Raw genomic sequence first — 51,578 nt, 5'->3', positions numbered from 1 at the left:
AGCGCGCCCGCCGCCTGATGGCGCACCACGACCGTTCGTCATGGGCACCGGTGGCTTGGGTTTGGCTGGTCGAGGCGCGTATCCTTGCTACCAGACTCGCAAGCTGATTATTTTGTCGACACCCTCTCAGTGCACCTGCGCCAGTTCGGCGCGCATCGCGTCGATCACCCGGCGGTAATCGGGCTGGCCGAAGATCGCCGAGCCGGCGACGAAGCAGTCGGCGCCGGCGGCGATGACGTCGCGCACCTCCTCGCCCAGGCGGGCGAAGTCGGCGGAAAGGATCGATGGAGCGATGCGGTACATGGCGTGACCTCGTGGCGGATGAAGCGGAGCGGTGATCACGCTCCCGGTCGACAGTGCGTGTCGTCCGGGAGATGGCGGTGCGTCGCTCAGTAGCGCTCGCCCTCCGGTTTGTCGGCGGCATAGCCGTGGATGGTGTAGTGCTGGCTGCGCCCGTTCACCTCCTGTCGCTGCAGGCCGAAGCCCGGCTCGTGCTCCGGCCGATTGACGATGAAGCTCATCGCGATGCTCTCGACGTTGCGGGTGGAATCGAACGCCATCAGGCGGATGTAGTGCCGCGGAAATGTCTTGCGGCAGTGGTTGACCTCCAGCAGCACGCCGGCGGCGTCGGCCAGGTCGAACATCGGCATGCCGAACATTTCCCAGTAGGTGTTGCGCGGGTGCGGGTCGTCGGTGTACTCGACGCTCCAGGCGTAGCCCCGGCGCAGCCCGTACTCGATCTGCAGGGTGATCTCCGCATCGGCGAGGTCCGGCAGGAAGCTGAACTGGCCCTGGGTAATGCGGCCGGTCGGATTGGTCATCATGGTCGGATCTCCTTCGTGGCAAGGGGTCAGGCGGACACGCCGGGGGTCACCGCGAAATCGCTGGTGTCGGTCGAGGTGTAGTTGAAGGTGATGTCGCCCCAGGTATCGAGCGCCTGCTTCAGCGGCGTGCAGGTCTGCGCGGCCTTCTTGAGGATTTCCGGACCTTCGTTCTTGATGTCCTTGCCCTCGTTGCGCGCCTTGACCATGCACTCCAGCGCCACCCGGTTGGCTACCGCGCCGGCCTGGATACCGGCCGGATGGCCGATGGTGCCGCCGCCGAACTGCAGGATCACGTCGTCGCCGAACAGGTCGATCAGCTGGTGCATCTGGCCGGCGTGGATGCCGCCCGAGGCCACCGGCATCACCTTCTTGGTGTCGCACCAGTCCTGGTCGAAGAACAGGCCACGGGAAAGGTCCTGCCTGGTGTAGCTATCGCGCAGCACGTTGTAGTAGCCCTGCACGGTCGGCGGATCGCCCTCCAGCTTGCCCACCGCGGTACCGGCATGCAGGTGGTCGACGCCGGCCAGGCGCAGCCACTTGGCGATGACGCGGAAACTGACGCCGTGATTCTTCTGTCGCGTATACGTGCCGTGCCCCGCGCGATGCATGTGCACGATCATGTCGTTGCGGCGCGCCCAGTTGCCGATGCTCTGGATCGCACTCCAGCCGATGATCAGGTCGACCATGATCACCACCGAGCCCAGTTCCTTGGCGAATTCGGCGCGCTCGTAGATGTCTTCCATCGTGGCGCCGGTGACGTTGAGGTAGGAGCCCTTCACCTCGCCGGTCGCGGCGGAGGCCTTGTTGACGCCTTCCATCACGTAGAGGAAGCGGTCGCGCCAGTGCATGAACGGCTGCGAGTTGATGTTCTCGTCGTCCTTCATGAAATCGAGGCCGCCCTTGAGGCCCTCGTAGATCACCCGGCCGTAGTTGCGCCCGGAAAGGCCGAGCTTGGGCTTGGTGGTGGCGCCCAGCAGCGGACGGCCGAACTTGTCCAGCCGCTCACGCTCGACGATCAGGCCGCAGGGCGGCCCCTTGAAGGTCTTGATCAGCGCCTTGGGGATGCGGATGTCCTCGAGGCGCGCCGCCTTGAGCGGCTTGAACGAGAACACGTTGCCGATCAGGCTCGCCGTGATGTTGGCGATCGAGCCTTCCTCGAACAGGATGATGTCGTAGGCGACCCAGCAGAAATACTGTCCCGGCGTGCCCGGCACCGGATCCACCCGGAAGGCCTTGGCGCGGTAGCTGTCGCAGGCGGTCAGCCGGTCGGTCCAGACCACCGTCCAGGTGGCGGTGGAGGATTCGCCGGCGACCGCGGCCGCCGCCTCGACCGGATCGACGCCGTCCTGCGGGGTGATCCGGAACAGGCAGATGGTGTCGGTCTCGCTGGGCACGTAGTCGGGCTGCCAGTAGCCCATCTGGCGGTACTTCAGGACGCCGGCGCTGTAGCGCCTCTTGGCGTTGCCGGTGATGTCGGTCGCTTCGGCGTGGATCTGGTCGGCGCTCATGCAGGACTCCTGGTCGGCGCGGGTGATTGACGCGGCGTGGAGTCGACTGTAGGTTGGCCTCGAATTCAGTAAAAGTCAGTTTTTATTCTCTAATTCTTCAGGTTTTTATTAACCTTGAATCTGAGCTTCCGCCAGCTGCGCATCTTCGTGGAGGTGGCCCGCTTGGGCAGCAACCAGGCTGCCGCCGCCGCGCTGCACATCACCCCGCCGGCGGTATCGATGCAGATCAAGGATCTGGAGTCGCAGCTGCAGCTGGCGCTGTTCAACCGCGAGGGCCGCGGGCTGAGCTTGTCGACGGCGGGGGAGTACTTCCTGGTGCACGCCCGCCGCATGCTGGCCGCGTACCGCGACGCCGAGGACGCCATGGCGCGCTTCCTCAAGCTGGACCGCGGCGTGCTTACCCTGGGCATCGTCAGCACCGCCAAGCATTTCGTGCCGCAACTGCTGGCGCGCTTCCACCAGGAGCATCCCGGCATCGAACTGAAGCTGCGGGTGGCGCACAACCGACGGCAGCTGGTGGCGCTGATGCAGGCGGGTGAAGTCGACCTGTCGGTGATGGGTCGCCCGCCGCGCGAGATCGAGACCCGCGCCGAGCCATTCGCCGCGCATCCGCTGGTGTTCGTGGCCGCGCCCGATCATCCGCTGGCGCGCATGGAGGCGATCGCACCGGACACGCTCGCGGCGCATCCGTTCGTGGTCCGCGAGGAGGGTTCGGGCACCCGTGCCGCGATGCAGGCTTTCTTCGACGAGCACCGGCTGGAGCCGCGGGTGGCGATGGAGGTGGCCAGCAACGAGACGATCAAGCACGCCGTGATGGCCGGGTTAGGGCTGAGCCTGCTCTCGCTGCACACGATCGGCCTGGAACTGCACAGCGGCCTGTTGCGGATCCTGCCGCTGGAGGGAACGCCGCTGATGCGCACCTGGTTCATCGTGCGGATGCAGGCGCGACAGCTCTCGCCGGCAGCCGAGGCGTTCCGCTACTTCATCATCGAGCACGGCGAAGCCCACCTGCTGGCGCACGACGCGCCCTTGCTGCAAACCGCCTCGCCCGGCAAAGGCTGAGCGCCGGCGCGCCGGATGCTGCGCGGCAGAAAGTCATGCGTCGAAACACGCCAGCGGGGCCGAAGGGCGCCCTGCTCCGCTACAATGCGCCGGTTTGCCCCACCCAGCCGGAGTCCCCATGAGCGAACCCTTCAAGCACCAGCGCATCCTGCTCAAACTTTCCGGTGAGGCGCTGATGGGCGAGGCCGACTACGGCATCGACCCGAAGGTGATCGGCCGGCTGGCCGACGAGATCATCGAGGTGCAGCGGGCCGGCATCCAGATCGGCGTGGTGATCGGCGGCGGCAACATCTTCCGCGGCGCCGGACTGGCCGCCGCCGGCATGGACCGGGTCACCGGCGACCATATGGGCATGCTGGCCACGGTGATGAACGCGCTGGCGATGCAGGACGCGATCGAGAAGCGCGGCGGTTTCGCCCGCGTGATGAGCGCCCTGCCGATCCACGACGTGGCCGAGGACTTCATCCGCCGCCGGGCGATCCGTCACATCGAGAAGGGCCGCATCGTGCTGTTTGCCGCCGGCATCGGCAACCCGTTCTTCACCACCGATTCGGCCGCCGCGCTGCGTGCGGTGGAGGTGGGTGCGGACCTGCTGCTCAAGGCCACCAAGGTGGACGGCATCTACACCGCCGACCCGGCCCGGCACGCCGATGCCACCCGCTACGATCACCTCACCTACGACGAGGTGATCGAGCGCAAGCTGGCGGTGATGGACACCGCCGCCATCGCGCTGTGCCGCGACCACCGCCTGCCGATGGTGATCTACGACATGACCGTGCCGGGCAACCTGATGCGCATCATGCGCGGCGAGCCGATCGGCACCACCGTCGGCGCCAGCTGATTCCCTCGCGCGGATCGCGCCGCGCACTGTCCACTGTGGCGGCCGCCGGCCAGGCGGTCGCCACCCCGGCCGCGAAGCATCCTGCCGGCCCGCCCGCAAGCCGCTGGTATACTTGCCGGCTCGCCTGATCCCTCGGAAGATGCCCCATGATCAACGACATCAAGAACGATGCCCAGGCCCGCATGGGCAAGAGCATCGACGCACTCAAGCACGACCTGACCCGCCTGCGCACCGGCCGCGCCAGCACCGCGCTGGTGGACAACATCAAGGTGCCCTACTACGGCGCGGACATGCCGCTGAACCAGGTCGCCTCGGTGGCGCTGGGCGACTCGCGCTCGATCATCATCACGCCGTTCGAGAAGAATATGGTGGCGGTGATCGAGAAGGCCCTGATGGCCTCGGACATCGGCATCACGCCGACCACCGCCGGCACGGTGATCCGCCTCAACATGCCGCCGCTGACCGAGGAGCGCCGCCGCGAACTGGCCAAGCACGTGGGCCACGAGGGCGAGAACGCGAAGATCGCCATTCGCAACATCCGCCGCGACGCCCTGCAGCAGGTCAAGGATCTACTCAAGGAAAAACAGATCACCGAAGACGAAGAGCGCAAGGCCGACGACGAGATCCAGAAGCTGACCGACCGCTTCGTCAAGGACGTCGACGCCATGGTCAGGGCCAAGGAAGACGAGTTGATGGCGATTTGAGCGCTCTCCGCTCGTTGCCATGAACGCGACACCGCGCCCACGCCCTGCTCCCTCTCCCCCATCTATGATTGGGAACGGGGGAGAAGGACTTAGTTGCGCACGCCCATGACCATCCCCCGCCACATCGCCATCGTGATGGACGGCAACGGCCGCTGGGCCAGGGCCCGTTTCCAGCCGCGCAGCTTCGGCCACAACGCCGGGCGCAAGGCGGTGCGCGAGGTGATCGAAGGCTGCGTGCGCCAGGGCGTGGAGGCGCTTACCCTGTTCGCCTTCTCCAGCGAGAACTGGCAGCGCCCCGAGGACGAGGTGAGCGCGCTGATGGGGCTGTTCCTGCGCGCGCTGGACAAGGAAGTGGACGAGCTGCACGCGCAGGGCGTGCGGCTGCGCTTCGTCGGCGAGCTGGCGGGCTTCGGCGACGAGCTGCGCCAGCGCATGGAGCGGGCCATGGTGCGTACCGCCAAGAACACCCGCCTGCAGCTCAACATCGCGGTGAACTACGGCGGCCGCTGGGACATCGTGCAGGCGGCGCGGCAGGCCGCGCTGGCGATCGGCCGCGGCGAACTGGCGGTCGAGGCACTGGACGAGGCCACACTGGGCCGCTGGATGAGCCTGGCCGAGCTGCCGCCGCTGGATCTGTTCATCCGCACCGGCGGCGAACAGCGCATCAGCAATTTCCTGCTGTGGCAGGCCGCCTACGCCGAGCTCTACTTCACCGATACGCTGTGGCCGGATTTCAACCAGGCCTGCCTGGCCCGTGCCATCGACGACTATGCTCGCCGCGAGCGCCGCTACGGGCGCACCAGCGAGCAGGTCGCCACCGCGCCGCCGCGCTGACCCAACGAAGGATTTCCATGCTGCTCCAGCGCACCCTCACCACCCTGCTGCTGATCCCGCTGGCCCTGTTCATCATCCTGGGGCCGGGCACGCCGGTGTTTGCGGCGATGGTGGCGGCGGCCTTCCTGGTGGGCGTGTGGGAGTGGACCCGGCTCAGCGGCCTGGCCTCCACCGTGGCGCGGATCGCCATGCTGGCGCTGTTCGCGCTGACCGTCATCGCGGCGTGGTGGCCGCACGATCCGCGGCTGTGGGGCGCGCTCGCCGCGGCAGGCGTGCTGTGGTGGCTGCTGGCCTGCGCGTGGCTGCGCCACTTCGCCTTCGGCGCCGCGCCTACGCCGGAGAACCGCCGGCTCAAATTGCTGGCCGGGCTGTTCGTGATGGTGCCGGCGTGGGCGGCGCTGGTGCTGATCCATCGCATCGCGCCGCACGGCCACTGGTGGACCTTCCTCGGCCTGGCGATCGTGTGGGCGGCGGACATCGGCGCGTACTTCGCCGGCCGCCTGTTCGGCAAGCGCAAGCTCGCGCCGCAGATCAGCCCGGGCAAGACCTGGGCCGGTGTCTACGGCGCCTTCCTGGCGGCGGCGCTGGTGGTGGGCGTGGGCGGCTGGCTGCTCGGCGTACGCGATGCACGCCTGGTCGGCCTTATCGTGGTGGTGGCGCTCACCGTGGCGGCGTCGATCGTGGGCGACCTGATCGAGAGCCTGATGAAGCGCCACGCCAAGATGAAGGACTCCGGCCAGATCTTTCCCGGCCACGGCGGCCTGCTCGACCGCCTCGACAGCGTGTTTGCCGCGATGCCGGTGTTTGCGCTGGGCCTGTGGGCGATCGACGTGCTGCCGCTGTCATGAGGCGCGTGGCGATATTCGGCGCCACCGGCTCGATCGGCGGCAACACGCTGGACGTGATCGCCCGGCATCCGGAGCGCTTGCGCGCCACCGTGCTGGCCGCGCACCGGCAGGTCGACGCGCTGGTCGCACTGTGCGAACGGCACCGCCCGGAGCTGGCGATCATCGCCGACCCGGCGCTGGAAGACGGGCTCGCCCGTGGCCTCGCGGCAGCCGGCGTGCGCTGCGAGGTGGCCAGCGGTACCGAGGCGATCTGCGCCGCGGCGGCCGGCGCGCTGTGCGACACGGTGGTCGCCGCCATCGTGGGCGCCGCCGGACTGGATTCCACCCTGGCCGCCGCCCGCGCCGGCAAGCGCCTGCTGCTGGCCAACAAGGAATCCATCGTGATGGCCGGCCCGCTGCTGCTGGCCGCGCTGCGCGAAGGCGGCGGCGAGCTGATCCCGGTCGACTCCGAGCACAACGCGATCTTCCAGTGCCTGCCCGGCGGTCGCCCGGATCTGGCGAAAAGCGGCGTGCGGCGGCTGATCCTGACCGCCTCCGGCGGACCGTTCCGCGGGCGCAAGCGCGCCGAACTGGCCGACATCACGCCCGCGCAGGCCTGCGCCCACCCGAACTGGGTGATGGGCCGCAAGATCTCGGTCGACTCGGCGACCCTGATGAACAAGGGGCTGGAGGTGATCGAGGCGCACCATCTGTTCGGCGCGCCGGCCGACGCCATCGAGGTGCTGGTGCACCCGCAGAGCCTGGTGCATTCGATGGTGGACTACGTCGACGGCTCGGTACTGGCGCAACTGGGCAACCCGGACATGCGCACCGCGATCGGCCACGCGCTGGCCTGGCCGGAGCGCGTGGATACCGGCGTCGCGCCGCTGGACCTGGCCGCGCTGGCGCCGCTGCAGTTCGAGCAGCCCGACACCGACACCTTCCGCTGCCTCGCGCTGGCGTTCCAGGCGCTGCGCGCCGGCGGCGACGCGCCGGCGATCCTGAACGCGGCCAACGAGGTCGCGGTGGACGCCTTCCTCGCCGGGGCGCTCGGCTTTCTCGACATCGCCAACCTGGTGGAGAGCGTGCTGGCGGAACTGCCGGCGCAGCGCGTGGTCGATGTCCGGACGCTCGTCGAGCGTGACCAGACCGCGCGCGTCGCCGCGCGCCGCATCCTCCGCCACGCATGCTGATAAGCTCTTATCGATGAATCCTTTTTTCGGCTCGGTGTTCTGGTTGCTGGTCACGCTGGGCGTGCTGGTGACCTTTCACGAATTCGGTCATTTCTGGGTCGCACGCCGCTGCGGCGTGAAAGTGCTGCGCTTCTCGGTGGGCTTCGGCAAGGCGATCTGGAAGCGCACCGCGCGTGACGGCACCGAATACCAGGTGGCGATGATCCCGCTGGGCGGCTACGTGAAGATGCTCGACGCCCGCGAGGGTGACGTCGACCCGACCCTGCGCGACCAGGAGTTCACCGGCAAGCCGGTGTGGCAGCGCATCGCCATCGTGGCCGCCGGCCCCGGCTTCAATCTCATCTTCACGCTGGCGGCGTTCTGGGCGATGTTCATGCTGGGCCGTCCGGATGCCGCGCCGGTGGTCACCGCCGCGCCGCACAGCATGGCCGCCGAGGCGGGCATCCGCCCGGGCGATCGCGTGCTCAGCGTGGGCGGGCACCGCGTGACCACCTGGACCGGCGCCATGGACGACCTGGTCGACGCCCTGCTCGGCCGCGAAGCGCTGACCATGCAGGTGCGCAGTGCCGACGGCGCGGAGCGCGCCATCTCGCTGCCGCTGGACCGGCTGCCGGCCGGCCAGGATGTGGGCCAGTACCTCGACACGCTCGGCCTCTCGCTGGCACCGGCCGCGCCGGTCGTCGGCACGGTGATGCCCGGCATGCCCGCCGCCAGGGCCGGCATGCAGGGCGGCGACCGCATCGTGAGCGTCAATGGCGTGGCGATCGACGACTACATGCAGTTCCAGAAGCTGATCCCCGAGCAGGCGACCAAGTCGCCGACCCTGGCGATCGTCGTGCAGCGCAATGGCGCTACGGTGCCGCTCACGGTGGTGGCCGAGCGGTCCTCGCTCGAAGGCCAGCCGACGCGCTGGGTGATCGGCGTGGAGTCGATGCCGCGCGAGTCGGCGATCCAGCACTACGGCCCGCTCAAGGCACTCGGTGCCTCGTTCGACACCACCTGGAGCAGCGCTGCGCAGACCTTCCGCATGATCGGCAAGATGCTCACCGGTGAGGCCTCCACCAAAAATCTCTCCGGCGTGATCGGCATCGCCCAGGTCGCCAACCAGTCGGCCAGCATGGGGCCGGCTTGGTTCCTCAACTTCCTCGGCATGGTCTCGTTGAGCCTGTGCATCCTCAACCTGCTGCCGATTCCGCTCTTGGACGGCGGTCACCTGCTGTATTACCTTATTGAGTTGGTCAAGGGCAGCCCGGTGAGCGAACGCACCATGATCGCCGGCCAGTACGTGGGGCTCGCCCTGCTGTTCACGATGATGGGCCTGGCGTTCTACAACGACCTCCATCGCATCCTGCTGTCGTGACGGCAGCGATGGCGATCTTTCCTGCCGGCTGCCTGCACCGCCGGCCTGTCTCCGGAACAAGTGATCCAGTCCGGCCGGGCGGCATCCCCGCCGCGGCGCCGGATATGCTCCTGTTCCAAGCATTGTCCGGGGCGATCGTCTTGATCGTCCCGCAGAAATAACCCAACGGAATCGACGATGAAGCGTATCGCCGCCCTGATCCTGCTTGCCTCCCTCTCCGCCAACGCGGTGGCTTTCGAGCCGTTCGTCGTTTCCGATATCCGCATCGATGGCCTCAACCGCATTTCCGCCGGCACGATCTACAACTACCTGCCGGTGAACAAGGGCGACCAGCTCACCGAGGACGAGGCCCAGCGCGCCATCCGCGCGCTGTACAACACCAAGTTTTTCAGCGACGTGCAGCTCACCCGCGAGGGCAGCATCCTGGTGATCAAGGTGGTCGAGCGTCCCTCGATCGCCAAGCTCACCCTGCGCGGCAACAAGGACATCAAGGAAGCGGACCTGCGCAAGGGGCTGAAGGAGATCGGCCTGTCCGAAGGCGAGACCTTCGACCGTCTCTCGCTGGACCGCGTGAAGCAGGAGCTGATCACCCAGTACTACAACCGCGGCAAGTACAACGTGTCGATCGATCCGCACGTGACGCGGCTGGACCGCAACCGCGTGGCGCTGGACATCGAGATCCGCGAGGGCAAGGTCGCCAAGCTCAAGGAAATCAACATCGTCGGCAACACCAGGTTCACCGACAAGCAGATCGAGGACAACTTCGAGTCCGGCACCACCAACTGGATGTCCTGGTATTCGAAAAACGACCAGTATTCGCGCGAGAAGCTCTCCGGCGACCTGGAGAAGCTGCAGTCGTACTACATGAACCGCGGCTACGCCGACTTCGGCGTGGACTCCACCCAGGTCACCATCGCGCCGGACAAGCGTGAGATGTACATCGCCGCCAGCATCAAGGAAGGCGAGATCTACAAGGTGTCCGGCGTGCACCTGCTGGGCAAGCTGATCCTGCCCGAGGAGACGCTGCGCAAGCTGGTGTTCGTCAAGACCGGCGACACCTTCAACCGCGCCGCGGTCGAGGCCACCTCCGACGCGATCAAGGGCATCCTGGCCAACATCGGCTTCGCCTACGCCAAGGTCACCCCGGTGCCGAAGCTGGACAAGGACAAGCGCACGGTCGACATGACCTTCTACATCGAGCCGGGCCAGCGCGTGTACGTGCGCCGCGTGATCTTCCAGGGCAACACCCGCACCGAAGACGACGTGATGCGCCGCCAGCTGCGCCAGCTCGAAGGCTCGTGGTACTCGCAGGCGGCGATCGACCGCTCGAAGATTCGCCTGCAGCAACTGGGCTATTTCAAGAAGGTCGACATCGACAAGCAGCGCGTGCCGGGCACCGAGGACAAGGTCGACGTGACGGTGAAGGTGGAAGAGCAGTCCGCCGGCAGCCTGCAGTTCGGCGTGGGCTACTCGCAGTACTCGGGCATCATCCTGTCCGCCTCGGTGTCGCAGAACAACTTCATGGGCACCGGCGACAGCTTCAGCGTGGGCGCGGAAACCAGCACGTACTACAAGCGCATCAACGCCAGCTACTACAACCCGTATCTCACCGACAACGGCATCGGTATCGGCTACAGCGTCGGCTACTCCAAGACCGACTACGGCAACACCAACTTCGCCAACTACTCCACCAGCGCCACCTCATTCTCCACCTACCTCGGCATCCCCATCTCCGAGCTCGACAGCCTGCGCGTGGGTCTGGGTCTGAGCAGCAACAGCATCAACCTGTTCTCCGGCTATACCCCGCAGGTACTGCTGGACTACCAGAACGCGCTGGGCAAGCGGACGATCCACGAGTGGACCGGCACGCTGGGCTGGAGCCACGACACCCGCAACAGCTACTGGGCGCCGACCCGCGGCGGCCTGCTCTCGCTGTCCACCGACGTGGCGCTGCCCGGCTCCACGGTGGAGTATTTCAAGGTCAGCGCCGAGGCCAACCACTACTGGCCGATCGGCGGCGGCTTCGTGCTCTACACCGACGGCCAGGCGCAGTACGGCGGAACCTACGGCAACCAGACGTATGGCCGGACGTTCGGCCAGTATCAGGCCGGCCAAAAAGTCGCCTACCCGTTCTGGCAGAACTTCTACTCCGGCGGCGTGCGCGACGTGCGCGGCTTCCAGGACAACACCCTGGGTCCACGTGCGTGCTCCGGCCTGACGTCCACCGGCCAGCCGGTGGTACCGGACAGCAGGGGCAACTGCAACGGCAGCTACTACAGCTACGCGCAGCCGATCGGCGGTGCGTTCAAGGTGCTGGGTACCACCGAACTGTACCTGCCGCTGCCGTTCCTGAAGGACGTCAACACCGCCCGCGTGTCGCTGTTCGTCGACGTCGGCAATGCCTACAAGGACTACCAGAGCTTCAAGGCCGGCGACCTGCGCGCCTCGGCCGGCATCTCGCTGCACTGGCAGGCGCCGATCGGCCCGCTGATCATCAATTTCGCCACGCCGATCCGCTCCAAGCCGGAAGACCGTCACTACGAGGAGCGCATCCAGTTCACCTTCGGCAGCCAGTTCTGACCGCAGGCGACGCGGCCTCCCGGCACCTTTCACAAGCGCGGCTCCGGCCGCGCTTGTGCGTTGAGGGCCGGTTTCCCTTCGCCGCCGCACGCGGACACCGGCGCCCGCCTCCCCTACAATGGCGCGCTTTCCGGAGGTTCCATGAGCGCCAACCACTATACGGTCAGCCAGCTGGCGGAGCGCTTCGGCCTGCACGTGCACGGCGACGGCAGCCGCCGCGTCGAGGGCGTCGGTACCCTGGCCGGCGCTGGCCCCCATCAGCTCAGCTTCCTGTCCAACAGCAAGTACGCCGGGCAGCTGGCCGGCACGCGCGCCGGCGTGGTGGTGCTGCGCGAGGCCGATGCCGCGCAGTGCCCGGGCAGCGCCCTGATCGCGCGCGACCCCTACGTGGCCTACGCGAAGATCGCGGCGCTGTTCGAGCGCCTGCCCGCCTCGCCGGCGGGCATCCATCCGTCCGCCGTGGTGTCGCCGCAGGCGCGCGTGAGCGCCAGCGCCAGCGTGGGACCGTGCTGCGTGGTGGAGGCCGACGCGGTGATCGAGGACGGCGCCGTGCTCGGCCCGCACTGCATCGTCGGCGAGGGCTGCATGGTCGGCGCACAGTCGCGGCTGGTCGCCCGCGTGACGCTGGTGGCGCGCGTGACGCTCGGCAAGCGGGTACTGGTGCATCCAGGGGCGGTGATCGGCGCGGACGGCTTCGGCCTGGCCTTCGACACCGACCACTGGATCAAGCTGCCGCAGCTCGGCGGCGTGCGCATCGGCGACGACTGCGAGATCGGCGCCAACACCACCATCGACCGCGGCGCGCTGGACGACACCGTGCTGGAGGAGGACGTGCGCCTGGACAACCAGATCCAGATCGCCCACAACGTGCACATCGGCGCGCACACCGCGCTGGCCGGCTGCGCCGCGGTGGCCGGCAGCGCGAAGATCGGCCGCTACTGCATGATCGGCGGCAACGCCGGGGTGCTCGGCCATCTCGAACTGGCCGACCGCGTTACCATTACCGCCAAGAGCCTGGTGACGCACTCGATCCGCGAGCCGGGCGAATATTCCTCGGGCACGCCGCTGCAGGACAACCGCCAGTGGCGCAAGAACGCCGCCCGCTTCAAACACCTCGACGATTACGCGCGCCGTCTCTCGGCGCTGGAGAAGGACAGCAACAATGAGTGATTACGCCGCGGACTTCAGCCTGCCGGTGCAGGTCGAGCAGATCCAGCAGTTGCTGCCGCACCGCTATCCGTTCCTGCTGGTGGACCGGGTGATCGAGCTGGAGCCCGATACCCGCGTGGTGGCACTGAAGAACGTCACCATCAACGAGCCGTTCTTCCAGGGCCATTTCCCCGGCCATCCGGTGATGCCCGGCGTGCTCATCGTCGAGGCGATGGCGCAGACCGCCGGCCTGCTCACCCAGATCTCCAGCCGCATGAAGGGCAACCAGGGCAGTCCGCTGTTCTACCTGGCCAAGATCGACAACGCCCGCTTCACCTTTCCGGTGGTGCCGGGCGACCAGTTGCGGCTGGAAGTGACACTCAAGCGCCTGATGCGCGGCATGGGCCTGTTCATGGCGCGCACCGTGGTGGACGGCAAGGAAGTGGCCAGCTGCGAGCTGATGTGCGCCGCGAGGTCCGACAAATGATCCACGCCGCATCGATCCATCCCACCGCGCAGATCGACCCGTCCGCCGCGCTGGGCAACAACGTCGGCGTGGGCGCGTACAGCGTCATCGGCTCGGACGTGGAGATCGGTGACGGCACCACCATCGGGCCGCACGTGGTGATCGAGGGCCCGACCCGCATCGGCCGCGACAACCGCATCAGCCAGTTCGCCTCGCTCGGCGGCGATCCGCAGGACAAGAAATTCAAGGGCGAACGCACCGAGCTGGTGATCGGCGATCGCAACCTGATTCGCGAGTTCGTCACCATCAACCGCGGCACCGGCGACGGCGGCGGCGTCACCCGCATCGGCAACGACAACTGGCTGCTGGCCTACGTGCACGTGGCGCACGACTGCCAGATCGGCAACCACGTGGTGTTCTCCAACTACTCGGCGCTGGCCGGCCACGCGGAGATCGGCGACTGGACCATCCTGTCGGGCTATTCGGGCGTGCACCAGTTCTGCAAGGTCGGTGCGCACGCCTTCATCGGCATGGGCTGCCTGGTCGGCTCGGACGTGCCGCCGTTCGTGATGATGGCCAACGAGACCCGCGGCCGCCCGCGCGGCATCAACAGCGAGGGCCTCAAGCGCCGCGGCTTCGATGCCGCGCGCATCTCCGCGATCAAGCGCGCCTACCGTACGCTGTACATGGCGGGCCTGAGCCAGGCCGAAGCGCGCGAGCAGCTCGCCGCCCAGGCACGCGAGAGCGAAGACGTGCGTGCCATGCTCGATTTCCTCGACCGCAGCGAACGCGCGCTCGCCCGATAAGCGTCCCGCCTGTCGGGCAACAGGCATGGACTCTTGCCTTGTCCGGAGACCGCCCGATGAATCAAACCATGCCAGGCAAGACCATCGCCGTCATCGCCGGCGAGGAATCCGGCGACCAGCTCGGCGGCGACCTGCTGGCCTCCCTGCGCCAGCGCTGCCCGCAAGCCCGCTTCGTCGGCATCGGCGGCAGGCGCATGCAGGCGCAGGGGCTTGAGAGCTGGTACGACATGGCCGAGCTGTCGCTGTTCGGACTGGCCGAGGTGCTGCGCCACCTGCCCCGCCTGCTCCGGCTGCGCAGGCAACTGACCGCGCGCCTGATCGCCGCGCGGCCGGACGTGGTGATCGGCATCGACGCGCCGGACTTCAACCTCGGCCTGGAACGCCGCCTGCGCGAGGCGGGCATCCGCACCGTGCACTACGTCAGCCCGTCGGTGTGGGCCTGGCGCGAGAAGCGTGCGGAAAAGATCGGCCGCAGCGCCGACCGCGTGCTGTGCCTGTTCCCGATGGAGCCGCCGATCTACGCCCGCCACGGCGTCGACGCGCGCTTCGTCGGCCACCCGCTGGCCGACCGCTTCCCGATGGTCGGCGATCGCACCGGCGCGCGCGACGCGCTCGGCCTGCCGCACGACGTGCCGGTGCTGGCGGTGCTGCCGGGCAGTCGCGGCTCGGAGATCGAGCGGCTGGGAGCGATCTTCCTCGACGCGGCGGCGCGGGTGGCGGCGGCCATCCCGGGGCTGCGCGTGGTGGTTCCGGCGGCGAATGCGCGCGTGCACGCTCGCATCGAGGCGTTGCTGGGTCGCAGCGGCCGCCAGTGGCCGGTACCGCCCCTGCTGGTCGACGGCCACGCGCACGAGGCGATGCTGGCCGCCGACGTGGTGCTGCTCGCCTCCGGCACCGCCACACTGGAAGCCATGCTGGCCAAGCGGCCGATGGTAGTCGGCTACCGCGTGTCACCGATCAGCTACCGCATCGCCCGGATCCTGCGCATGCTCACCACCGACATCTATTCGCTGCCCAACGTGCTGGCGCGTGCCAGCGGGCTGGACCATCCGCTGCCCGTCTCCGAACGCATGCAGGACGACTGCACCGCCGCCCATCTGGCCGACGACACGCTGGCGCTGTTCAACGACAGCGAGCGACGCGGGCGGATCGTGACTACCTTCGAGCAGTTGCACCGCGCGCTGCGGGTCGATCTGGACGGCCATGCGGGCGACGCGGCGGCCGATGCCGTGGCGGAATTGATGGAGCGTCATCGTGCGCAGTGATGCTTGGCACGAAGGCCTTGCAACCGGTTTTTTGGTCGCCGGGGTCGACGAAGCCGGCCGTGGTCCGCTGGCCGGGCCGGTGGTGGTGGCGGCGGTGATCCTCGATCCGGGCCGGCCCATCGCCGGCCTCGACGACTCGAAAAAACTCAGCGAGAAAAAGCGCGAGGCGCTGTACTCCCAGGTCATCGAGCGCGCGCTGGCGCACTGCGTGGTCGTGGTCGAGGCCGACGAGATCGATCGGCTCAACATCTTCCAGGCCACCATGGCCGGCATGAGCCACGCCGTGGCCGGCCTGTCGCCGGCCGCACACGAGGCGCTGGTCGACGGCAACCAACTGCCGCGCGATCTTCCCTGCGCCGGTCGCGCCATCGTCGGCGGCGACGCGCTGGAACCGGCGATCAGCGCGGCCTCGATCCTGGCCAAGGTCAGCCGCGACCGGCTGATGGTGGCGCTGGACGCGGCACATCCCGGCTACGGTTTCGCCGTGCACAAGGGCTACCCGACGCCCGCGCATCTCGATGCGCTGCAGCGGCTGGGGCCGTGCCGGCAACACCGGCGCAGCTTCGCCCCGGTGACGCGTGCGCTGGAGCAGATGGCGCTGTTCTGAGCCCTCCGATGGCGCATGGGGCCATGCATCGGCCGGACCATCGGGAGATCATGAATACCCGTCCGGAGGCACGTTCCGGCACCGCGAGGCCGGCATAAAATCGTGCTGTCGCCCGACCTTCCCCGTCTGGCGTGTCCGGGATGCCCCGCGCCAGCTTTTCGATGCCCGTCGCATCCATGACACCCGGGAAACCGCGGCGGCAGGCATGGCCCGCCGACCGCCGCCGCACGCACGGATGCCGTCCGGTCCGAAGCGCACGTCAGGACCGGGAAGTACCACCCTGCCGCGGAGACCCCGCCTGGAGTCGCGCCATGAAACCGCACCTGCCCCGTCCACGCATCACGCCGGACATGCCGGCCGTCGTGCTCTCCACCGAAACCCGTGGCACCGCCAACGCGACCACGCCGGCGCTGCACCAGCACCGCGACTACGATGGCCGCGACCTCGACATCGGCCCGCCCGATCACCTGGACTGCATCGAGAACAGCGAGCGCTTCGCCATCCACTGAGCGGCCGCGACCACGCGCCGGCCACGGGCCACGCAGCCCGCAGCGTCCTGGCCCGGCCCGTTGGCACGGCCGGTCGGCCCACGATGTCAATTCTTGCCGCCCCGCAGGGCCGCGGCTAGGCTGGGCGACCAACTCGCGCGTGCACCATGTCCGCCCGCTACGTTCACCTGCACCTGCACAGCGAATATTCGCTGGTCGACTCGACCATCCGCATCAAGGCGCTGGTCGACGGCTGCGTGCGCGCCGGCATGCCGGCGGTGGCGCTGACCGACGACAGCAACATGTTCGCGCTGGTGAAGTTCTACAAGGCGTGCAACGCGGCCGGGATCAAGCCGATCGGCGGCTGCGACCTGTGGGTCAGCGCGCCTGACGACCCGCGCCCGTGGCGACTCACCGTGCTATGCCAGAACCGGTCCGGCTACCTGAACCTCTCGCGGATGGTGTCGCGCGCCTGGCGCGACGGCCAGCACGGCGGCAAGGCGATGGTCGACGCGCTGTGGCTCACGCCGGACGCCACCGACGGCCTGATCGCCCTGCTCGGTCGCGACAGCGAGATCGGCCGCGTCGCGGTGAACCGGGGCATCGAGGCGGCCGCGGCGCGCCTGCGCCCGCTGCTGCGCCTGTTCCCGGACCGGCTCTACCTGGAGCTCACCCGCTGCGGCCGCGACGGCGAGGAAACCTGGAACACCGCCGCGCTGGCACTGGCCACCGAGCTCAACCTGCCGGTGATCGCCAGCAACGACGTGCGCTTCCTCAAGCAGGAGGATTTCGAGGCGCACGAGGCGCGCGTGTGCATCAACCAGGGCCGCGTGCTGGCCGATCCCAAGCGCCCGCACGACTACGCCGACCAGCAGTACCTGAAGTCGCCCGAGGAGATGCAGGCGCTGTTCGCCGACCTGCCCGAGGCGCTGGAAAACACCGTCGAACTGGCCAAGCGCTGCAACCTCGAGCTGCAGTTCGGCACCTACTACCTGCCCGACTTCCCGGTGCCGGACGGCCACGACCTGGCCAGCTACATCCGCGAGCTGTCGCGCCGGGGCCTGAAGGAGCGCCTGGCCGCCGCGCCGCTGGCGCCGGGCAAGACGCCGGCCGACTACGAGGAGCGGCTGGAGCGCGAGCTCGACGTCATCATCGAGATGGGCTTCCCCGGCTACTTCCTGATCGTGGCCGACTTCATCAACTGGGCCAAGCAGAACGGCATCCCGGTCGGCCCCGGCCGCGGCTCGGGCGCCGGCTCGCTGGTCGCCTGGGTGCTGAAGATCACCGACCTCGACCCGCTGCAGTTCGACCTGCTGTTCGAGCGCTTCCTCAACCCCGAACGCGTGTCGATGCCCGACTTCGACATCGACTTCTGCATGGATCGCCGCGACGAGGTGATCGACTACGTGTCGCGCAAGTACGGCCGCGACCACGTCAGCCAGATCATCACCTACGGCTCGATGGCGGCCAAGGCGGTGCTGCGCGACTCCGGCCGCGTGCTCGGCATGGGCTACAACGCGGTCGACCGGATCGCCAAGCTGATCCCGCCGCGCCCGCTCGACCTCACGCTGTCCGACGCGCTCGGCCGCAGCGAGAAATCGAAGAAGGAGCCCGAGCGCGTCGTCAGGGAATTCTGCGAGCTGTACGAGCAGGACGAAGACGAGGCGCGGCCGCTGATCGACCTGGCGCTGAAGCTGGAAAACCTCACCCGCAACGCCGGCAAGCACGCCGGCGGCGTGGTGATCGCGCCGACCCCACTGACCGATTTCGCCCCGCTGTATTCGGAGCCGGGCGGCGGCGGCGTGGTCACCCAGTACGACAAGGACGACGTCGAGGCCGTCGGCCTGGTGAAGTTCGACTTCCTCGGCCTGCGCACGCTGACCATCATCGACTGGGCGGTGAAGGCGATCAACGCGCGCCGTGTCGCGGCCGGCGAGGAGCCGTTGGATATTTCCAAGCTGCCGCTGGACGACCCGGCGCCGTACGAGCTGCTGAAGAAGGCGCAGACCGTCGCCGTGTTCCAGCTCGAATCCTCCGGCATGCAGCGCATGCTGAAAGACGCCAGGCCCGACCGCTTCGAGGACATCATCGCGCTGGTGGCGCTGTACCGCCCCGGCCCGATGGACCTGATCCCCGACTTCGTGGCGCGCAAGCACGGTCGTCAGGACGTGGAATATCCGGACCCGCGCGTCGAGCCGATCCTGAAAGAGACCTACGGCATCATGGTCTACCAGGAGCAGGTGATGCAGATGGCGCAGATCGTCGGCGGCTACTCGCTCGGCGGCGCCGACCTGCTGCGCCGCGCGATGGGCAAGAAGAAGCTCGAGGAGATGGCCAAGGAGCGCGCCAAGTTCCGCGAGGGCGCCGCCAGGGACGGGCTGTCGGCCGAAAAGGCCGACCAGATCTTCGACCTGATGGAGAAGTTCGCCGGCTACGGCTTCAACAAGTCGCACGCGGCCGCCTACGCGCTGGTGTCCTACCAGACCGCCTGGCTGAAGGCGCACTACCCGGCCGAGTTCATGGCCGCGACGATCTCCTCGGACATGGACAACACCGACAAAGTGGTGACCTTCCTGACCGAGTCGCGCGCCATCGGCATCACCGTGCTGCCGCCGGACGTGAACGCCTCGGAGTTCATGTTCGTGGCAACTGAGCCGGACGCACCCTCCGCGTCCGGACGCCAAGGCGCCCGGACGATCCAGTACGGCCTGGGCGCGATCAAGGGCGTGGGCCAGGGCGCGTGCGAGGCGATCGTCGCCGAGCGCACCCGGCACGGCCCGTACGCCGACCTGGCCGACTTCTGCCGCCGCGTCGATCCCACCAAGCTCAACCGGCGCGTGCTCGAGGCGCTGATCCACTCCGGCGCACTCGACGCGCTCGCCCCCACCCGTGCCAGCCTGATGCTGCAGCTACCCGATGCGATCAAGGCCGCCGAGCAGCACCTGCGCGACAGGCAGTCCGGCCAGAACGACATGTTCGGCGCGGCGATGGGCGCGGTGACGCCGGTGGTGCAGATCGACCTGCCCACCGCGCCGGAGTGGTCGCTGGAAGACCGGCTCAAGGGCGAGCGCGACACGCTGGGCCACTATCTCTCCGGCCATCCCACCGACCCGTGGAAGGACGAGCTGGCGCAGCTCTCCACCTGCCCGCTCGGCGAGATCCTCGACCGCTACCAGCCGCCCCGGCCGCGCAAGAACGACGACGGCGAGGCCAACCGCTTCCGCCGCGGCCCGGACACGCCGTGGACCGTCGCCGGCATGGTCACCGCCGTGCGCAAGCGCGGCGACTCCGACGCCTTCGTGCGGCTGGAAGACGGCACCGGCAGCATCGAGGTGAGCTTCTTCGGCGAGTTGTTCCAGCAGGTGTCACCGCTGCTGGTGCGTGACGAAATCCTGATCGTCGAGGGCGGCCTGCGCATCGACGATTTCTCCGGTGGCGGTTTCCAAGTGCGCGCACGCAGCGCGATGACCCTGGCCGACGCCTGCCGCCGGCATGCCCGGCTGCTGCGGCTGAAGCTCAATGGCATCACGCCGGACTTTCCCGCCCAGTTGCAGCGCGCCCTGGCCGCTTTCCGCGGCGGGCGCGCCAGCGTGGTGCTGCACGGCTACCACAACCGCGACGCCCAGGCCGATCTGGAACTGGGCGACGCCTGGCGGGTGGAAGCCATCCCCGACCTACTGCGCGCCGTGCGCGCCCTGCCCGGTGTGGAAGCCGCACGCCTGCGCATCGTCAAAAGCCAGGAGTAGGAGCGCACCCTGTGCGCGAATGCTTTTGCTCCTGATCGACATCAAAGCCAGAAGCATTCGCGCACAGGGTGCGCTCCTACATACGGCGGCGTTCTCGCGTTTTTCCGCGCCCCGCTATACTGACCCGCTTACTGTCCTGAACCTCACCGAATGAACCCGAACTTCCTCGATTTCGAACAACCCATCGCCGAACTGGAAGCGAAAATCGACGAGCTTCGCCACGCCAGCGACGGCCAGGCGTTCAATATCGACGATGAGGTACGCCGCCTGCGCGAGAAGCTCAAGGTCAAGACCGCCGAGATCTTCCGCAACCTCAATTCCTGGCAGATCACCCAGCTCTCACGCCACCCCGGCCGCCCGTACACGCTCGACTACATCGGCGCGATCTGCGAAGAATTCCACGAGCTGGCCGGCGACCGCGCGTTCGCCGACGACGCCGCCATCGTGGGCGGCCTGGGCCGCATCAACGGCCGCCCGGTGATGATCATCGGGCACCAGAAGGCGCGCGACACCAAGGGCAAGGTGCGCCGCAACTTCGGCATGCCGCGCCCGGAGGGTTACCGCAAGGCGCTGCGCCTGATGAAGCTGGCCGAGCGCTTCGGCCTGCCCGTGCTCACCTTCATCGACACCCCCGGCGCCTACCCCGGCGTGGGCGCCGAGGAGCGCGGCCAGAGCGAGGCGATCGCCCGCAACCTGCTGGAGATGGCCCAATTGAAGGTGCCGGTGATCTGCACGGTGATCGGTGAGGGCGGCTCCGGCGGCGCGCTGGCGATCGGCGTGGGCGACCGCACCATCATGCTGCAGTACTCGATCTACTCGGTGATCTCGCCCGAGGGCTGCGCCTCGATCCTGTGGAAGAGTCAGGACAAGGTGCGCGACGCCGCCGACGCGATGGGCGTCACCGCCCCGCGCCTGCTCGAACTGGGCCTGATCGACAAGGTGGTGCGCGAGCCGCTGGGCGGCGCGCACCGCAATCCGCATTCGATGGCGATCCGCCTCAAGGCGGTGCTGCTCAACGAGCTGGACCGGCTCCAGGCAATGGACGTCGGCGACCTGCTGACCCAGCGCTACCAGCGCCTGCGCGGCTACGGCGCCTACGCCGAGGGCTGAGAGGCTGAGAAAAATTCGCCCCACGATGAGGACCGCCATGCTTCGCATCGCTTTTGCCGCAGCGCTGGCGCTGCTTGCGCCCATCGCCAGCGCTGCCGACACGCCGCCGATCACCACGCCCGAAGCGCTGGCCCGTTACCTGCGCGACACGCCGATCGAACGTTCGCCGCTGGGCGCGCTCTCGCCGGGCGCACGCAAGCGCTTCCTGGCGAGCCTGCGCTTCGGCGACCGCGGCCTCGGCGGTTTCGCCACCGATGACCTCGACCAGACGCTGACCCACGCCCAGACCGAGGCGGTGCTGGCGCTGTTTGGCGCCCAGGCCTACGGCGATGGCCTGGGCCTGCCGCCGGCGTCCTACGCTCGACGCCAGGCCGAACGCCGCGCCGATGCGGCGCGTCGCGGTTGCGCGGTCGCGCGCTGTCCGGAGAGCGCCATCGAACAGCGCTACGACACGCTGGTGCTGGCCGATCGTCCCGGTCCGGACGCGGCCAGCCACGCCGCCATTGCCGCCGACTACACGCGGCTGTTCGCCGGCGATCTCGCGCCTGCGGCGCTGGAACGCGCCAGCGCCCCGGATCTGCGCCTGCTGGCCCGCGCGGCACGTGTCGCGCTGGAGGCCGATCCCGACGGTCGCGCCGCCGACGACCTCGCCCGCGTGCTGGAGGTCATGCAATCGCGTGGCATGGTCGGCGACGCGGACTTCCTGCCGCTGTATCGTGCGCGTGTCACCACGCGCCATTTCGACGCCGCGCAGCGACTCGCGCAGGCCCATCCGGGTATGGCGGTGAGCGTGCTGCCTGCACTGGAGAATCCGCCGGCTGCTCCGACTGAACCGACCGCGCTGACCGTCTCGGCCGACGGCCGGCACATGACGCGCGAGAGCATCGACCTCGACGCGCCGCTGCGCATCGTGGTGGTCGCGGCCTGCCACTTTTCCGAAGACGCCGTCCGCGCCATCGCGGCCGATCCGCGGCTCGACGCGCTGTTCCACCAGCACGCCGTGTGGCTGGCCGCGGACGCCACGCCGCCGGACGATGCCGCGGCGTGGAACCACGCGTTCCCCGGCCAGCCGATCCACATTGCGTGGCGTGACCGCGAGTGGTCGATGCTCGAGTCCTGGGCCATGCCGACCTACTACGTGTTCCGCCACGGCCGCGAGGTGGCACGCTGGAGCGGCTGGCTCGGACTGGACGCCCTGCGCGCCGAGCTGACCAAGGCCGGCGTGCCGTACTGACCGCCGGCTCTGCGATGATGCAGACCGCCTCGCACAAGGAACCCACCGCCATGGCCACCCCCAGTTCCGCCCGCCTCGCCGTCCTGATCGACGCCGACAACGCCCAGCCGTCCATCGTCGAGGGCCTGCTGGCCGAGATCGCCAAGTACGGCACCGCCCACGCCAAGCGCATCTACGGCGACTGGACCGGTTCGCACCTGAAGGGCTGGAAGGAGACCCTGCTCACCTACTCGATCCAGCCGATCCAGCAGTTCGGCTACACCCGCGGCAAGAACGCCACCGACTCGGCGATGATCATCGACGCGATGGACCTGCTCTACACCGGGCGCTTCGACGGCTTCTGCATCGTCTCCAGCGACAGCGACTTCACCCGGCTGGCCGCGCGCATCCGCGAGTCCGGGCTCACCGTCTACGGCTTCGGCGAGAAGAAGACGCCCGAGCCCTTCGTCGCCGCCTGCGACAAGTTCATCTACACCGAGCTGCTGGTGGAGAAGCCGGAGGACGAGACCCCGGCCAAGCGGCTGTCGCAGGCCCAGCTCAAGGGCGACGCACGGCTGGTCGGGCTGCTGCGCAACGCCATCGATGCGGTCTCCGACGACAGCGGCTGGGCGCACCTGGGCGCGATCGGTTCCAGCGTGGCCAAGCAGGCGCCGGAGTTCGACCCGCGCAACTACGGCTACCGCAAGCTCAGCGAGCTGGTCGACGCGATCGGGCTGTTCGAGATCGACCCGCGCGGCGACGGCGCGACCCGCACGCTGTACGTACGCGACAAGCGGCGCAAGTAACCTCACACCGCAGCGCCCCACGCCCGTGCACGCCACGCTCGACGACCACCTGACCGCGCACCTGGCCGACGCGCGGCCGCCCGCGCTGTGCGTGGCATTCAGCGGCGGCCCCGACTCCACCGCCCTGCTGCACGCGCTGGCAGGTCGCCCGCGCGAGCGGCCGCTGCGGGCACTGCACGTGGACCACGGCCTGCATGCGGACAGCGGCCGCTGGGCCGAGCACGCGCAGGCGTGCTGCCGGCAGTGGGACGTGCCATGCGAGGTGCTGCGGGTGCGCGTCGACCTCGATGCCGGGCTCGGCATCGAGGGCTCGGCGCGCCGCGCGCGCTACGACGCCCTCGCCGCCGCGCTGCACCCGGGCGAGTGGCTGCTCACCGCGCACCATCGCGACGACCAGGTCGAAACCGTGCTGCTGAAGCTGCTGCGCGGCGCCGGCCCGGAGGGTCTGGGCGGCATGCGCGAGCAGCGGCCGCTCGGCGCCGGCACGCTGTGGCGACCGCTGCTGGCGCTGCCGCGCGCCGCCCTGCTCGACCACGTGCGCACGCACGCGCTGGCCTGCCTGGACGACCCGGCCAACGCCGACCCGCGCCTGGCCCGGCACGCCCTGCGCCACGAGGTGCTGCCGCGGCTGGCCACGCACTGGCCGCACGCGGCCGATTCGATCATCCGCAGCGCCGCGCTGTGCCGCGACGCTGCCGACGCGCTGCGCGCGCAGTGGCAACCGGCGTTCGACGCCCTGCACGATCCGGCCAGCGGCAGCCTCGACGCCGCGGTCTGGCGCGCGCTGGCCCCCGGCCTGCGCGAGCCATTGCTTGACCACTGGCTGCACGGCCGCGGCCTGCGCGCGCCCACCGGTGCCCAGCGCGCGCAGATCCTGCGCCAGCTCGACGCCCGCGAGGGCCGGGTACCGTGCATCCGCTGGCCCGGCGTCGCCCTGCACGTCTGGCGCGGCCGGCTCTGGGCCGTGCCGACGCCCGCGCCCTCGCTGCCGCTCGACTGGCAGGCCACCTGGCACGGCGGCACACTGGCCCTGCCCGACGGCGGCACGCTCACCCTCGACGGCACGCTGGCCGCCCCGCTCACCGTGCGCCTGCGCCGCGGCGGCGAACGCCTGCGCCCGGCCGGCGACCGCCACACCCGCGAACTGCGCGACCTGTTCCAGACCGGCGCCATGCCGCCGTGGCTGCGCCCGGCCTGCCCGTTGCTCTACGAGGACGACACCCTGATCGCCGTCGCCGACCGCTGGCTCAGCGATCGCGGCGTGGCGTTGTTGGGCGCACCGGGCGAGCGGCTGCGCTGGCAACCGGGGCGAGGAGTGAGGAGTGAGGAGTGAGAGAAAGCACGAGCGATGCGCGCGGCGGCAGCTGCTCTCTCTCACTCCTCACTCCTCGCTCTAGCCGCTTTCCATTGCTTCAGCGCCCCCGCTGCGTTAGCGTTCCCGGCCATGGCCAAGACCGTTCCCGCCCCTGTCGATACCGCGCCAGCCGCCGACTTCGAGCATTCGCTCGACGAGCTCGAGCAGCTGGTGGCGAAGATGGAGGGCGGCGAGCTGAGCCTGGACGATTCGCTGGCCTCCTTCGAGCGCGGCATCGGCCTGTACCGCCACTGCCAGCAGGCGCTGGAAAAGGCCGACCTGCGCGTGCGCCTGCTGCTCGATCCCGACGCCCCCGAGAGCGCCGAACCGTTTGAACCCGAACTCTGAGCTTGGCTCCGCGCTGCAGGCGCTGATCGACCGTGCCGACCGCGCCCTCGCTGCCGCCCTGCCCGCCGCCAACGTCCCGCCCACCGACCTGCACCGCGCCATGCGCTACGCGGTGCTCGGCGGCGGCAAGCGGCTGCGCCCGCTGCTGGTCTACGCGACCGGCCACGCATTGGGCCGCAACGACGCCGCGCTCGACATGCCCGCCTGCGCGGTGGAACTGATCCACGCCTACTCGCTGGTGCACGACGACCTGCCGGCGATGGACGACGACGCCCTGCGCCGCGGCCGCCCCACCTGCCACATCGCATTCGGCGAGGCGATGGCGATCCTGGCCGGCGACGCGCTGCAGGCGCTGGCCTTCGAACTGCTGGCGCAGGCGCCGGTGGAGCCGGCCACCGGCATGGCGATGCAGCGCGCACTCGGCCGCGCCTGCGGCGCCGAGGGCATGGCCGGCGGCCAGGCGCTGGATCTGGCCGCGGTGGGCCGCAGCCTGTCGCTGAACGAGCTGGAGCACATGCACGCCTGCAAGACCGGCGCGCTGATCCGCGCCTCGGTGCAGCTCGGCGCGATGACCGCCGGCGCGGACACCGCGACTGTGGATGCGCTGGACCATTACGCCCACGCCGTCGGCCTGGCCTTCCAGGTGCGCGACGACATCCTCGACGTCGAGGGCGAATCGGCGGTGATCGGCAAGACCGCCGGCAAGGACGCCGCCGCCGACAAGCCCACCTTCCCATCGATCCTGGGCCTGGACGCCTCGCGCGCCCGGCTGGTCCAGCTCACCGACGAGGCGCTCGCCGCCATCTCCATGCTGGAGTCGCGTAGCGAGCTGCTGATCGAACTTGCGCGCTACGCGGCCGGTCGCCAGCACTGAAAAGGGCGGCTTGCGCCGCCCTTTCCACCGCTGCGAAGCCCTTCGGCTCAGCCTGCCTGCTTGGGATCCGGACCGTACTGGTTGGAGCCCTGGGTACCCTCGAGCACCATCAGCACCAGCAGCCAGATCGCGCCGATCAGCGGGATCAGGCTGATCAGGATCCACCAGCCCGATCGATCGGTGTCATGCAGTCGGCGCACCGTCACGGCGATGCCCGGCAACAGCACCGCCAGCGAATACAACGAACCCAGCATCCGCAGATGGATGATCACCCCGATGACGCCCACCACGATGGCGGCAAGGATGTTCACCAGGGTAAACATCCAGTACTCCTGGCGTCTTGCGCGGCCTTCGAAATCGACGTAGTGATCCTTGATGCACGACACGTACCAGTCGAAAAATCCCATCTCTGTCTCCCCTTTTCCGATATGTCGGCCAGTCCCGGTGGCGCTGGCCCCTGACCGGTGTGCGGACCCCGTTCGCTGGTGTCCCCACACACCGCACCGTGGATTCTGGCAGGTTCTCTCACGCCGCTGCCTTGCAGCGGGGGTCACTTGATCAGACGCAGCGCGAACGGGTAGCGGTAGGTCACGCCCTCATTCGCCTTGATCGCCGCCATGACGATGAGCACGATCCACACGATGGCCAGCGCCCACAGCAGCACCAAGCCGATCAGCACGAACACCAGGATCCAGCAGATCGCACCGGCGATCATCACGGTGATGTTGAAGTTCAGGGCCTCCTTCGCTTGATCGGCGACGAAAGGCATGGTGTCCTTCTTCACCAGCCAGATCACCAGCGGCCCCAGAAAGCAGGCCCAGCCAGCGGTAATCAGCCCAAGCAGCGCGGACAGGTGGGCGAACATCGCCCACTAGCGCTCTTCGGCGGTCGGTGTACCGGCGCTCGGTGCTTCGCCGTGCGGCGGCGGCGGGGGAACGACGTCATCGGGAGAAACACTCATGGCCAAACCCTCGGCAGTGGTGGCAGACCGCCACGGCGTGGCGATTTGCCGCAGATGCTACCGCGGGCGCAGGCTCTTGCGCAGGGGGCGGATGGCCTATTCGCCGGCCACCGTCATGCGATCGAGCAGGATCGATCCGGTGAGGATGTGCGAGCGTGAGTCCACGTCGGTGCCCACCGCCCGGATTCCGCGGAACATGTCGCGCAGGTTGGCGGCGATGGTGATCCCCTCCACCGGGTAGGCGATCTGCCCGTTCTCCACCCAGAAGCCCGCCGCGCCGCGCGAGTAGTCGCCGGTGGTGGTGCTCACGCCCTGCCCCATCCCCTCGGTGACCAGCAGGCCGGTGCCCAGGCGCGCGAGCATGCCGACGAAGTCGCTGCGCTCGCCGTCGACGCTGCCGGCGTCGACGATGAGGTTGTGGATGCCGCCCGCGTTGGCCGTGGTGACCAGGCCGAGCTTGCGCGCGGAATAGCTGCCGAGCACATAGCGCGCCAGCACGCCGCCTTCCACCAGTGCGCTGTCGCGGGTCGCCACGCCCTCGGCGTCGAACGCACCGGACGCCTGGCCGCCGCGCAGGTGCGGCCGCTCGACGATCTGCATCCACGCCGGCATCACCGGCTGGCCCACGTGGTCGAGCAGGAAGCTGGCGCGGCGATACAGCGCGCCGCCGCTCACCGCGCCCACCAGATGGCCGATCAGCCCGCGCGCCAGCTCCGGCGCGAACAGCACCGGGCACTGCCGCGTCGACAGGCTGCGCGCGCCCAGCCGCGCCAGCGTGCGCTCGGCGGCCTTGTCGCCCAGCGCCTTTGCGTCCATGAACTTCGCCGCGTCGCGCACGCTGTCGTACCAGTAGTCGCGCTGCATGCCGGCCTCGTCGCCGGCGATCAGCGACAGCGAGATCGAATGCCGCGTGCCGCGCTCGCGGCCGACGAAGCCGTGCGAGTTGGCGTACACCGACAGGCTCTCGCCCATCTGCACGCCGGCGCCGTCGGAGTTGTCGATGCCCGCATGCGCGCGGCCGGTGTCCTCGATGCGCTGGCCCAGCGCGATGGCGCCGGCGGTGTCGATCGCCCACGGATGCCACAGGTCCAGATCGGGAAAGTCGGTAGCCATCAGCGCCGCGTCGGCGAGGCCGGCGGCCGGGTCTTCCTCGGTGTAGCGGGCGATCGCGCAGGCCTGGTCGAGGGTGGCCTGGATCGAATCGGGGCTCAGGTCCGCCGTGCTGGCCGAGCCCTTGCGCTGGCCGAAGTACACGGTGAGGCCGAAGCCGCGGTCGCGCGTGTGCTCCACCGTCTCCACCTCGCCCAGGCGCACGTTCACGTTGAGCCCGGTGTCGATGCTGGCGGCCACCTCGGCCTGGCTGGCGCCGGCGGCGCGGGCGCGGTGGATCACGTCCTCGGCCAGGCTGGCCAGGCGGTCCAGTTCTTCGGCGCTGCGGTCGGGCTGGAGGGCGATCTCGCTCACGTGGGATTCCTGCAAGGGGGCGGGTAGAATGGACGACCCTCGCCGTCCGAACCCCCACAGATGGGGTCGCACGGACCGGTTGAAAAGAGCGCGCCAGTCTGGCCGCTGCGGAGAGTCCCATGCAACCTGCCGCCGGCATCTATCGCCACTACAAGGGTCAGCGCTACCGCGTGCTGGGCACCGCGCACCACAGCGAGACCATGGAACCGCTGGTGGTGTACCAGGCGCTGTACGGCGAGCACGGCCTGTGGGTGCGCCCGGCGGCCATGTTCTGCGAAACGGTGGAGCTGGAGGGCGAGCCGATCCCGCGCTTTGCGCTGGAGCAGGCCGACAGCGACGACACCCTTGCCCATCCATCCACCGGAACCCCCTCGTGAGCCCCAGCCGCAGCCGTAACCAGCACGAGCTGGACGACACCGAATACGGTCCCAGCCGCACCCGGCAGCGTCGCGACGCGCTGGCCGTGCTCGCCTTCGCCACCCAGCTGGTGGAAATGCAGCCGGCCAGGCTCGCCCGGATCGAGCTGCCCGACGACGTGCGCAACGAGATCGCCAACGTGCGCCGGATCACCGCGCACATCGCGCGCAAGCGCCAGCTCGGCTTCCTCGCCAAGGTGATGCGTCGCTACGACGACGAGGCCTTCGCCGCCGCCCGTGCCGCGCTCGGCGTGAACCGCGACAAGCTGCGCCAGGAGACCGCCGCCATGCATCGCATGGAGGCGCTGCGCGAGCGCCTCATCGCCGAAGAAACCTCCGACGACGCGCTGGCCGAGCTCATCGCCCGCCAGAGCGACCTCGACCGCCAGCACCTGCGCTCGCTGATCCGCCAGGCGCGCGCCGAGAAGGCCACGCCGAACAAGCCGCCGCGCGCCTATCGCGAGATCTTCCAGCTGCTGAAGGAGCTGGAATCCGAGGCTGCGCACGAGGCCTCCACCGACGCAGCGGATAACACACAAGCCTGAGCGGCGCGGGCTTCCGGGGCGGCACGGCCCCATCCTCGACGCCGCACACCGACTCCCTTTCCCTCGGGGGGAGAGGGAGCACGGCAGGCAGTGCTTGCATCCATGCACATCGCCGCAAACTGACTCCCTTTCCCCGGCGGGGAGAGGGAGCACGGCGGGTGGCACCTGCATCCGGAGCGAGGCCGCCACGGTGATTCAGGGCACCTGCGCGTCCGCGTGCAGAGCTTCGATCGGCGGGCAATGCAGGTCGCCAGCATGGCGATCGCACGCCTGCAGCAGGCCAGCCGGGGCCTGCTCCATCCTGACTCCGTGCCTGACTACGGACTTACCGTAGTCTCCCGACCCACCCTGCGCCACGCTCGCCGATGAGGCACAGGCATGCGCGGCATCCCAGTCGGCGCCGCCAGCGCCCGTGATGCACTGCAAACGAGGAAACATGCGATGCCCCAGCTCCATCGTTGGGCCGACAAGGCCGGTTTTGCGGGCAGCCTGCTCTCGGCGGCGGCGTGCCCTGTCCGCCGATCCAGCACGACGGCGGCGCCTGCTGTGGCTGAGTGCTGCGGATGGCGCAGTCGCTTCTGCGCGGCAGTACGCGGCGCAAGCGGCCCTTATCCGCATCGCCTGTGGATCGGCCCCATGAACCATCCGGCCCGTTCGTCCCGGGCGAAGCGCACGCGGGAAGTGACCAGGGATGGCCACGGCCTTGGGGAGCTTGGCAGTCGAAGGACCCGGCCGTGCGACTTTGCCGGTGCCATGACCGCGTGCGCCTGCCTGCCGTCACGCGGCGATCAGGACGCCGTGCCGCCCACCGTCATCGCATCGATGCGCAGGGTCGGCTGGCCCACGCCCACCGGCACGCTCTGGCCATCCTTGCCGCACACGCCCACGCCCTCGTCCAGCGCCATGTCGTTGCCGATCATCGAGACGCGGTGCAGCACCTCGGGGCCGGAACCGATCAGGGTGGCGCCCTTCACCGGCGCGGTGATCCTGCCGTCCTCGATCAGGTAGGCCTCGCTGGCGGAGAAGGTGAACTTGCCGTTGGTGATGTCCACCTGGCCGCCGCCGAAGTTGGGCGCGTACAGGCCCTTCTTCACCGAGCGGATGATCTCGGCCGGGTCCATGCTGCCGCCGCGCATGTAGGTGTTGGTCATGCGCGGCATCGGCAGCTGGGTGAACGATTCGCGGCGGCCGTTGCCGGTGGGCTGCATGCCCATCAGGCGGGCGTTGAGCTTGTCCTGCATGTAGCCGACCAGGATGCCGTCCTCGATCAGCGTGGTGCATTCGGTCGACGTGCCCTCGTCGTCGATGCTGAGCGAGCCGCGGCGGCCCGGCAGCGTGCCGTCGTCGACCACGGTGACGCCCCTGGCCGCGACGCGCTGGCCGATGCGGCCGGCGAAGGCGGAGCTGCCCTTGCGGTTGAAGTCGCCCTCCAGGCCGTGGCCGATCGCCTCGTGCAGCAGCACGCCGGGCCAGCCCGGGCCGAGCACCACGGTCATCTGGCCGGCCGGGGCGTCGATCGACTCCAGGTTCACCAACGCCTGGCGCACCGCCTCGTCGGCAAAGCCGAGCGCGCGGCCGTTGGCGATCAGCTCGCCGTAGCTGTAGCGGCCGCCGCCGCCGGCATAGCCCTGCTCGCGGCGGCCGTTGGCCTCGGCGATCACCTGCACGTTGATGCGTACCAGCGGGCGCACATCGGCGGCCAGCGTGCCGTCGGAGGCGGCGATGAGGATGGTGTCCAGTGTGGCGGCGAGGCTGACGATCACCTGGGTGATGCGCGGGTCGCGCGAGCGCGCGTAGGCGTCCACTTCGCGCAGCAGCGCGATCTTGTCCGGATTGGGCAGGCTCTCGACCGGGTCGATCGCCGGATACAGCGCGCGCGCGTTGCCCAGCGCCAGCGGCTTGCCGGCGCCGCGGCCGTCCTGCGCGATGGCGCGCGCGGCCCGGGAGGCTTCCAGCAGCTGCGGCAGCACGATCTCGTCGGAATAGGCGAAGCCGGTCTTCTCGCCGCTGATCGCGCGCACGCCCACGCCCTGCTCGATAGAGTGGCTGCCGTCCTTGACGATGCCCTCCTCCAGCGTCCACGACTCGCTGCGCGAGTGCTGGAAATACAGGTCCGCGGCGTCGATCGACGGCGCCATCAGCTGGGTGAACACGCGATCCAGATCGCCGGTGGCGAGGCCGCCGGGCATGAGCAGGCGCTGCTGGACTTGGTCGAGAAGAGAGGGCATGGGCACATCGTCGGGGGGAAACAGACGAGATAAGGCCTGAGCGTGGGCTTTCAACGCAAGCGTGGCGACGTCGCGGGCGATTCAGCGGGCTGGCGCGCCGCTGCTGCCGGCGGAGGCCGGGGCAGCAGGCGCCGGTGCGCTGGCGGCTGGAGCTGGAGCCGGCCTCGGCACGCCCTTTTTCTCCACCAGCGTGATGATCGGCTTGTCCCAGCTGCCAGTGATCGCGTAACGCGCGCTGGCGGCCTTGTTGAGTCCCTTGCCGAGCAGACCCTGCACCGCCAGCCCGGCCGCCGCGCCGACCGGGCCGCCGACCACCGCACCCACCACCGGCAGGCTGTTGCCCACGTGCGGCACCACGTACAGCTGCTGGTCGTAATCGCGGGCACGCATGCCGGTGCGTCCGCTGACGGTGATCTCCGCGGATGGGCCGCTGATCTTGAGGTTGCGGGTGGTGGCGTTGCCGTCGGCGAACTCGAAGCTGCCGTCGATGGTGTCGAACGCCAGCCCCTTGCCGAACACGTCGCCGAAATCCAGCGTGAGCCGGCGCGGCAGCTCGGCCAGCGAGACCAGGCCGAGCAGGCGGCCCACGCCCGGCGAGGTCGCCTCGGGAATGCGCCCGTCGGTCACGTGCACGTCGAGCTTGCCGTTGAGGTTGGCCAGGGTGATCGCCGAGGGTCCGCCCGGCCAGCTGCCGTCGAGGTGGGCGCGGGTCTTGCCATCGTCGAACAAGCCGTCGAAGCCGAGCGCGCCGAGCATCTTGCCAATGTCCTTGGCGGCAAAGTCGATGTTGAGATGGGTGCGGCTGTCTTCCGGCGTGCCGTTCCAGTCGCCGGCCGCGGTGATCTGCACGCTGCCGGACAGCGCGCGCAGCTGATCGATGTGCATGCCGTTGGCGGTGGGCCAGCTCTCCAGCCGCGCCTGGCCGAGGCGGGCGTCGCCCAGGCGCAGGTCGTCCACCAGCAGGTGCAGCGGCGGCAGGCCGGATGGCCGCACGCCGGTGCGCGCGGCCTGCTCGGGGCTGGGGCCGGTGTCCGCGCTGGTGCCTCTGGTCGACTCGGTCTTGGGCCAGTACAGGCGCTTGAGCTGCGCGGTGATGCCACGCTTGTCCAGGTCGACGGTGGGCACCTGGAAATGGCCGGCCAGCGTGGCGCCGTCGGCATCGATGGAAAGCTCGCCGGCCTGCGGCTGTACCTGCAGCCGCAGGCCGGGGAAATCGCTGCCGAACAGCGTGGCGTGATCGGCGCTCAGGTCGATGCTCTCCAGCGTGGGTGCGCCAGCACCGCTGCTGCCGGCGACCACGTGCTGGATCCAGCCGCTGACGTCCAGGCGATCGCCGTGGCCGCGCACGCGCAGGCCCTGCGCGGGCACGGCGTCGGGCATCCGGTCGCCCAGCACCAGCGTGCCGCCGAGCGGTTCGCCAGCGGCGCCGGGCAGGCGCAAGCGCGCACGCAGGATGTCGCCCAGCGAGACGCGCAGATCCGCCGCCGCGGTAGGCAGCGGCAGGCTCACGTGCAGTTGCTCGGCGCTGGACGCCGGCTTGTCCAGTGGCGCGGGCAGCTTGAGCGCGATGCCCTGCAGGGTGGAGTCGACGCTGAGCGTCTGCTGCCACGGCGCATCGGGCGCATCACGGGTGATGTCGAAGCCGATGCGCATGCTGCTGCGCCCCGCCGAGGCGTCGCCCAGCCAGGCGAGCGCCGGCTGGTCCTGCGCCAGTTCGGCCAGGCTGTAGCGCCCGTCGAGGCTGGCCGACAACATCACGTTGGGATCGCCGGTGGCGCCGGCCAGGCGCATCTGCAGGCTGGACGGCTGGCCGCGAAAAACCGTCTCGAGCGGACCGGCGGTGAGCCCGTGCGCGTCGAACTGCAGCGGGCCGTTGAGCTTGTCCAGCCTGAGCTTCCACGCCGGCGCGCTAAGGTCGGCATCGGTGAGCTGCGCGGTGCCGTTGAGCTGCAGCTTCGCGCCGGGCTTGAGCGGCAGTTGCAGGTGGAAATCGAAATCGCCCTTGCCGCCGAGCTTGAGCTTGGCCAGCGTGGCGGCCTCGCGCGCGGCGATCGGGCTGTCGCTGACGAAGTCCATCAGGCTGCCGCCGCTGCCGCTGCCGCTGGCGTTGAGGTCGAGCAGGGCGTCGCCGAACTCGGGAATCAGTGCCACTGCGTGGTCGAGTTTCACGTCCAGCGCCTCGCCGCCGGTGGCCTGCACCAGCATGCCGTTGTCGATGAAATTGGCCACCACGGCGAGATGCTCGGCACGCGGCCAGTTTTCGCCGTAATCCAGCGTGAGGTCGCTGATGCGCGCCTGCGCCTCGAAGCGCCCCTCGTCGTGGCGGAACGGCCAGTCGGCCAGGCTGCCGCGCACCAGCGCGTCGCCGCCGTCGATATGGCCGGCGACCAGGGCGCGGTTCAGCCACGCCACCGCCTTGGGTGACATCGTCAGCGGCCAGAACAACTTCGCGGCCGCGATGTCGGCTTGGTCGACGTGGGCGTAGAGGTCCAGAAACGGCGCACCGCCGCCGGCCGGCAGCAGCACCTCGCCGCGCGCCTGGCCGGCGAAACCGGCACCGGTGAAATCCAGTGCGTCCGCGCCCAGGTGGGTGCCGTCCCCGTCCTGCCACGCGGCCACCGTGCCGCCGAACTGCGACAGCGCGAACGGCTGCGCGAACGCGTGCGGAAACCGCAGCACGGTGGCCTGCGCGGGCATTTCCAGGGTGACCGCCTGCGCGTCGCCGCGCAGCGTGCCGTCGAGCCGGTCAATGCCCGGCAGACGGCCGACCGGATCAATGCCCACGCCCTTGAGCTGCGCCTGCAGCCGCAACAGGCCGGAGCCGCGCTGCCACTGCAGGTCGGCGCGGGCGATCTCGCCGTGTGGCTGGCCCGCACCCAGCCACTGCGCGAGCGCCGGTGACAGGTCCGGCTTGAGCGCCAGCCACGGCGCCAGCGGCGCCAGTTGAAGGTGGCGGGCGGCCACACCGAACCGCAACGCGTCGGTGGAAGGTCGGTGCAGCACGGCCACCAGTGCACTGCCGTCGGCGCCGGCCCAGGCCAACCGGTAGCCGTCGGCGGTCTGGCGGATCTCGGTGATGCCATGGATCGCCGCCACCTCGGCCCGATTGCCACCCGGACCCAGCAGCGAGACGTTGGTGAGGTCGATCTGCAGCAGGCCCCGCACCGCCTTGCCGGCGCGCCAGTCCAGCCATGCCGCCAGCCGGCCGTGGCCGCGTTCGGCCGTATAGCCGGCCAACACCGCATCGCCCAGCATGGCCTTCACGTCGAGCTTGTCGCCGGCCAGCCACATGCGCCCGCGGCTGCCGTCGTCGCGGAAATCGCCCGCGGCGCGGATCGTGCCGTCGGCACCCGGGCGGCTCAGCCGCGCACCAAGCCGCACGCGGCCGGCATCCAGGCTCATGCGCAGCTGTTCGGCCAGCACGTTATAGTGGCGGCCGCTGCGCTGGTCGGCGAGGTCGATGTGCAGGTCGTCCAGCCACAGGTCCAGCGACAGCTTGCTCAACGACACCGGCGCAGACGACTCGCCGCCGGCCGTGCCGATGCCGCGGATCGTCCAGCGCCCATCGGTGCCGCGACTCAGGTCAAGCTGCAGGCCGCGCGCGTGCACGTTGAGCAGGTGCCGCGCCGGCAGCAGCCAGCCGCCGAAGTCCAGCGCGAGGTCCGCCTGCGGGATGTGCAGCGGCGCCTGCCCGGCGTCCGCCACGCCGATGGTCACCCCGCGCAGGTCGAAGCGGGGACCGGCCGGCGTCCAGCGCCCCTGCATCGACTCGAAGCTCACCGGTCGCTGCAGCCGCTGGCTCAGCTGTGCGGCCACCCACTGTGGGTGTTGCGCCAGTTCCGGCAGCAGCAGCTGGGCCAGCGCGGCGATCACCGCCAGGGTGATCAGGCACACGCCGACCGTCCAGCCGAGCGCACGCGCCAGCGCGTGTGCATGCCATGCCCAGGAGCGCCTCACCGGACGTCGCCCGCGCCGCCGGGCGGGTTACAGCAGAACCACATCGAACTGTTCCTGCGAATAATGCTCTTCGGCCTGGAAGCGTATGCTCTTGGAGATGAACTCCTCCAGTTCGGCCACCGCGGCGGACTCCTCTTCGAGGATGCGGTTGACCACCGCCGGACTGGCCATCACCAGCAGCTTGGCGGCGTTGAACTGGCGCACCGCGCGGGTGATCTCGCGGAAGATCTCGTAGGTCACCGTCTCGGCGGTCTTCAGCGTGCCGCGTCCCGCGCAGGCGGGGCACGGCTCGCACAGCTGGCGCTCCAGGCTCTCGGTGGTGCGCTTGCGGGTCATCTCTACCAGGCCCAGCGCCGACATCGGATACACCGTGGTCTTGGCGTGGTCGCGGGCCAGGCCCTTCTCCAGCATGCGGATGACCTGACGCCTGTGCTCCTCGTCGGTCATGTCGATGAAGTCGATGATGATAATGCCGCCCAGGTTGCGCAGGCGCAGCTGGCGCGCGGCCGCCTGCGCCGCTTCCAGGTTGGTGCGGTAGACGGTCTCTTCCAGGTTGCGCGTGCCGAGGTAGCCGCCGGTGTTGACGTCGATGGTGGTCATCGCCTCGGTCTGGTCGACGATCAGGTAGCCGCCGGATTTGAGCGGCACCTCCTTCTTCAGCGCGCGCTGGATCTCGTCCTCCACGCCGTAGAGGTCGAAGATCGGCCGCTCGCCGTCGTAGTGCTCGATGCGGTCGTCCAGGCTGGGCATGAACTTGTGCACGAACTTGACCACCTTCTCGAAGGTCTCGCGCGAATCCACGCGCACCTTCTCGATGGTCTCGTTGAGCGCATCGCGCAGGCTGCGCAGCGGCAGCGACAACTCCTCGTAGACGCGTTCACCCATCCTGGCCCGGGCGATGTTCTCCTGCACCACGCGCCACACCTTGCCGAGGTAGGCGACGTCGAAGGCCAGTGCCTCGGCCGATTGTCCCTCGGCATTGGTGCGCACAATGAAGCCCGGGTGCGGCGTGCCGGGCACGTCCTCGCCGATCAGCGGGTTGAGTATGTCCTTCAGGCGCTGGCGCTCGGCCTCGTCCTCGATGCGCGCGGAGATGCCCAGCGTGCGCGCGTGCGGCAGCAGCACCAGGTAGCGCGAGGGTATCGACAGGTGGGTGGAGAGTCGCGCGCCCTTGGTGCTGATCGGATCCTTCACCACCTGCACCACGATCTCCTGGCCCTCGTGCACCAGCTCGCTGATCGAGGGCGCGTGGCCGTTGCCGTTGCCGTTCGTCTCGCCCTCCACACCGGGGATCGCCGGGCGAATGATGTCCGAGGCGTGCAGGAACGCCGCGCGGTCCAGCCCAATGTCCACGAACACCGCCTGCATGCCGGGCATCACCCGCTGCACCCGGCCCTTGTAGATGTTGCCCACGTAGCCGCGCCGGGAGGCGCGTTCTACGTGCACCTCCTGCAGCATGCCGTTCTCGACGATGCCGACGCGGGTCTCGCGCGGTGTCACATTGATCAGGATCTCTTCGCTCAACGCATTACCCCTGCCCGGAACGACCTTTATAGCGGCTGGCTTGGCGCACTGTCGATGCGCGCGCGCCCTTGACTTTGGCCGCTTGTGACCGCGGCCACCGCCGTCGTTCAGCCTGCGTCGTCGGGCGCAGGCGACGGTCCCGCGGCGCCGTCTTCCGGGTGCGGGCTACGCTGCGGCGGCGGCGGGTGGCGCACCGGCCGGTGGGCCGCGTCGGCCGGGGTCCCGGCCGGCCCTAAACACTCGCCGCGCCAGCGCGGCAGGGCCTGCGGGAAATTGGCCTGCACGAAGGCCAGCAGGCCCTCGCGCACGCGGCAGCGCAGGTCCCAGTTGCGGCCAGAATCGGCCGAGCTGACCAGCGCGCGCAGTTGCATGGCGCGCTCGCTGGCATCGGTCACCTGCAGCAGGCACACCCGGCCGTCCCACTCGGGCGCCTCGCGGCACAGCCGCGTCAGCTCCTCGCGCAGTGCGGCCATCGGTACGCCGTAGTCCAGCCACAGGAACACGGTGCCGACGATCTGCGCGCTGGCGCGCGTCCAGTTCTGGAACGGGTGCTCGATGAACCAGTTCAGCGGCACCACCAGCCGCCGCTCGTCCCAGATGTGCACCACCACGTAGGTGCCGGTGATCTCCTCGATCCGGCCCCACTCCTCCTCGATGATCACCACGTCGTCCAGCCGGATCGGCTGGGTCAGCGCGATCTGCACACCGGCGATCAGGTTGCTCAGCACCGGCTTGGCGGCCAGTCCCAGCGCCAGCCCGGCCAGCCCGGCGGAGGCGAGCAGGCTGGCGCCGATCTGGCGCACCTGCGGCAGCGTCATCAGCGCGGCGGCCAGGCCAAGCAGCACGATCAGCACGCTGGCGGTGCGGCCGAGTACGCGCACCTGGGTCAGCACGCGGCGGGCGCGCAGGTTGTCAGCCATGTCCAACGGGAACCGACGGGCGAAGAACGCCTCGGCCGCCTGCACGCAACGCACGCCCAGCCAGCTCGCCACGCCGATCAGCGCCACCACCAGCACGTGCGAGAGCAGCGATACCGGGGCCAGCAGCGCCGACTCGGGGCGCGCATGCAACACCACGGCGAGCGCCACCAGCGGCACCAGCCAGCCCATCGGCGCGCGGGCGTAGCGCAGCATGTCGCGGGCCATCGGATGCCCGGCGCTCAGCCGCCACAGCAGCGCGCGGATCGCCCGATGCAGCGCGATCGCCAGCAACAGGGCCACGGCGGCGCTCGCGCCGAGCCGGAAGGCGGCCGAGCGGGTCCACAGGTCGGGCAGGAAATCCGTCATGCCCCCAGCGTGGCAGCGCGCGTGTCCACGCCGTGTGGGCACGGTGATCGCGTAAAGTGAGCGGATGACTCCGACACCGATCCTGCTCGCCTGGAGTGGCGGCAAGGACTGCCTGATGGCCTTGCAGCGGCTGCGCGCCGATCCGCACTGGCAGGTGGTCGCCCTGCTCACCACGGTCAACCGCACCTACGGCCGCATCGCCATGCACGGCGTGCGCCACGACATCCTCGAGGCGCAGGCGGCCTCGCTCGGCCTGCCGCTGGTGGTGGCCGAAATGGACTGGCCCGGCTCCAACGACGCCTACGAGCAGGCCCACGCCAATGCGCTGGCCGAGGCGCGCATGCGCTGGCCGGGCGTGCGGCACTGCGCGTTCGGCGACCTGTTCCTGCAGGACGTGCGCGATTACCGCGTGCGCCAGCTGGGCAAGGCCGAGTGGCGGGCGGTGTTTCCGATCTGGGGCGAGGACACCGCCGCGCTGTCGCGCCGCTTCGTGGCCGAAGGCCATCGCGCCGTGCTGTGCTGCGTGGACACGCAGCAGCTCGATGCGTCGTTCTGCGGCCGCGCGTTCGACGGCGCCCTGCTCGATGCCCTGCCGGTCGGGGTGGACCCGTGCGGCGAGCGCGGCGAGTTCCACACACTGAGTTTCGGCGGGCCGCTGTTCCGCACGCCGCTGCATCTGCGCAAGGGCGAGTCGGTGCTGCGCGACGGGCGCTTCCAGTTCACCGACTTCCTGCTCGATGACGCCGCGCTCTGACAGTCACGTCCTCCCGGACATGCTGCAGGGTGGCCTGGCGCTGGTGTTCTGCGGCACCGCGGCCGGCACGCGCTCGGCGCGGGAGGGCGCGTATTACGCGCATCCGGGCAACCTGTTCTGGCGCGCGCTGGCCGAGGTGGCACTAACGCCGCGGCTGTATGCGCCGCACGAGTTCGCGCAGCTGCCTACGCTGGGTATCGGCTTCACCGACCTGGCCAAGTTCCACAGCGGCAACGACAGCGAGCTGCCGCGCGATGCGTTCGACGTGCCGGCGCTGGTGGCGAAGATCGAACGCTCCGCCCCGCGCTGGCTGGCCTTCACCAGCAAGCACGGCGCCAAGGCGGCGTTGGGGCGGGCGATTTCAGGCTACGGGGTGCAGCCGGAGCGCATCGGCACCACGCGGGTGTTCGTGCTGCCTTCGCCGTCGGGACAGGCACGGGGGCATTGGTCGATCGGGCCGTGGCTTGATTTGGCTGACTTGGTGCGTGTGGATTGAAGACGCTGGATGCCGGCTTTCGCCGGGATGACGAGCTGAGAGCTCGGTGCTCGCTCGCACCTTCCTTGGCGACCTCCACTTTCCCTCTCCGTCATCCCGGCGAAAGCCGGAAGCGCTTTTCAACGGCGAAGCCGGTCATCCAGTGACTTTCTCTCGCCCCCAAACAAAACGGGCGCCCGAAGGCGCCCGCATGCGCATCACTCGAAAACGCCGCTCACATCTCCACGCAATCGAAGCGCACGTCCGACGCCACGTCCTGGGTGTAGTCCACGTCGCTGCGGTCGAAGCCGAACAGCTTGAGGAAGTCGTGGCGGTAGCCGGCGTAGTCGGTGAGCTGGTTGAGGTTTTCGGTGGTCACCGTCGGCCACAGTGCCTTGCACTCGGACTGCACGTCCTCGCGCAGTTCCCAGTCGTCCAGGCGCAGGCGGTGCTCGTCGTCGAGCGGCGGCGGAGCGCCGTCGGCGCGATAGAGGAAGTCGCGGAACAGGCGGTTGATCTGCTCGATGGTGCCTTCGTGCAGGCCCTTGGCCTTCATGATCTTGAACACCATCGACACGTACAGCGGGATCACCGGGATCGCCGCGCTGGCCTGGGTCACCACCGATTTCATCACGCCGACGTAGGCTTTCAGCCCCGCATGGCGCTCGCGCAAGGCGGCGGCGGTGCTGTCCAGATGCTGCTTGGCGCGGCCCAGCGTGCCGTGCCAGTAGATCGGCCAGGTGATCGAGGTGCCCACGTAGCTGTACGCCACGGTGGTGGCGTCCCTGGCCAGCACGCCGGCGGACGTCAGTGCCTCGATCCACAGTGCCCAGTCCTCGCCGCCCATCACGGCGACGGTGTCCTCGATCTCCTGCTCGGTGGCCGGCTCCACGGTCACGTTGACCACGGTGTCGCGGTTGGTGTCGATCGAGGTGGCGGTGAACGGCTCGCCGATGGTCTTGAGCGCGGAGCGCTTCACTTCACCGGTGCCCGGCAGCTTGCGTACCGGCGAGGCCAGCGAATACACCACCAGGTCGATCGGGCCGCCCATCTCGGCCTTGATCAGCTCGATGGCGCGCGCGCGCGTTTCGTCGGCGAACGCGTCGCCGTTGATCGATTTGCTGTACAGGTCGGCGGCCTTGGCCGCCTGGTCGAACGCGGCGGAGTTGTACCAGCCGGCGGTGCCGGTCTTGGTCTCGCTGCTGGGCTTTTCGAAGAACACGCCGAGCGTGGCCGCGCCGTGGCCGAAGGCGGCGGTGATGCGCGAGGCCAGGCCGTAGCCGGTGGAGGCGCCGATCACCAGCACGCGCCTGGGACCGTGACCGCTCTGGCCGCTGGCCCGGGTGATGTCGATCTGCTCGAGCACGTTCTTCGCGCAGCCCACCGGGTGCGCCGTGATGCAGATGAAGCCGCGGACTTTGGGATTGATGATCATGCGTTCGCTTCGAGTGTCGTGAGGCAAAGACGCATCTTACCCGGCGCTGCCGGCCATGCGCCGCCGTAGGGTCCGGCACCCCGCCGCCATCACGCCCAAGGCCCGCCATGGCGGGCCTTGGGCATCGATCCACCGGCGCGCGGCGATCAGTCGATCGGCGTCTGCCGGTACTTGCCCACGTCGCGCTCGAGCACTGGCGCGGCGCGGTTGCCCCAGGCCTGGCGGATGTAGCTCACCACCGCGGCCACGTCGGCGTCGTTCAGCGCCTGCGCGAACGGCGGCATCGAGTACGGCCGCGGGTTGCCGGCGGTCACCGGCGGGAAGCCGCCCAGCAGCACCACGCGGATCGCGTTGATGCCGGTGGGTTCGTCCACCGAGGAGTTGCCGTTGAGCGGCGGATACACGCCGGCGACGCCGTTGCCGTCCTTGCCGTGGCAGCCGGCGCACCGATGGTCGTAAAGCGTGTTGCCGTGCCTGATCAGCGCCGTGGTGTCGATCGCCGATGCCGCCACTGCCGGCTGCGGTCGGGGCGGCAGCGATTCCAGGTAAATGGCGACGGCGGCGAGATCCGTGTCGGTCATGTGCCGGGTGCTGCGCGACACCACTTCGGCCATCGGCCCGAACGCACTGCCCTTGGCCGACTGGCCGGTCTTGAGCAGGTCGACGATGTCCTGCCGGCTCCAGCCGTGCAGGCCGCCGTGGGCCTGGGTGCTGAGGTCCGGTGCGTACCAGTCCTGCGCGGGAATCCGGCCGCCGGAGAGCGCCGGCTGATCGGGCACGCCGCCCAGCGCATCGCGTGCCACGTGGCATTCGTTGCAGTGACCCAGGCCCTGCACGAGGTAGGCGCCGCGGTTCCATTCGGTCGATTTCGACGCATCGGGCTGGTACACGCCCTCGCGGAAATACAGCGTGCGCCATGCGGCCAGGCCGCTGCGCATGCTGTAGGGAAACTTCAGGCCCAGCGCCTTGGCCGGCTGGTGCACCGGTGCCAGCGACTTGAGGTAAGCGAACATCGCCAGTGCATCGTCGCGGGTGACCTTGGTGTACGAGGTGTACGAGAACGCCGGGTAGAGGAACTCGCCGTACCGCCCCTTGCCCGCATGCAGCGCCTGCCAGAAATCGGCGAAGCTCCAGCGGCCCAGGCCGGTGTCGTCGTCCGGGGTGATGTTCGGCGCGGGGATGCTGCCGAACGGCGTGGGCACCTCGCGTCCGCCGGCGAAAGGCGCGCCGCCGCGTTGCGTATGGCAGGCGGCGCAGTCGCCTACCGTCGCCAGGTACTGGCCGCGCGCGATCAGGACCGGATCGGACAGGTTCTCGCCGACCGCCAGCTGGCCGCTGCGCACCGGCGCCGCGTCGCCATGATGCGCGGCGAACAGCCACCAGCCCACCGCGCCGAGCGCAAGCACCAGCAGCACGAGGAAGGAACGGATCAGCCACTTCATGCGCCGTCTCCCGCGCGAGCGGTGGCCGGCGTCGCGCTGGCGCCCAGCACGCCGCACTGAAGCGGTGGCTGCACCGAGCCGGCCGGCTGCGCGTGCATGTCGGCCGGCAGTTCGCGGCTGGCCAGCCATGCCGACACGGCGGTGATATCGGCCGGCGTGAGGCGGTTGGCGATGGTCGCCATGCAGTCGGGCGCGGCCGCCGCGCGCGTGCCGGTGCGCCAGGAGCCGAGCTGCGAGCTGACGTAGTCGTAGGGCAGACCGACCAGACCGGGCGTCGAGGGCTCCACCCCGGTGAGCTGGCTGCCATGGCAGGCGGCGCAGGCGGGAATCTTCCGCTCCGGATCGCCGTGCACGGTCAGCGCCTCGCCGCGCGCGAGCAGCGCGGCGGGCACCTTCGGCGCGGGCGAGCGCGCGTAGGGCACCTGCTGCGCGGCGAAGTACTCGGCGATCTCGTGCATGTACGCGTCGCTGAGCGGGCGCACGGTGTATTCCATCGGACCGTACTTGCGCAGCCCCTGCTGGAAATAGCGTAGCTGCCGCGCCAGGTAGTCGGCCGGCTTGCCGGCCAGGCGCGGAAAGAAGCCGCTCTCCGGCGTGCCTTCGCCGTGCTCGCCGTGGCAGGCGGTGCACGAGGCGATGCGCTGGACCAGCGTGTCGGGCACGGTACGCGGCGCGCCATCGTCGGCATGCGCGGCAGCGACCAGGAGGGACGCCAGCAGCAGCGCCGCCCAGCGTCGGGGAAATGCCGCCCAGCGTCGGGGAAATAAAGAGATGAACATCCGCCGAGTATAGGCGCCCGCGGCATCGCGCCCGACACGCTGCCCACGGCGGCGCCCGATCGCGACAACCTGTAGCAACGAACACGGATCAAGGTCCGGACGTGCGGCGGTGCACCCCGACCCTGGCCGCCCGCGACCTCGGCGGGGTGCAAGCGGACAGGCTTGACGCGGCCCGGACGGCGGCGACTCAAACCCATCATCGCCAAGCGGATCACCTTGCCGAAGGCCGCGTGTCGAGACCCTCCGGCACCGTCGCCAATGCGCCCGCGAACCGTCAGCGCGATGCCCGCTGCGTTCCATAGCCTGGCGGTTCACCCCATCGAAGGAACATCGCATGTGCCGTTACCGCCGACTCATCCTCGCCACGCTCCTAGCCGTCGCCGGCGGTAGCGCCAGCGCCGCCGCCTCACCGAGCGCGGCCCTGCGTGCCAGCTGGCGCCAGCCGCAGGCGCCGGAGCGGATCTACGGCAACACCTGGTACGTGGGCAGCCGTGGCCTGAGCGCGATCCTGATCACCTCGCCGCAGGGCCATGTGCTGATCGATGCAACGCTGCCGGAAAACGCACCGATGATCGAGGCGAACATCCGGCAGCTCGGGTCGCTGGCGATCCGGCCACACCCCACGCCCGGCCACACGCCCGGCAGCACCAGTTGGACCTGGACCTCGTGCGAGGGTACGCCATGCCGCGCGATGGTCTACGCCGACAGCCTCACCCTGCTGGCGGCCGGCAGTTACCGCTATACCGATCCGGCCCATCCCAAGCGCCTGGACGATTTCCGGCGTGCCTTGGCGATGCTCGCCGCCCTGCCCTGCGACATCCTGATGACGCCGCATCCGGAGGCCAGCGATCTGCTCGAACGCCTGGCTGCACGCGATGCCGGCCATCGCGATGCGTTGCGCGATCCGCACGCATGCAAGGCCTACGCGCGGCTCGGGGAGCAGTCCATGCGTCAGCGCGTCCGCGAGGAAAGCGCGCCGTCGCGATAAGACGGTCGTTTACGCCATGCCGCCGGACTTGCGCACGATCAGCATCGCCAGCTCCAGCGACTGCTCGTAGTTGAGCCGCGGATCGACGGTGGACTTGTAGGCGCGATCGAGATCCAGTTCGACCAGATCGCGCGCGCCGCCGAGGCACTCGGTGACATCTTCGCCGGTGAGCTCCAGGTGCACGCCGCCCAGCCGCGTGCCGGCCGCGGCGTGGATGTCGAACGCCTGCTCCAGCTCGCCGCGGATATTGTCGAAACGGCGCGTCTTGTAGCCGTTCGACGTGCTCTCGGTGTTGCCGTGCATGGGGTCGGCCATCCACAGCACACGGCGCCCCTCGCGCTTCACCGCCTGCAGCAGCGGCGGCAGCTTGTCGGCGATGGCGCCACGGCCCATGCGGTGGATCAGCGTGAGCCGGCCGGGTTCGTCGTCCGGATTGAGCGCGTCCATCAGCGGCAGCAGCTGCTCCGGCGTCACCGACGGGCCGATCTTCACCGCGATCGGATTGCGGATGCCGCGGAAGTACTCCACGTGCGCGCCGTCGAGCGCGGCGGTGCGCATGCCGATCCACGGGAAATGCGTGGACAGGTTGAACCAGCCGGGATGCCGCGGCACCTGCCGGGTCAGCGCCTGCTCGTAATGCAGCAGCAGCGCCTCGTGCGAGGTGAAGAAATCGACCCGCGAGAAGCTGGCGACAGGGCCGGCCAGGGTCTCCATGAAACGCAGCGAGTCGCCGATCGAGGCGACCATCTGCCGGTACTCGCTGGCCAGCGGCGAGTGCTCGACCCAGGCCAGATCCCAGTATTCGGGGTGGTGCAGGTCGGCGAAGCCGCCGTCGATCAGCGCGCGCACGAAGTTCATCGTCAGCGCAGAATGGGCGTGCGCCTGGATCAGCCGCCGCGGATCGGCCCGGCGCGCTTCGGGGGTGAACGCCGGTGCGTTGACCACGTCGCCGCGGAAACTCGGCAGCGTCACGCCATCGCGGGTCTCGGTATCCGCCGAACGCGGCTTGGCGTACTGGCCGGCAAACCGACCCACGCGCAGCACCGGCTTTTTCAGTCCGTGCACCAGCACCAGGCTCATCTGCAGCAGCACCTTGAGTCGGTTGGAGATGATCGGGCTGGTGCAGTCGGCGAAGCTTTCGGCGCAATCGCCGCCCTGCAGCAGGAAGCGATGCCCGTCCTGCGCCTCGGCCAGCGCCTGCTTCAGCGCCAGCACTTCCCACGAGGTCACCAACGGCGGCAGCGCAGCCAGCTGCGCGGTCGCCGCGGCCAGCTCGGCGGCGTCGTCATAGGTCGGCTGCTGCAGCGCCACGCGGCGCTGCCACGACATGGGAGACCAGTCTTGGCCGGCCGGCAGCGGCATCTCGTGCGGGGACGACACGGTCATGTCAGACCACCCGCCGGCGCGTCGCCAGCACCGTCCACACGGCCAGCAGCACGAACCACAGCAGGGTCCACGCCGGCATCGGCAGGCCCAGCACAGGCTGCACCTTGGCGCACTCGCCCGAGCCGGTGAATACCAGCCTAAGCACCTTGGCGAAGGGGAATGTGTCGAGCATGTAGCCCAGGTCGCCGCCGCACTGCGGCACCTCGTCGGCCGGCAGCGACTGGATCCACAAGTGCCTCGCCGCCACGACGATGCCGAACGCCGCACCGAGCAATACGCCACCGGTATAGACCCAGCGAACGCCACCGCGCGGCGCGTGCAGCGCGGCCAGCAGGAAAAACACGCCCATCACCATGAAACCGATGCGCTGGAAGATGCACAGCGGGCACGGGACCATCGCCAGCACGTGCTCGGCGTACAGCGCATAACCGAGCAGACCGGCGCAGATCAGGAAGCCGGCAATGGCGACGGAACGGTAGGACCAGGCAAGTGGATTCATGGCAACGTGATGCAATGCGGTAGCCGACATTAACCCGTCGACGGGCTGCTGTCAGCACGCGGCGGCGACGACGGTGCGGCCAACAAAAAGCCCCGGCAGGTGACCCGGCCGGGGCTTTTTGGCCTGGACGTCCAAACGTCCGCCGGAGCCGCTTACTCGGCGTCGACGGTCTCAGCCAGCCGCGGACGATCGACCAGTTCGACGTACGCCATCGGGGCATTGTCGCCCGGACGGAAGCCGCACTTGAGGATGCGCAGGTAACCACCGGGACGCTCGCGGTAGCGCGGCCCCAATTCGACGAACAGCTTGCCCACGGCCTGCTTGTCGCGCAGGCGCGAGAAGGCGAGGCGGCGATTGGCGACGCCGTCGGTCTTGGCGAGCGTGATCAGTGGCTCGGCCACGCGACGCAGTTCCTTCGCCTTGGGCAGGGTGGTACGGATCAGCTCGTGCTTGATCAGCGACGAAGCCATGTTGCGGAACATCGCTTCGCGATGGCTGCTGGTGCGGTTGAGCTTGCGGCCGCTCTTCATATGACGCATGGCGAAAATCTCTTGTGTTGTTATGAGAGGCCGGCTCGACGGCCGGCTTCCCGCGGTTGCCCGCTATGAGTGATGAGAGAAACAGGTGCTGCGGAAGGCCTCAGGCAAGGCCTGAGGCGCGCGGCCAAGGACCGCTCGTGTTGCCGCAAGCGTGTCGGCCGCAGCTGGCCCACACTCGGCAAGATGCCGCGGTCGCATGGCGACCGCGGCACAAGTACATCAACCCAGCTGCATGCCGTGCGAGAGGCCCGGCGGCGGCCAGTTTTCGAGCTTCATGCCGAGCGCCAGACCGCGGCTGCCCAGCACGTCCTTGATCTCGGTCAGCGACTTCTTGCCGAGGTTGGGGGTCTTCAGCAGTTCGACCTCGGTCTTCTGCACCAGATCACCGATGTAGTAGATGCTCTCGGCCTTCAGGCAGTTGGCCGAGCGCACGGTGAGCTCCAGATCGTCGATCGGGCGCAGCAGCAGCGGATCGAACCCGCCCTTCTCGGCCGTGTCGGTGGCACTTTCGCGACGCGAGAAGTCGCCGAACACCGACAGCTGGTCGTTGAGGATCTCGGCCGCCTTGCGGACGGCATCTTCCGCGCCGATCGTGCCGTTGGTCTCGATGTCGAGCACCAACTTGTCGAGGTTGGTGCGCTGCTCGACGCGAGCGGCATCCACTTCGTAGGCCACGCGCAGCACCGGCGCGAACGACGCATCCAGCTGCAGCCGCCCGATCGGACGGGTCTCCTCGTCCGGATGCTGGCGCGTGCTGGCCGGCTGGTAGCCGACGCCGCGACGCACCTTCAGGCGCATGTTGAGCGCGACGTCCTTGGTGAGGTGGCAGATCACGTGCTCGGGATTGATGATCTCGACCGTGTGATCGACCGTGATGTCGCCTGCCGTGACCACGCCCTTGCCCTTCCTGGACAAGGTCAGCGTGACCTCGTCGCCCGAATGCTGGCGGATCGCGACGTCCTTGAGGTTCAGCAGGACCTCGATCACGTCCTCCTGCAGACCCTCAAGCGTGGTGTACTCGTGGAGCACGCCATCGATCTCGACCTCGACGATGGCGCTGCCGGGGATCGAGGAGAGCAGCACGCGGCGCAGCGCGTTGCCCAGGGTGTGACCAAAGCCACGCTCGAGCGGCTCGACCACCACCTTGGCGCGGTTGGCTCCGAGCTGTTCGACGCTGAGGCCACGAGGCCGCAGCACGCTAGTTGACGAAACTGCCATGCAGAGCTCCGGTTGATTACTTCGAGTAAAGCTCGACGATCAGCGCTTCATTGATGTCGGACGGCAGATCACCGCGATCCGGCACCGACTTGAACGTGCCGGCGAACTTCTTGGCATCCACTTCCACCCACTGCGGGCGCAGGTCCATGGTGTCGAACACGGTCGCCGCTTCCTGCACGCGCAGCTGATTGCGCGCGCGCTCGGTGAGGGCGATCACGTCACCGGGACGGACCTGATAGGAGGGGATGTTCACTTTCTTGTCGTTCACCAGGATCGCCTTGTGGGCAACCAGCTGGCGGGCCTGGGCGCGGGTCACCGCAAAACCCATGCGATAGACGACGTTGTCCAGACGGCTCTCGAGCAGGCGCAGCAGGTTTTCACCGGTGTTGCCCTTGAGGGTCGACGCCTTGGTGTAGTAGTTGCTGAACTGACGTTCGAGCACGCCGTAGATGCGCTTGACCTTCTGCTTTTCGCGCAGCTGGACGGCGTAGTCGGACATGCGCATGCGCTTGTTGGCGCCATGCTGGCCGGGCTTGTTTTCCAGCTTGCACTTGGAATCCAGCGCGCGCGCCGGGCTCTTCAGGCTGAGATCTGCACCCTCACGACGGGCGAGCTTGCAGGTAGCTCCACGATAACGGGCCATGGTTAATCTCTTTTTTGAATAGTCCGGCCATGAATGGCCGGTTCTTGATTCTCGCGATCAAGGATGATCGCACTCATACACGCCGCTTCTTGGGGGGACGGCAGCCGTTGTGCGGAATCGGCGTGACGTCGATGATGTTGAGCACCTTGTAGCCGAGGGCGTTCAGCGAACGCACCGCCGACTCGCGCCCCGGACCCGGGCCCTTGATGCGCACTTCCACCGTTTTCACGCCGTAGTCGCCGGCGGCACGTCCGGCCTTCTCGGCGGCGACCTGCGCAGCGAACGGGGTCGACTTGCGCGAACCGCGGAAGCCGGCGCCGCCAGCGGTCGCCCAGGACAACGCGTTGCCCTGGCGATCGGTGATGGTGACGATGGTGTTGTTGAAGGAGGCCTGCACGTGGGCCACGGCATCCGTGACGACGCGCTTGATCTTCTTCTTGGTCTTGACAGGCTTGGCCATAATTCGAATCCGTTACTTCTTGATCGCGCGACGCGGACCCTTGCGGGTGCGGGCATTGGTACGCGTGCGCTGACCGCGCACCGGCAGGCCACGGCGGTGGCGAAGACCGCGGTAGCAACCCAGATCCATCAGCCGCTTGATGGCGATACCCACCTCGCGACGCAGATCGCCTTCGACAACGTACTTGGCGATTTCGTGGCGGAGCTTCTCCACCTCGCCCTCGCTGAGGGACTTGATCGGCGTGGTGGGAACCACGCCTGCGTCCGCGCAGACCTTCTTGGACCGGCTGCGGCCGATGCCGTAGATGCTCTGCAGGCCGACCCAGACGTGTTTCTGGACCGGCAAATTGACACCCGCGATGCGCGCCATGATGTACTTTCTCCGATGCGTTTCGTGCGCGGTAAACGCGCAATTTTAACCTGAATTAACTTCACTGGAAAGCCCTGCGGCACCTGCCGCCGCTTTCCCACGATCGAGACCCGACTCCTACGCCCCAGCAGCCATCAGTTGCGGCGGAGATTGGCCTTCTTGAGCAAACCTTCGTACTGGTGACTGACCAGATGGGCCTGCACCTGCGAGGTGAAGTCCATCACCACCACCACCACGATCAGCAACGACGTGCCGCCGAAGTAGAAGGGCACATTCCAGGACTTTTGCATGAACGTCGGCACCAGACATACCAGTACCAGGTAGAGCGCCCCCACCCCGGTCAGACGGGTCATTACCGCATCGATATATGTTGCGGTGGCCTTGCCCGGCCGGATACCCGGAATCAGTGCGCCGGATCGCTTGAGGTTGTCCGCCGTCTCCTGTGAGTTGAAGACGATCGCGGTGTAGAAGAACGCAAAGGTGATCACCAGCACCGCAAAGATCACGTCGTGCAACGGCTCGCCCTGGGTGAGGGCCTGGGTCAGCGACTGCAGCCAGCGCGACTGGTGCCCGGTGCCGAACCAGGTCAGTGCGGTCGCCGGGAACATCAGCAGGCTGCTGGCGAAGATCGGCGGGATCACGCCGGACATGTTGATCTTCAATGGCAGGTGCGAACTCTGGTTCATGTAGGCCTGCTGGCCGCCCGAGCGACGTGCATAGTTCACCGTGATGCGCCGCTGCGCACGCTCCATGAACACCACGAATGCCGTCACCGCCAGCACCAGCACCACGATCATGATCAGCTTCAGGCCGTTGCCCAGCTCGCCGTTGGCCTGCATGGTCAGCGTGTGTGCCACCGCGCCGGGCAGGCCAGCCACGATGCCCGCGAAGATCAGCAGCGAGATGCCGTTGCCGATACCCCGTTCGGTGATCTGCTCGCCCAGCCACATAAGGAACATGGTGCCGGCGGTCAGACCGACCACCGAAGCAAGCACGAAACCCATGCCCGGGGTGTAGACCACCGGAACGCCGCCGGACGCAACCTGCTTCTGCAGCGCCACCGCGATACCGAACGCCTGGAACGCCGCCAGACCCACGGTGCCGAAGCGCGTGTACATGGTCATCTTGCGTCGACCGGCCTCGCCTTCCTTGCGCAGATTCTGCAGGCTCGGGATCACCGAACCCATCATCTGCACCACGATCGAGGCGGAGATGTAGGGCACGACGCCCAGCGCAAACACCGACATCCGCGACAGCGATCCGCCGGAGAACATGTTGAACATGTTCAACAGTCCGCCGCCCTGCTGCTCGATCAGGCGGGTCATCGCCTCCGGGTTCACACCCGGCACGGGAATGAACGAACCGAGCCGGAACACGATCAGCGCACCAATCACGAAGAAGATGCGCTGACGCAGTTCCGTCAGCTTGCCGAGAGATCCGAGCTGGGTGCCCTTGGCTGCAGCCACCGGGTTACTCCACGCTGCCGCCGGCAGCCTCGATGGCCGTCTTCGCACCGGCCGTGGCGAGGACGCCGGAAAGCTTCACTGCGCGACCGATCTCGCCCTTGGCCACGACCTTGACCTTCTTGGCACGACTGTCGATCAGGCCGGCCTGATGCAGGACCACCACGTCGATCACGTCCGCCTTGAGGGTGGCCAGCTGGTACAGGAACACTTCCTGGCTCTCTGCCTTCTTCAGCGAGCGGAAGCCCACCTTGGGCAGGCGGCGCTGCAGCGGCATTTGGCCGCCTTCGAAACCGTACTTGTGGGTGCCGCCGGCACGGGCGTGCTGGCCCTTGTGGCCGCGACCGGCGGTCTTGCCCAGACCCGAACCGATGCCGCGACCGACGCGCAGGCGCGTCTTGCGGGAACCGGCAGCCGGCTTGATGTCATTAAGACGCATGATGATTACTCCTCGACCCGGACCAGGTAGTAGACCGTGTTGATCAGGCCTCGCACCTGCGGGCTGTCCTTCAGCTCACGGACGTCGTTGAGCTTGCCCAGGCCCAGGGCCTTGACGCTCAGACGGTGACGGCTCTGCACGCCACGCAGGCCCTTGACCAGGCGCACGCGCACGGTCTTGACGGCAGTCTCTTTCTTAGCCATTGCCCAGCACCTCATCCAGGGTCTTGCCACGCTTCGCGGCGATCTTCTTGGGCGAGGCCACGGCCTGCAGACCCTTGATGGTGGCGCGCACGAGGTTGATCGGATTGCGCGAACCGACCGCCTTGGCCAGCACGTTCTTC

Annotated in this window: 50 protein-coding genes (1 of these 50 only partly in view); 26 read left to right on the top strand and 24 right to left on the bottom strand. The window is 68.9% G+C overall.

Translation table 11 applies throughout. The annotated features are described in order from the left end of the window. Positions 1–126 precede the first annotated feature (126 nt). The 3 genes from ACO2Q2_RS02790 to ACO2Q2_RS02780 all read right to left on the bottom strand — a co-directional run bounded on the left by ACO2Q2_RS02790 (position 127) and on the right by ACO2Q2_RS02780 (position 2,332). On the bottom strand, positions 127–303 hold the full coding sequence (locus ACO2Q2_RS02790) for a hypothetical protein (protein ID WP_423254243.1): 177 nt from the start codon (positions 301–303) through the stop codon (positions 127–129). Between the two features lie 86 nt (positions 304–389). Further along, positions 390–824 (bottom strand): ribulose bisphosphate carboxylase small subunit, encoded by a 435-nt coding sequence (locus ACO2Q2_RS02785; protein ID WP_423254235.1) that lies wholly within the window; start codon positions 822–824, stop codon positions 390–392. 26 nt (positions 825–850) lie between these two features. Beyond that, complete coding sequence (locus ACO2Q2_RS02780; protein WP_423254234.1) at positions 851–2,332, bottom strand: form I ribulose bisphosphate carboxylase large subunit; 1,482 nt, start codon at positions 2,330–2,332, stop codon at positions 851–853. A 114-nt stretch (positions 2,333–2,446) separates the two neighbouring features. Here ACO2Q2_RS02780 and ACO2Q2_RS02775 point away from each other — a divergent pair, with 114 nt between their 5' ends. The 21 genes from ACO2Q2_RS02775 to ACO2Q2_RS02675 all read left to right on the top strand — a co-directional run bounded on the left by ACO2Q2_RS02775 (position 2,447) and on the right by ACO2Q2_RS02675 (position 25,965). Further along, entirely contained in the window at positions 2,447–3,394 is a 948-nt protein-coding gene (locus ACO2Q2_RS02775; protein ID WP_423254233.1) for a LysR substrate-binding domain-containing protein, read from the top strand. A gap of 118 nt (positions 3,395–3,512) precedes the next feature. After that, entirely contained in the window at positions 3,513–4,235 is a 723-nt protein-coding gene (pyrH, locus tag ACO2Q2_RS02770; RefSeq protein ID WP_423254232.1) for a UMP kinase, read from the top strand. Positions 4,236–4,381: 146 nt separating this feature from the next. Beyond that, positions 4,382–4,939, top strand: coding sequence for a ribosome recycling factor (frr, locus tag ACO2Q2_RS02765; protein WP_423254231.1), 558 nt, complete (start codon positions 4,382–4,384; stop codon positions 4,937–4,939). Positions 4,940–5,044: 105 nt separating this feature from the next. Then, on the top strand, positions 5,045–5,773 hold the full coding sequence (uppS, locus tag ACO2Q2_RS02760) for a polyprenyl diphosphate synthase (RefSeq protein WP_423254230.1): 729 nt from the start codon (positions 5,045–5,047) through the stop codon (positions 5,771–5,773). A 17-nt stretch (positions 5,774–5,790) separates the two neighbouring features. Beyond that, the gene (locus ACO2Q2_RS02755) at positions 5,791–6,621 is read left to right on the top strand and encodes a phosphatidate cytidylyltransferase (RefSeq protein WP_423254229.1); all 831 of its coding nucleotides are present in this window, start codon (positions 5,791–5,793) and stop codon (positions 6,619–6,621) included. Further along, the gene (locus ACO2Q2_RS02750; protein ID WP_423254228.1) at positions 6,618–7,793 is read left to right on the top strand and encodes a 1-deoxy-D-xylulose-5-phosphate reductoisomerase; all 1,176 of its coding nucleotides are present in this window, start codon (positions 6,618–6,620) and stop codon (positions 7,791–7,793) included. Before ACO2Q2_RS02755 ends, ACO2Q2_RS02750 begins: the two co-directional genes overlap by 4 nt. A 13-nt stretch (positions 7,794–7,806) precedes the next feature. Then, positions 7,807–9,153 carry an RIP metalloprotease RseP gene (gene rseP / locus ACO2Q2_RS02745; protein ID WP_423254227.1) on the top strand — a complete coding sequence of 449 codons (1,347 nt, stop codon included), beginning with the start codon at positions 7,807–7,809 and terminating at the stop codon, positions 9,151–9,153. 177 nt (positions 9,154–9,330) lie between these two features. Next, the gene (gene bamA / locus ACO2Q2_RS02740) at positions 9,331–11,733 is read left to right on the top strand and encodes an outer membrane protein assembly factor BamA (protein WP_423254226.1); all 2,403 of its coding nucleotides are present in this window, start codon (positions 9,331–9,333) and stop codon (positions 11,731–11,733) included. A 141-nt stretch (positions 11,734–11,874) separates the two neighbouring features. After that, positions 11,875–12,903: a UDP-3-O-(3-hydroxymyristoyl)glucosamine N-acyltransferase gene (gene lpxD, locus ACO2Q2_RS02735; RefSeq protein WP_423254225.1), complete on the top strand. Its 1,029-nt coding sequence runs from the start codon at positions 11,875–11,877 to the stop codon at positions 12,901–12,903. Continuing rightward, the gene (fabZ, locus tag ACO2Q2_RS02730) at positions 12,896–13,369 is read left to right on the top strand and encodes a 3-hydroxyacyl-ACP dehydratase FabZ (RefSeq protein ID WP_423254224.1); all 474 of its coding nucleotides are present in this window, start codon (positions 12,896–12,898) and stop codon (positions 13,367–13,369) included. The genes lpxD and fabZ overlap by 8 nt, the downstream gene beginning before the upstream one ends. Beyond that, positions 13,366–14,154 carry an acyl-ACP--UDP-N-acetylglucosamine O-acyltransferase gene (gene lpxA, locus ACO2Q2_RS02725; RefSeq protein WP_423254223.1) on the top strand — a complete coding sequence of 263 codons (789 nt, stop codon included), beginning with the start codon at positions 13,366–13,368 and terminating at the stop codon, positions 14,152–14,154. Before fabZ ends, lpxA begins: the two co-directional genes overlap by 4 nt. 56 nt (positions 14,155–14,210) lie before the next feature. Next, positions 14,211–15,419, top strand: coding sequence for a lipid-A-disaccharide synthase (gene lpxB, locus ACO2Q2_RS02720; RefSeq protein ID WP_423254222.1), 1,209 nt, complete (start codon positions 14,211–14,213; stop codon positions 15,417–15,419). After that, positions 15,409–16,026 (top strand): ribonuclease HII, encoded by a 618-nt coding sequence (rnhB, locus tag ACO2Q2_RS02715; RefSeq protein WP_423254221.1) that lies wholly within the window; start codon positions 15,409–15,411, stop codon positions 16,024–16,026. Before lpxB ends, rnhB begins: the two co-directional genes overlap by 11 nt. Before the next feature lie 311 nt (positions 16,027–16,337). Continuing rightward, positions 16,338–16,535, top strand: coding sequence for a hypothetical protein (locus ACO2Q2_RS02710; RefSeq protein WP_423254220.1), 198 nt, complete (start codon positions 16,338–16,340; stop codon positions 16,533–16,535). Between the two features lie 146 nt (positions 16,536–16,681). Beyond that, positions 16,682–20,260 (top strand): DNA polymerase III subunit alpha, encoded by a 3,579-nt coding sequence (dnaE, locus tag ACO2Q2_RS02705; RefSeq protein WP_423254219.1) that lies wholly within the window; start codon positions 16,682–16,684, stop codon positions 20,258–20,260. Between the two features lie 150 nt (positions 20,261–20,410). Next, positions 20,411–21,370: an acetyl-CoA carboxylase carboxyltransferase subunit alpha gene (locus ACO2Q2_RS02700; protein ID WP_423254218.1), complete on the top strand. Its 960-nt coding sequence runs from the start codon at positions 20,411–20,413 to the stop codon at positions 21,368–21,370. A gap of 37 nt (positions 21,371–21,407) precedes the next feature. Continuing rightward, positions 21,408–22,604, top strand: a complete 1,197-nt coding sequence (locus ACO2Q2_RS02695) for a TlpA family protein disulfide reductase (RefSeq protein WP_423254217.1) — start codon at positions 21,408–21,410, stop codon at positions 22,602–22,604. 50 nt (positions 22,605–22,654) lie between these two features. Then, a complete protein-coding gene (locus ACO2Q2_RS02690; RefSeq protein ID WP_423254216.1) occupies positions 22,655–23,389 on the top strand; it encodes an NYN domain-containing protein in 735 nt (244 codons plus the stop codon). Positions 23,390–23,414: 25 nt separating this feature from the next. Further along, a complete protein-coding gene (gene tilS / locus ACO2Q2_RS02685; protein WP_423254215.1) occupies positions 23,415–24,722 on the top strand; it encodes a tRNA lysidine(34) synthetase TilS in 1,308 nt (435 codons plus the stop codon). 111 nt (positions 24,723–24,833) lie between these two features. Beyond that, positions 24,834–25,091, top strand: a complete 258-nt coding sequence (locus tag ACO2Q2_RS02680; RefSeq protein WP_423254214.1) for an exodeoxyribonuclease VII small subunit — start codon at positions 24,834–24,836, stop codon at positions 25,089–25,091. Continuing rightward, a complete protein-coding gene (locus ACO2Q2_RS02675; protein WP_423254213.1) occupies positions 25,075–25,965 on the top strand; it encodes a polyprenyl synthetase family protein in 891 nt (296 codons plus the stop codon). The genes ACO2Q2_RS02680 and ACO2Q2_RS02675 overlap by 17 nt, the downstream gene beginning before the upstream one ends. Before the next feature lie 47 nt (positions 25,966–26,012). Here the strand turns inward: ACO2Q2_RS02675 and ACO2Q2_RS02670 are convergent, their stop codons facing one another. The 3 genes from ACO2Q2_RS02670 to pmbA all read right to left on the bottom strand — a co-directional run bounded on the left by ACO2Q2_RS02670 (position 26,013) and on the right by pmbA (position 28,390). After that, positions 26,013–26,372 (bottom strand): DUF805 domain-containing protein, encoded by a 360-nt coding sequence (locus ACO2Q2_RS02670; protein WP_423254212.1) that lies wholly within the window; start codon positions 26,370–26,372, stop codon positions 26,013–26,015. 143 nt (positions 26,373–26,515) lie between these two features. Continuing rightward, on the bottom strand, positions 26,516–26,830 hold the full coding sequence (locus ACO2Q2_RS02665; protein WP_423254211.1) for a DUF4870 domain-containing protein: 315 nt from the start codon (positions 26,828–26,830) through the stop codon (positions 26,516–26,518). 192 nt (positions 26,831–27,022) lie between these two features. Next, positions 27,023–28,390 carry a metalloprotease PmbA gene (gene pmbA, locus ACO2Q2_RS02660; RefSeq protein ID WP_423254210.1) on the bottom strand — a complete coding sequence of 456 codons (1,368 nt, stop codon included), beginning with the start codon at positions 28,388–28,390 and terminating at the stop codon, positions 27,023–27,025. Positions 28,391–28,509: 119 nt separating this feature from the next. Between pmbA and ACO2Q2_RS02655 the strand changes: the two genes are divergently transcribed. Together ACO2Q2_RS02655 and yjgA are read left to right on the top strand one after the other, a co-directional pair. Next, a complete protein-coding gene (locus ACO2Q2_RS02655) occupies positions 28,510–28,767 on the top strand; it encodes a DUF1653 domain-containing protein (protein WP_404630850.1) in 258 nt (85 codons plus the stop codon). Next, positions 28,764–29,351 (top strand): ribosome biogenesis factor YjgA, encoded by a 588-nt coding sequence (yjgA, locus tag ACO2Q2_RS02650; RefSeq protein WP_423254209.1) that lies wholly within the window; start codon positions 28,764–28,766, stop codon positions 29,349–29,351. The genes ACO2Q2_RS02655 and yjgA overlap by 4 nt, the downstream gene beginning before the upstream one ends. Positions 29,352–30,139: 788 nt before the next feature. Here the strand turns inward: yjgA and tldD are convergent. The 4 genes from tldD to ACO2Q2_RS02630 form a co-directional block, all read right to left on the bottom strand. After that, complete coding sequence (tldD, locus tag ACO2Q2_RS02645) at positions 30,140–31,579, bottom strand: metalloprotease TldD (protein ID WP_423254208.1); 1,440 nt, start codon at positions 31,577–31,579, stop codon at positions 30,140–30,142. Positions 31,580–31,660: 81 nt separating this feature from the next. Further along, a complete protein-coding gene (locus ACO2Q2_RS02640; protein ID WP_423254207.1) occupies positions 31,661–35,536 on the bottom strand; it encodes a YhdP family protein in 3,876 nt (1,291 codons plus the stop codon). A gap of 27 nt (positions 35,537–35,563) precedes the next feature. Beyond that, complete coding sequence (gene rng, locus ACO2Q2_RS02635; protein WP_423254206.1) at positions 35,564–37,060, bottom strand: ribonuclease G; 1,497 nt, start codon at positions 37,058–37,060, stop codon at positions 35,564–35,566. A 107-nt stretch (positions 37,061–37,167) separates the two neighbouring features. Continuing rightward, positions 37,168–38,346 carry a mechanosensitive ion channel family protein gene (locus tag ACO2Q2_RS02630; protein WP_423254205.1) on the bottom strand — a complete coding sequence of 393 codons (1,179 nt, stop codon included), beginning with the start codon at positions 38,344–38,346 and terminating at the stop codon, positions 37,168–37,170. A gap of 64 nt (positions 38,347–38,410) precedes the next feature. Between ACO2Q2_RS02630 and ACO2Q2_RS02625 the strand changes: the two genes are divergently transcribed. Together ACO2Q2_RS02625 and ACO2Q2_RS02620 are read left to right on the top strand one after the other, a co-directional pair. Next, on the top strand, positions 38,411–39,100 hold the full coding sequence (locus tag ACO2Q2_RS02625) for an ATP-binding protein (RefSeq protein ID WP_423254204.1): 690 nt from the start codon (positions 38,411–38,413) through the stop codon (positions 39,098–39,100). Continuing rightward, the gene (locus ACO2Q2_RS02620; protein ID WP_423254203.1) at positions 39,084–39,596 is read left to right on the top strand and encodes a mismatch-specific DNA-glycosylase; all 513 of its coding nucleotides are present in this window, start codon (positions 39,084–39,086) and stop codon (positions 39,594–39,596) included. Before ACO2Q2_RS02625 ends, ACO2Q2_RS02620 begins: the two co-directional genes overlap by 17 nt. Before the next feature lie 214 nt (positions 39,597–39,810). Here the strand turns inward: ACO2Q2_RS02620 and fabV are convergent, their stop codons facing one another. From fabV to ACO2Q2_RS02605, 3 genes are all read right to left on the bottom strand, one after another. After that, entirely contained in the window at positions 39,811–41,010 is a 1,200-nt protein-coding gene (fabV, locus tag ACO2Q2_RS02615; RefSeq protein ID WP_423254202.1) for an enoyl-ACP reductase FabV, read from the bottom strand. Between the two features lie 146 nt (positions 41,011–41,156). Then, positions 41,157–42,452, bottom strand: a complete 1,296-nt coding sequence (locus ACO2Q2_RS02610; RefSeq protein ID WP_423254201.1) for a c-type cytochrome — start codon at positions 42,450–42,452, stop codon at positions 41,157–41,159. After that, entirely contained in the window at positions 42,449–43,231 is a 783-nt protein-coding gene (locus ACO2Q2_RS02605; protein WP_423254200.1) for a c-type cytochrome, read from the bottom strand. The genes ACO2Q2_RS02610 and ACO2Q2_RS02605 overlap by 4 nt, the downstream gene beginning before the upstream one ends. Before the next feature lie 334 nt (positions 43,232–43,565). On the opposite strand from ACO2Q2_RS02605, the gene ACO2Q2_RS02600 reads away from it, so the two are divergent. Beyond that, complete coding sequence (locus ACO2Q2_RS02600) at positions 43,566–44,219, top strand: hypothetical protein (protein ID WP_423254199.1); 654 nt, start codon at positions 43,566–43,568, stop codon at positions 44,217–44,219. Positions 44,220–44,228: 9 nt separating this feature from the next. Here ACO2Q2_RS02600 and ACO2Q2_RS02595 read toward each other — a convergent pair whose 3' ends face one another. The 11 genes from ACO2Q2_RS02595 to rpsE form a co-directional block, all read right to left on the bottom strand. Beyond that, on the bottom strand, positions 44,229–45,605 hold the full coding sequence (locus ACO2Q2_RS02595; protein WP_423254198.1) for a class II 3-deoxy-7-phosphoheptulonate synthase: 1,377 nt from the start codon (positions 45,603–45,605) through the stop codon (positions 44,229–44,231). A 1-nt stretch (position 45,606) separates the two neighbouring features. Then, positions 45,607–46,104, bottom strand: a complete 498-nt coding sequence (locus ACO2Q2_RS02590; protein ID WP_423254197.1) for a disulfide bond formation protein B — start codon at positions 46,102–46,104, stop codon at positions 45,607–45,609. Positions 46,105–46,256: 152 nt separating this feature from the next. After that, on the bottom strand, positions 46,257–46,643 hold the full coding sequence (gene rplQ / locus ACO2Q2_RS02585; protein ID WP_423254196.1) for a 50S ribosomal protein L17: 387 nt from the start codon (positions 46,641–46,643) through the stop codon (positions 46,257–46,259). Between the two features lie 219 nt (positions 46,644–46,862). Next, complete coding sequence (locus ACO2Q2_RS02580) at positions 46,863–47,861, bottom strand: DNA-directed RNA polymerase subunit alpha (protein WP_423254195.1); 999 nt, start codon at positions 47,859–47,861, stop codon at positions 46,863–46,865. A gap of 16 nt (positions 47,862–47,877) precedes the next feature. After that, positions 47,878–48,504, bottom strand: coding sequence for a 30S ribosomal protein S4 (gene rpsD / locus ACO2Q2_RS02575; RefSeq protein ID WP_404630816.1), 627 nt, complete (start codon positions 48,502–48,504; stop codon positions 47,878–47,880). Between the two features lie 73 nt (positions 48,505–48,577). Then, the gene (rpsK, locus tag ACO2Q2_RS02570; protein WP_007513384.1) at positions 48,578–48,964 is read right to left on the bottom strand and encodes a 30S ribosomal protein S11; all 387 of its coding nucleotides are present in this window, start codon (positions 48,962–48,964) and stop codon (positions 48,578–48,580) included. 12 nt (positions 48,965–48,976) lie between these two features. Then, a complete protein-coding gene (rpsM, locus tag ACO2Q2_RS02565; RefSeq protein ID WP_423254194.1) occupies positions 48,977–49,333 on the bottom strand; it encodes a 30S ribosomal protein S13 in 357 nt (118 codons plus the stop codon). Between the two features lie 134 nt (positions 49,334–49,467). After that, positions 49,468–50,799: a preprotein translocase subunit SecY gene (secY, locus tag ACO2Q2_RS02560; RefSeq protein ID WP_423254193.1), complete on the bottom strand. Its 1,332-nt coding sequence runs from the start codon at positions 50,797–50,799 to the stop codon at positions 49,468–49,470. 4 nt (positions 50,800–50,803) lie between these two features. Continuing rightward, on the bottom strand, positions 50,804–51,235 hold the full coding sequence (gene rplO, locus ACO2Q2_RS02555; RefSeq protein WP_404630810.1) for a 50S ribosomal protein L15: 432 nt from the start codon (positions 51,233–51,235) through the stop codon (positions 50,804–50,806). A 5-nt stretch (positions 51,236–51,240) separates the two neighbouring features. Next, complete coding sequence (rpmD, locus tag ACO2Q2_RS02550; RefSeq protein ID WP_423254192.1) at positions 51,241–51,438, bottom strand: 50S ribosomal protein L30; 198 nt, start codon at positions 51,436–51,438, stop codon at positions 51,241–51,243. Further along, positions 51,431–51,578 carry the 3' portion of a 30S ribosomal protein S5 gene (rpsE, locus tag ACO2Q2_RS02545; protein ID WP_404630806.1) on the bottom strand. Its footprint extends 362 nt past the window's final position, so 148 of the gene's 510 nt are visible here — the last part of the coding sequence; its start codon lies beyond the right edge, outside the window; the stop codon is at positions 51,431–51,433. Before rpsE ends, rpmD begins: the two co-directional genes overlap by 8 nt.

This window comes from Dyella sp. KRB-257 (genome assembly GCF_049445995.1).
Classification (GTDB): Bacteria; Pseudomonadota; Gammaproteobacteria; order Xanthomonadales; family Rhodanobacteraceae; genus Dyella_A.
This window is presented reverse-complemented; position numbering and strand designations above follow the sequence as displayed.

What these genes read in the sequence shown, in the direction of transcription:
- ACO2Q2_RS02790 (WP_423254243.1), bottom strand. Translation starts at nt 303, where the DNA reads ATGTACCGCATCGCTCCATCGATCCTTTCCGCCGACTTCGCCCGCCTG.
- ACO2Q2_RS02785 (WP_423254235.1), bottom strand. Translation starts at nt 824, where the DNA reads ATGATGACCAATCCGACCGGCCGCATTACCCAGGGCCAGTTCAGCTTC.
- ACO2Q2_RS02780 (WP_423254234.1), bottom strand. Translation starts at nt 2,332, where the DNA reads ATGAGCGCCGACCAGATCCACGCCGAAGCGACCGACATCACCGGCAAC.
- pyrH (WP_423254232.1), top strand. Translation starts at nt 3,513, where the DNA reads ATGAGCGAACCCTTCAAGCACCAGCGCATCCTGCTCAAACTTTCCGGT.
- frr (WP_423254231.1), top strand. Translation starts at nt 4,382, where the DNA reads ATGATCAACGACATCAAGAACGATGCCCAGGCCCGCATGGGCAAGAGC.
- uppS (WP_423254230.1), top strand. Translation starts at nt 5,045, where the DNA reads ATGACCATCCCCCGCCACATCGCCATCGTGATGGACGGCAACGGCCGC.
- ACO2Q2_RS02755 (WP_423254229.1), top strand. Translation starts at nt 5,791, where the DNA reads ATGCTGCTCCAGCGCACCCTCACCACCCTGCTGCTGATCCCGCTGGCC.
- ACO2Q2_RS02750 (WP_423254228.1), top strand. Translation starts at nt 6,618, where the DNA reads ATGAGGCGCGTGGCGATATTCGGCGCCACCGGCTCGATCGGCGGCAAC.
- rseP (WP_423254227.1), top strand. Translation starts at nt 7,807, where the DNA reads ATGAATCCTTTTTTCGGCTCGGTGTTCTGGTTGCTGGTCACGCTGGGC.
- bamA (WP_423254226.1), top strand. Translation starts at nt 9,331, where the DNA reads ATGAAGCGTATCGCCGCCCTGATCCTGCTTGCCTCCCTCTCCGCCAAC.
- lpxD (WP_423254225.1), top strand. Translation starts at nt 11,875, where the DNA reads ATGAGCGCCAACCACTATACGGTCAGCCAGCTGGCGGAGCGCTTCGGC.
- fabZ (WP_423254224.1), top strand. Translation starts at nt 12,896, where the DNA reads ATGAGTGATTACGCCGCGGACTTCAGCCTGCCGGTGCAGGTCGAGCAG.
- lpxA (WP_423254223.1), top strand. Translation starts at nt 13,366, where the DNA reads ATGATCCACGCCGCATCGATCCATCCCACCGCGCAGATCGACCCGTCC.
- lpxB (WP_423254222.1), top strand. Translation starts at nt 14,211, where the DNA reads ATGAATCAAACCATGCCAGGCAAGACCATCGCCGTCATCGCCGGCGAG.
- ACO2Q2_RS02710 (WP_423254220.1), top strand. Translation starts at nt 16,338, where the DNA reads ATGAAACCGCACCTGCCCCGTCCACGCATCACGCCGGACATGCCGGCC.
- dnaE (WP_423254219.1), top strand. Translation starts at nt 16,682, where the DNA reads ATGTCCGCCCGCTACGTTCACCTGCACCTGCACAGCGAATATTCGCTG.
- ACO2Q2_RS02700 (WP_423254218.1), top strand. Translation starts at nt 20,411, where the DNA reads ATGAACCCGAACTTCCTCGATTTCGAACAACCCATCGCCGAACTGGAA.
- ACO2Q2_RS02695 (WP_423254217.1), top strand. Translation starts at nt 21,408, where the DNA reads ATGCTTCGCATCGCTTTTGCCGCAGCGCTGGCGCTGCTTGCGCCCATC.
- ACO2Q2_RS02690 (WP_423254216.1), top strand. Translation starts at nt 22,655, where the DNA reads ATGGCCACCCCCAGTTCCGCCCGCCTCGCCGTCCTGATCGACGCCGAC.
- ACO2Q2_RS02680 (WP_423254214.1), top strand. Translation starts at nt 24,834, where the DNA reads ATGGCCAAGACCGTTCCCGCCCCTGTCGATACCGCGCCAGCCGCCGAC.
- ACO2Q2_RS02670 (WP_423254212.1), bottom strand. Translation starts at nt 26,372, where the DNA reads ATGGGATTTTTCGACTGGTACGTGTCGTGCATCAAGGATCACTACGTC.
- ACO2Q2_RS02665 (WP_423254211.1), bottom strand. Translation starts at nt 26,830, where the DNA reads ATGTTCGCCCACCTGTCCGCGCTGCTTGGGCTGATTACCGCTGGCTGG.
- ACO2Q2_RS02655 (WP_404630850.1), top strand. Translation starts at nt 28,510, where the DNA reads ATGCAACCTGCCGCCGGCATCTATCGCCACTACAAGGGTCAGCGCTAC.
- tldD (WP_423254208.1), bottom strand. Translation starts at nt 31,579, where the DNA reads ATGCCCTCTCTTCTCGACCAAGTCCAGCAGCGCCTGCTCATGCCCGGC.
- ACO2Q2_RS02630 (WP_423254205.1), bottom strand. Translation starts at nt 38,346, where the DNA reads ATGACGGATTTCCTGCCCGACCTGTGGACCCGCTCGGCCGCCTTCCGG.
- ACO2Q2_RS02625 (WP_423254204.1), top strand. Translation starts at nt 38,411, where the DNA reads ATGACTCCGACACCGATCCTGCTCGCCTGGAGTGGCGGCAAGGACTGC.
- ACO2Q2_RS02620 (WP_423254203.1), top strand. Translation starts at nt 39,084, where the DNA reads ATGACGCCGCGCTCTGACAGTCACGTCCTCCCGGACATGCTGCAGGGT.
- fabV (WP_423254202.1), bottom strand. Translation starts at nt 41,010, where the DNA reads ATGATCATCAATCCCAAAGTCCGCGGCTTCATCTGCATCACGGCGCAC.
- ACO2Q2_RS02610 (WP_423254201.1), bottom strand. Translation starts at nt 42,452, where the DNA reads ATGAAGTGGCTGATCCGTTCCTTCCTCGTGCTGCTGGTGCTTGCGCTC.
- ACO2Q2_RS02605 (WP_423254200.1), bottom strand. Translation starts at nt 43,231, where the DNA reads ATGTTCATCTCTTTATTTCCCCGACGCTGGGCGGCATTTCCCCGACGC.
- ACO2Q2_RS02600 (WP_423254199.1), top strand. Translation starts at nt 43,566, where the DNA reads ATGTGCCGTTACCGCCGACTCATCCTCGCCACGCTCCTAGCCGTCGCC.
- ACO2Q2_RS02595 (WP_423254198.1), bottom strand. Translation starts at nt 45,605, where the DNA reads ATGACCGTGTCGTCCCCGCACGAGATGCCGCTGCCGGCCGGCCAAGAC.
- ACO2Q2_RS02590 (WP_423254197.1), bottom strand. Translation starts at nt 46,104, where the DNA reads ATGAATCCACTTGCCTGGTCCTACCGTTCCGTCGCCATTGCCGGCTTC.
- rplQ (WP_423254196.1), bottom strand. Translation starts at nt 46,643, where the DNA reads ATGCGTCATATGAAGAGCGGCCGCAAGCTCAACCGCACCAGCAGCCAT.
- ACO2Q2_RS02580 (WP_423254195.1), bottom strand. Translation starts at nt 47,861, where the DNA reads ATGGCAGTTTCGTCAACTAGCGTGCTGCGGCCTCGTGGCCTCAGCGTC.
- rpsD (WP_404630816.1), bottom strand. Translation starts at nt 48,504, where the DNA reads ATGGCCCGTTATCGTGGAGCTACCTGCAAGCTCGCCCGTCGTGAGGGT.
- rpsK (WP_007513384.1), bottom strand. Translation starts at nt 48,964, where the DNA reads ATGGCCAAGCCTGTCAAGACCAAGAAGAAGATCAAGCGCGTCGTCACG.
- rpsM (WP_423254194.1), bottom strand. Translation starts at nt 49,333, where the DNA reads ATGGCGCGCATCGCGGGTGTCAATTTGCCGGTCCAGAAACACGTCTGG.
- rplO (WP_404630810.1), bottom strand. Translation starts at nt 51,235, where the DNA reads ATGCGTCTTAATGACATCAAGCCGGCTGCCGGTTCCCGCAAGACGCGC.
- rpmD (WP_423254192.1), bottom strand. Translation starts at nt 51,438, where the DNA reads ATGGCTAAGAAAGAGACTGCCGTCAAGACCGTGCGCGTGCGCCTGGTC.